Source organism: Acidobacteriota bacterium (assembly GCA_029861955.1).
Taxonomy (GTDB): domain Bacteria; phylum Acidobacteriota; class Polarisedimenticolia; order Polarisedimenticolales; family Polarisedimenticolaceae; genus JAOTYK01.
In genome coordinates, this window is sequence record JAOTYK010000001.1 from 230,686 (window position 1) to 271,259 (window position 40,574).

General features: G+C 62.8%; 34 protein-coding genes and 1 pseudogene (1 of these 35 running past the window's edge). 16 read left to right on the forward strand and 19 right to left on the reverse strand.

What is annotated here, in order from left to right; all coding sequences use genetic code 11:
• On the forward strand, window positions 1-2,880 hold the 3' portion of the coding sequence (gene polA, locus OES25_00910; protein MDH3626199.1) for a DNA polymerase I. It extends 156 nt beyond the left edge of the window; only the last 2,880 of its 3,036 coding nucleotides appear in the window; its start codon lies off the left edge, out of view; the stop codon is at window positions 2,878-2,880.
• A gap of 74 nt (window positions 2,881-2,954) precedes the next feature.
• On the forward strand, window positions 2,955-4,046 hold the full coding sequence (locus tag OES25_00915) for a response regulator (protein MDH3626200.1): 1,092 nt from the start codon (window positions 2,955-2,957) through the stop codon (window positions 4,044-4,046).
• Here the strand turns inward: OES25_00915 and OES25_00920 are convergent.
• The gene (locus tag OES25_00920) at window positions 4,043-6,124 is read right to left on the reverse strand and encodes a HEAT repeat domain-containing protein (protein ID MDH3626201.1); all 2,082 of its coding nucleotides are present in this window, start codon (window positions 6,122-6,124) and stop codon (window positions 4,043-4,045) included. The genes OES25_00915 and OES25_00920 overlap by 4 nt on opposite strands.
• A gap of 82 nt (window positions 6,125-6,206) precedes the next feature.
• On the opposite strand from OES25_00920, the gene OES25_00925 reads away from it, so the two are divergent.
• Both OES25_00925 and OES25_00930 read left to right on the forward strand, forming a co-directional pair.
• Window positions 6,207-6,926, forward strand: a complete 720-nt coding sequence (locus OES25_00925) for an outer-membrane lipoprotein carrier protein LolA (protein MDH3626202.1) — start codon at window positions 6,207-6,209, stop codon at window positions 6,924-6,926.
• Window positions 6,927-7,874 (forward strand): histone deacetylase, encoded by a 948-nt coding sequence (locus OES25_00930; GenBank protein ID MDH3626203.1) that lies wholly within the window; start codon window positions 6,927-6,929, stop codon window positions 7,872-7,874.
• On the opposite strand, the gene OES25_00935 is transcribed toward OES25_00930, so the two are convergent.
• On the reverse strand, window positions 7,855-8,838 hold the full coding sequence (locus tag OES25_00935; protein MDH3626204.1) for a hypothetical protein: 984 nt from the start codon (window positions 8,836-8,838) through the stop codon (window positions 7,855-7,857). The two genes, OES25_00930 and OES25_00935, sit on opposite strands and share 20 nt — an antisense overlap.
• Entirely contained in the window at window positions 8,835-9,695 is an 861-nt protein-coding gene (locus tag OES25_00940) for an ABC transporter substrate-binding protein (protein MDH3626205.1), read from the reverse strand. The genes OES25_00935 and OES25_00940 overlap by 4 nt, the downstream gene beginning before the upstream one ends.
• 149 nt (window positions 9,696-9,844) lie before the next feature.
• On the opposite strand from OES25_00940, the gene OES25_00945 reads away from it, so the two are divergent.
• A complete protein-coding gene (locus OES25_00945; GenBank protein MDH3626206.1) occupies window positions 9,845-10,300 on the forward strand; it encodes a peptidyl-prolyl cis-trans isomerase in 456 nt (151 codons plus the stop codon).
• The gene (locus OES25_00950) at window positions 10,300-11,451 is read left to right on the forward strand and encodes a M20 family metallopeptidase (protein ID MDH3626207.1); all 1,152 of its coding nucleotides are present in this window, start codon (window positions 10,300-10,302) and stop codon (window positions 11,449-11,451) included. Before OES25_00945 ends, OES25_00950 begins: the two co-directional genes overlap by 1 nt.
• Here OES25_00950 and OES25_00955 read toward each other — a convergent pair.
• From OES25_00955 to groES, 3 genes are all read right to left on the reverse strand, one after another.
• On the reverse strand, window positions 11,422-12,321 hold the full coding sequence (locus tag OES25_00955; GenBank protein ID MDH3626208.1) for a DMT family transporter: 900 nt from the start codon (window positions 12,319-12,321) through the stop codon (window positions 11,422-11,424). The genes OES25_00950 and OES25_00955 overlap by 30 nt on opposite strands.
• A gap of 75 nt (window positions 12,322-12,396) precedes the next feature.
• A complete protein-coding gene (gene groL, locus OES25_00960) occupies window positions 12,397-14,043 on the reverse strand; it encodes a chaperonin GroEL (GenBank protein MDH3626209.1) in 1,647 nt (548 codons plus the stop codon).
• 54 nt (window positions 14,044-14,097) lie between these two features.
• Window positions 14,098-14,385 carry a co-chaperone GroES gene (groES, locus tag OES25_00965; GenBank protein ID MDH3626210.1) on the reverse strand — a complete coding sequence of 96 codons (288 nt, stop codon included), beginning with the start codon at window positions 14,383-14,385 and terminating at the stop codon, window positions 14,098-14,100.
• Window positions 14,386-14,634: 249 nt separating this feature from the next.
• Between groES and OES25_00970 the strand changes: the two genes are divergently transcribed.
• The gene (locus OES25_00970) at window positions 14,635-16,527 is read left to right on the forward strand and encodes an AAA family ATPase (GenBank protein MDH3626211.1); all 1,893 of its coding nucleotides are present in this window, start codon (window positions 14,635-14,637) and stop codon (window positions 16,525-16,527) included.
• Window positions 16,524-17,195: a hypothetical protein gene (locus tag OES25_00975; protein MDH3626212.1), complete on the forward strand. Its 672-nt coding sequence runs from the start codon at window positions 16,524-16,526 to the stop codon at window positions 17,193-17,195. Before OES25_00970 ends, OES25_00975 begins: the two co-directional genes overlap by 4 nt.
• On the opposite strand, the gene OES25_00980 is transcribed toward OES25_00975, so the two are convergent.
• Complete coding sequence (locus tag OES25_00980; GenBank protein ID MDH3626213.1) at window positions 17,178-18,851, reverse strand: S41 family peptidase; 1,674 nt, start codon at window positions 18,849-18,851, stop codon at window positions 17,178-17,180. The genes OES25_00975 and OES25_00980 overlap by 18 nt on opposite strands.
• Before the next feature lie 141 nt (window positions 18,852-18,992).
• Between OES25_00980 and OES25_00985 the strand changes: the two are divergent.
• From OES25_00985 to OES25_00995, 3 genes and pseudogenes are all read left to right on the forward strand, one after another.
• Window positions 18,993-19,127, forward strand: a pseudogene (locus OES25_00985) (twin-arginine translocase TatA/TatE family subunit).
• A gap of 115 nt (window positions 19,128-19,242) precedes the next feature.
• Entirely contained in the window at window positions 19,243-19,980 is a 738-nt protein-coding gene (tatC, locus tag OES25_00990; GenBank protein ID MDH3626214.1) for a twin-arginine translocase subunit TatC, read from the forward strand.
• Window positions 19,977-20,732 carry a hypothetical protein gene (locus OES25_00995; protein MDH3626215.1) on the forward strand — a complete coding sequence of 252 codons (756 nt, stop codon included), beginning with the start codon at window positions 19,977-19,979 and terminating at the stop codon, window positions 20,730-20,732. The genes tatC and OES25_00995 overlap by 4 nt, the downstream gene beginning before the upstream one ends.
• Here the strand turns inward: OES25_00995 and OES25_01000 are convergent.
• Window positions 20,700-21,809, reverse strand: coding sequence for a glycosyltransferase family 9 protein (locus OES25_01000; protein ID MDH3626216.1), 1,110 nt, complete (start codon window positions 21,807-21,809; stop codon window positions 20,700-20,702). The genes OES25_00995 and OES25_01000 overlap by 33 nt on opposite strands.
• A 92-nt stretch (window positions 21,810-21,901) precedes the next feature.
• On the opposite strand from OES25_01000, the gene OES25_01005 reads away from it, so the two are divergent.
• Both OES25_01005 and OES25_01010 read left to right on the forward strand, forming a co-directional pair.
• Entirely contained in the window at window positions 21,902-22,096 is a 195-nt protein-coding gene (locus tag OES25_01005; GenBank protein ID MDH3626217.1) for a Trm112 family protein, read from the forward strand.
• 73 nt (window positions 22,097-22,169) lie between these two features.
• Window positions 22,170-24,410, forward strand: a complete 2,241-nt coding sequence (locus OES25_01010) for a DUF4388 domain-containing protein (protein MDH3626218.1) — start codon at window positions 22,170-22,172, stop codon at window positions 24,408-24,410.
• Between the two features lie 5 nt (window positions 24,411-24,415).
• Here the strand turns inward: OES25_01010 and OES25_01015 are convergent, their stop codons facing one another.
• From OES25_01015 to kdsB, 7 genes are read right to left on the reverse strand one after another with little or no spacing between them, the layout of a single operon-like run.
• Window positions 24,416-24,844, reverse strand: a complete 429-nt coding sequence (locus OES25_01015; GenBank protein ID MDH3626219.1) for a lipopolysaccharide assembly protein LapA domain-containing protein — start codon at window positions 24,842-24,844, stop codon at window positions 24,416-24,418.
• A 7-nt stretch (window positions 24,845-24,851) separates the two neighbouring features.
• On the reverse strand, window positions 24,852-25,391 hold the full coding sequence (locus tag OES25_01020; protein MDH3626220.1) for an HAD hydrolase family protein: 540 nt from the start codon (window positions 25,389-25,391) through the stop codon (window positions 24,852-24,854).
• Window positions 25,392-25,412: 21 nt separating this feature from the next.
• Window positions 25,413-26,369, reverse strand: coding sequence for a KpsF/GutQ family sugar-phosphate isomerase (locus tag OES25_01025; protein ID MDH3626221.1), 957 nt, complete (start codon window positions 26,367-26,369; stop codon window positions 25,413-25,415).
• Between the two features lie 3 nt (window positions 26,370-26,372).
• The gene (locus OES25_01030; protein ID MDH3626222.1) at window positions 26,373-26,849 is read right to left on the reverse strand and encodes a hypothetical protein; all 477 of its coding nucleotides are present in this window, start codon (window positions 26,847-26,849) and stop codon (window positions 26,373-26,375) included.
• Entirely contained in the window at window positions 26,846-27,673 is an 828-nt protein-coding gene (gene kdsA, locus OES25_01035) for a 3-deoxy-8-phosphooctulonate synthase (protein ID MDH3626223.1), read from the reverse strand. Before kdsA ends, OES25_01030 begins: the two co-directional genes overlap by 4 nt.
• A complete protein-coding gene (locus OES25_01040; GenBank protein ID MDH3626224.1) occupies window positions 27,642-29,327 on the reverse strand; it encodes a CTP synthase in 1,686 nt (561 codons plus the stop codon). The genes kdsA and OES25_01040 overlap by 32 nt, the downstream gene beginning before the upstream one ends.
• The gene (kdsB, locus tag OES25_01045) at window positions 29,328-30,119 is read right to left on the reverse strand and encodes a 3-deoxy-manno-octulosonate cytidylyltransferase (protein ID MDH3626225.1); all 792 of its coding nucleotides are present in this window, start codon (window positions 30,117-30,119) and stop codon (window positions 29,328-29,330) included. It lies immediately after the preceding gene.
• 138 nt (window positions 30,120-30,257) lie between these two features.
• Between kdsB and pepT the strand changes: the two genes are divergently transcribed.
• Complete coding sequence (pepT, locus tag OES25_01050; protein ID MDH3626226.1) at window positions 30,258-31,508, forward strand: peptidase T; 1,251 nt, start codon at window positions 30,258-30,260, stop codon at window positions 31,506-31,508.
• Here pepT and OES25_01055 read toward each other — a convergent pair.
• Window positions 31,505-31,825: a hypothetical protein gene (locus OES25_01055; GenBank protein ID MDH3626227.1), complete on the reverse strand. Its 321-nt coding sequence runs from the start codon at window positions 31,823-31,825 to the stop codon at window positions 31,505-31,507. The two genes, pepT and OES25_01055, sit on opposite strands and share 4 nt — an antisense overlap.
• Window positions 31,825-33,633, reverse strand: a complete 1,809-nt coding sequence (locus tag OES25_01060) for a DUF6178 family protein (GenBank protein ID MDH3626228.1) — start codon at window positions 33,631-33,633, stop codon at window positions 31,825-31,827. The genes OES25_01055 and OES25_01060 overlap by 1 nt, the downstream gene beginning before the upstream one ends.
• A 139-nt stretch (window positions 33,634-33,772) precedes the next feature.
• On the opposite strand from OES25_01060, the gene OES25_01065 reads away from it, so the two are divergent.
• Window positions 33,773-34,303 (forward strand): hypothetical protein, encoded by a 531-nt coding sequence (locus OES25_01065; GenBank protein ID MDH3626229.1) that lies wholly within the window; start codon window positions 33,773-33,775, stop codon window positions 34,301-34,303.
• Here the strand turns inward: OES25_01065 and OES25_01070 are convergent.
• Complete coding sequence (locus OES25_01070; GenBank protein MDH3626230.1) at window positions 34,297-36,756, reverse strand: thiamine pyrophosphate-dependent enzyme; 2,460 nt, start codon at window positions 36,754-36,756, stop codon at window positions 34,297-34,299. The genes OES25_01065 and OES25_01070 overlap by 7 nt on opposite strands.
• A 6-nt stretch (window positions 36,757-36,762) precedes the next feature.
• On the opposite strand from OES25_01070, the gene OES25_01075 reads away from it, so the two are divergent.
• A complete protein-coding gene (locus tag OES25_01075; protein ID MDH3626231.1) occupies window positions 36,763-39,399 on the forward strand; it encodes a DEAD/DEAH box helicase in 2,637 nt (878 codons plus the stop codon).
• A 12-nt stretch (window positions 39,400-39,411) separates the two neighbouring features.
• Here the strand turns inward: OES25_01075 and murB are convergent, their stop codons facing one another.
• Window positions 39,412-40,323 carry a UDP-N-acetylmuramate dehydrogenase gene (murB, locus tag OES25_01080; GenBank protein MDH3626232.1) on the reverse strand — a complete coding sequence of 304 codons (912 nt, stop codon included), beginning with the start codon at window positions 40,321-40,323 and terminating at the stop codon, window positions 39,412-39,414.
• Between the last annotated feature and the right edge of the window lie 251 nt (window positions 40,324-40,574).

Below are 40,574 nucleotides of genomic sequence, written 5' to 3' on the forward strand. Positions count from 1 at the left end.
CCCACAGAGGTCGCCGTGGCCTTCGACCTGCCGGGGCCGACCTTCCGTCACGAGCGATTCCCCCAGTACAAGGCCAACCGCCCGCCGGCGCCGGAGGATCTGATCGTCCAGATCCCGCGGGTCGGCGAGATCTGCGAGGCACTGGGAGTCCAGCTCCTGCAACTGGAAGGGTACGAGGCCGACGACATCATCGCGACGTTGGCCCGGCAGGGAACCGCCGAGGGGCGTCGGGTCGTCATCGTCTCTTCGGACAAGGACCTCATGCAGTTGGTCAACGACGACGTGACGATGTTCGATCCGGGCAAGGACCGGAGGTTGGATCCTGCAGGCGTGACGAACGCTTTCGGTGTGCCCCCGGACCAGGTTCTGGAAGTCCTGGCGTTGATGGGCGATAGCGTCGACAACATCCCGGGCGTTCCCGGCGTCGGCGAGAAGACCGCCCTGGAGATGATTCGCACCCACGGGTCGCTGGAGTCGGTCATCGAGCGCGCGGATCGGTTTTCCGGTTTGATGGCCGGTCGGGACGCCGTGTTGACCGATATCGATGCCCTTTCGGGAACGGAGCCGTTGCAGCCCGAGACGGTCGCGGCGCTGTTGGAACATCGGGAGGGCTTCGCACGGGTCGTCGAGACCTTCGTCAACGACGAACCCGAGGGGGAACTGCGAGAGCGTGTCGAGGCGTTGGCCGCGGCAGTCGCCGCCGTCGATGGGATCGCGCTGAAGAACCAGGAGGGGCTACCGGCCAAGGGTGCTGCCAAGTTAGTGAAGGGGCTGAAGGCCAAGCTGAAGGGGTTGGAGCGGGGCACCGGCAAGAGAAGTTGGATCTCGGTCGCAGAACATGCGGACCAGGCGCGATTGTCGAAGGAGTTGGCGACGCTCTGTTACGAGGTGCCGATCCCGATGGAGCTCGAAGAGCTGGCGGTGCGTCCACCGGATCGCGCGCTGGCCCATCGGCTGTTCAAGTCGTTCGGTTTTCGTCGGTTGACGGAGGAGTTCGCGGGGGACGCCCCCGAGACGCCCGACGTCCCCGGCGTTGCGGGCGAATCCGCGCCTGTGTCGGAAGCTCCGGGCGGTCGTTACGCGATGATCTCGACAGCGAAGGAACTGGCAGACGTCGTGAAGGCCGCACGCGCGGCGGGGCGCTTCGCCATCGATACGGAGACAGATGGGCTCGACCCGATGCAGGCGCGCCTGGTCGGCATCTCGATGAGCTGGGAGGCCGGGAGCGGTTGCTACATCCCGCTGGGACACGACTACGAAGGCTGTCCGACACAACTCGAGCTCGGCGATGTGGTCTCGTCGCTTGGACCGCTATTGATGGATGCGACGGTCGGCAAGCTAGGACAGAATCTCAAGTACGACGCGCATATCCTCCGTCGTCACGGTCTTCCGGTCGTCGGCTGGGCCCTCGATACGATGGTGGCCGCGTTCCTCCTGGACTCGAGCAAACCGTCGTACGGCATGGACCGTCTGGCCCTGGAGTTTCTGGGCCACGAGACCATCAAGTACGAGTCGCTGACAGGCAAGGGAGCCAAGAAGAAGACGCTGAACCAGGTCGAGGTGGCGCAGGTCACCGGCTACGCCGGTGAGGACGCCGACGTGACCTGGCAACTTGCCCAGACGCTTCAGCCGCTGCTTGAAGAACGAGGGCTGTGGGAGCTCTACGAGAAGCTGGATGGCCCGCTCCTTCCGCTGTTGGAGCGGATGGAGGCGCAGGGGATCCGGCTGGACGCCGACGTGCTGGCGGCGATGTCCGTCACGATGGAGTCGTCGCTGACCCGTCTACGCGGCGAGATCCACGAACTGGCCGGTGGGGAGTTCAACCTCGACTCGCCGAAGCAGATGCGAGAGATCCTGTTCGATCGTCTCGGTCTCAAGGCCGGTCGAAAGACGGCCAAGGGGGGCGTGGCCAGTACCGATGCCCAGACTCTCGAGGGGTTGTTCGATCAGCATCCCATCGCCGGGAAGATTCTCGAGTACCGCGAGCAATCCAAGCTGAAGAACACCTACGTCGATGCGTTGCCACGTCTTCTGCACCCGGAGACGGGTCGGATTCATACCTCCTACCATCCCACCGGTGCCGCCACCGGGCGACTCTCTTCATCCGACCCCAATCTGCAGAACATTCCCGCCCGCACCGAGGCCGGTCGCGAGATTCGCGCGGCCTTCGTCGCCGATCCCGGTCACACGTTCCTGGCGTCTGACTACTCGCAGATAGAACTGAGGGTGTTGGCCCATCTCTGCGAGGATCCGGAGCTGATTCGGGCGTTTAACGCAGGCGAGGATATCCATCGTTACACGGCGTCGCGGGTCTTCGACGTGCCGGATGACCAGGTGACGTCGCAGATGCGAGGAAAGGCCAAGGCCGTCAACTTCGGCATCCTCTACGGGATGTCCGAGACGCGGCTGGCCCGTGAGCAAGGCATGAAGCGCGATGAGGCCCGTGCGTTTATCGCCGCCTACTTCGAACGGTTCGACAGAATCCGGGGCTACATCGATGGGGTTCGAGAACAGGCCCTCAAGGACGCTGCGGTCAAGACGATGTTCGGCCGGATCCGTTTTTTCCCGCAACTCCATCAGAAAGTTCATCGCGGCATCCAGGAGCAGGCGCTGCGTGCCGCCGTCAACACCACGATTCAGGGCACCGCCGCAGACCTGATGAAGCAGGCGATGCTGGACGTCGATCGAGCGCTCCGGAAAGACGGCACGGACGCCAGGATGCTCCTGCAGGTACACGACGAGTTGCTGTTGGAGGTCGCCGATGGCGACCTGGACCGCGTGGCCGCCATCGTTCGAGATGCGATGGAGGGCGTCGCCAGCCTTCAGGTTCCTCTTGTCGTGGATCAGAAACGGGGACCCAACTGGCGAGATCTGTCCTGAAACCCCATCTTTGGGGACGGGGTCGATCCGGGATACCATGACGTCCGTCCGAACCGAACGAGGAGCCGTTCGCGATGAGCGATTTTCTTGATAGCGAGACGAACCGACTCTTAATCGTCGACGACGAACTTTCCGTCCGCGAGATCCTGGCCGAAGGTCTCGCGTCGTTCGGCTACGACGCGCGACCGGTCGGGAACGTCGCGGAAGCGATGGAGTCCATCCGCAACGACCCGCCGCATCTGGTATTGACCGATATCGAAATGCCCGGCGAGAGCGGACTTGACCTCCTGCGTCAGGTCAAGACCCTCCATCCTGAACTGGACGTCGTCATGGTGACCGGGGTCGTCGATGCCCGAACCGCCATCGGTGCCATTCGCGACGGCGCCAGCGATTATCTGACGAAGCCTTTCAATCTCGACGAGGTTCAAATCGTCGTCGAGCGAACACTCGAGAAACGACGACTCGTCCTTGAGAACCGTCGCTACCAGGATCATCTCGAGGATCTTGTTCGCGCACGGACCGCGGAACTCGAAGAGAAGGGAGCCGAACTCCAGGAACTGTACGTGACGACGTTGCAGGCGCTCGTGACTGCATTGGACTATCGAGACAACGAGACCCAGGGGCATTCCCTGCGGGTCGTCGAGTACGCGGTTCTTGTCGCCGAAGCGATGGACATTCGCGAACCGGATCTGACGTGGATCCGGCGGGGTGCGCTCCTCCACGATGTCGGCAAGATCGGGATCACCGACAGTGTTCTTCGAAAGCCGGGAAAACTCGATGACGACGAGTGGGAGGAGATGCACAAGCATCCGGAAATGGGTTTCCGAATGCTACAGAAAATCCCGTTCCTCGGTCCGGAACTGGACATCGTGCTCTGTCATCAGGAGAAGTTCGACGGGACGGGTTATCCCCGCGGGCTGAAGGGCGACGAGATCCCTCTCGGTGCGCGGATCTTCTCCGTCGTGGACACCTTCGACGCCATGACCTCGGATCGGCCCTATCGCGCCGCACTCTCGATCGAGGATGCGTGCGAAGAGATCGCCGAGTTTGCCGGTCGTCAGTTCGATCCCACGGTCGCCGAGGCGTTTCTCTCCATCTCTGCCGACCGCTGGCGCAAGATCCGCGAGCGTGTTCACACCGAGGTGCAGGAACTCCAGACCCGCTAGCGTAGCGGCTCCGAACCGTCGCCTTCGTAGACCTGAATCGAGAGGATCTGATCTCCCGGGAGGATTCGTCCGACGACCCCCGCGAGATTCTGGATAACCCGCCCGATGACCGTTGCCTTCCCCGTCAGTTCCGGTTGCAGTCCAGTGCTGACGACCCACCGGCTACCGATGCGATCCGGTCGATCTCCGATCATCGCCACGGTTCCCGGTCCGAACGGGTGGGAGCTGACGGCGTCTCGTGCAAATCGATTCGGGCCACCGATTCCGTTGGAGAGTGGAGCCCCGGTCATCAGGGAACGCCCGGGGTCGATATCGTGAAATGCGATCCCGTCGTAGAAGCCGTCTTCGGCGAGTTTGGCGAAGTGCCAGGCAACCAGGGGTGCGTTCTGGGTATCGAGCCGAACCGTGAATCGCGCAGGTTCGAAGCCCTCTCGACCGACACGGATGATGGCCGCCCTCGGTCTCTCGGCCCATTCGGCAACCTCCACATAGGTCGCGGGCGACATCGGTGGAGTTGGATCCGCCAGGGTGACCTCGACGCCGAGTCGTCGTAACGCCTCGAACGCCTGCTGTTGGAGCGGCCGAAATCTGAGTTCCATCGCTTCGCGCAGAAATGACTCGACGTTCTTCTCGTCGCGCTTGTCGAGCAGATCGACCGCGGCCGCGAGCGTGGTGAGATCTCCATCCTCGCGGGCCCCGTCCCACACGGTGCGAAGAACCGGCCACGCCTCTGCCTTGCGGTCGGAATCCTGGTCGTCCAGCCGATAGCCGACGGCACCAAGGATTCCCAGGCGAGCGCTTGTCGAGCGATCGCCGATGAAATCGGCCATCTGTTCCGCCAGAGATCCGGGGAGGTTTGCGGACGAGGGGAGCGCGGCCTCTCGAACCCAGGCAGACTTGTCGTCCCGCAATCGCTTCATCGTCGAGACGATGCCCTCCTGGGTCATGTCGCCGGGCATCAGTCGCGCGATCTCATGGCGGACATGTTCATTGTCCGATTGGGACAGGCCATTCCCCATCGCCCGAGTTGTGAGCACGTCCGACTCTGCTAGCGACTTCAGTCCCATCACCTTGACCGCGGTCGACTCGCTCCCCAGGACGAAGTTCGCCAGGATCTCCATGACATCGGCACCCTTCATCTTTCCAAGACGTCGCACGGTCGCCATCGAGACACGCTCGTCACTATCCAGGATCGTCTTCTCGAGAAATGGATAGACCGGTGCGCCGACGAAGGAGAGGGCACGCACCGCCTCGATGCGAACGCTGGGTGCGGGATCGGTTGTCAGCTCGCCAACGCGGGCCGCCTCGTCCTCGTTGGTCGGTCTCGATAGCCCATGAGCCGCAAACATCCGCTCGAGCGCCAGGTCCGAGTGGGTCAGCTCCAGCATCTTCTCCCGGGCGGTGCGACGAAGGTCGAACCCCAGCCGCGACGTCGCCGCCGAGAATCGGGAAGCAACGTAGATCGCCGCTAGACGCCTGGGTCCACTTAGTTCGTCCAGCCGGTAAAGCAGCGTGGGTACGAAGGCGTCACCCTTGGCGGAACGGATCATCGCGTACATCGAGAGGACGGCGACGGTCTCGTCGTCATCGTCGATGCGTTTGAGCAGGGCCTCCCGGACCGAGCGGTCGACAGTGAAGTCAACCGACCTGGCGGCGGCGATGCGAACGCGCGGTTCCTTGTCGGTGAGCGACTTTCGGATCAGCGCTGCCGATCGTGCAGGATCCAGTTGGCCAAGCGATTCCAGGATCGCGGCCTTCACGCGTGGGTCGCGCTCTCGCGAGAAACGTCCCGTCAGGTCTGCGGTCTGAGCGGTGCTGCCGATGCGGCCCAACGCACGACAGGCCGCTTCTCGGACGTCGGGATCCGTTGCTGTGACGGCCGCCAGCAACTCGGGGCTGACGACACGACCGTCCTCTGCGGCGAGGACGTCGGCCATCGTGACCTGATCCGTTGTGGGGACGGTCTCGACAATGCCGTCATCTCGCGGGCAACCGGTGATCGCCAGAAGACCGCCGACGAGGAGCACAAACGCCCAACGCCGGTAGAAAGTGGGTTTCTTGACGGTATGGGGACCCATTGGTAAGGTTGAAGTTGTCGAGTTCATCGTCCTGGTTCTGCCTGTGTGAGGTGTCGCCCGGAACACAATACGGAGCATCCGCATGCTGCATCCCTTCGACATGCGTCGATTAGCCGTCCTGATTCTAGCCTGTTCCGCCCTGGTCTTCACATCCGCATCCAGCCAGGAGCCGTCGGATCGACTGGAGGAGATCCTCGATTCCTTCGACGGCGTGCAGAACTCGGTCCAGACACTCAGCGCTCGGTTCACCGAGACCACGACCAACGTGATGTTGATCGATCCGGTTGTCTCCGAAGGGCAGTTCTTCATGACGAAGCCCGCGGCGATCCGGTGGGAATACAGCAGCCCCGAGTCGATGCAGTTCATCATCGAGAGCGATACGTACACCGGCTATTTCCCCGAGCGCAAGATGGCCGAGACGAAGAATATTCGTCGTTGGAGTGACCACCTCTTCCGGTTTTTCGGACTTGGGCAGGGCTCGGGAGAACTCAAGAAATTTTACCGAATCCAGCTTGCCAGCCAACAGCCGGAGGACGAAATCCTGCTGATCCTCGAGCCGAAGCGAAAGCGTGCACGACGCAAGGTCGAACGCGTGAATTTCTGGATCAATCCCAAGAGCTTCATGCCGTCACGGATCGAGTACGCGACGGACAGCGGCAACGGGCGCCTGATCGTCTTCGAGTCGATTCAGATCAACCCGGATCTCGCCGCGAATTTGTATCAGATCGATCTGCCAAGCGATGTCGAGGTGACGAACGGTTTCAGCGGTCTTCCCGACTTCGACGCCAGCTCCGCCCAGTAGATGGACCCGACTTCATTCGGGCTCGTCCTCGACCCGTTGTTCGAGAGACACGACACGGGTGTGGGGCATCCGGAACGACCGGAGCGTTTGACGCTTCTCCGCGAACTCTTCGAGAAGAGTGGTGTCACCGACCGCGTCACACGGGTGCCGTTGACCCGGGCGGAGGATGCATCGCTGCTTCTCTGTCATGACCTGGAGCACATCCAGCGTGTGGATCAAGCGTGCCGCAACGGCGAGCGGGTCCTCGACGGCATGGACACGGCGATCTGTCCCGAGAGCGCAGAGATCGCGCGTCATGCCGCCGGCACGGTGGTCGAGCTCTGCCGGCGCGTGGCCGCGGGCCGATTAACTGCGGGGTTCGCCGCGGTCCGGCCACCGGGGCATCACGCCGAGCGGGATCTGGCCATGGGCTTCTGTCTATTCAACACCGTCGCCATCGCGGCCCGCTGGCTGACCCGAGAGGGTGGGTTGAAGCGGGTCATGGTGTTCGACTGGGACGTCCATCACGGCAACGGTACCCAGCATATCTTCGATGACGATCCGTCGGTGTTGTACGCATCCGTTCACCAGAGCCCACTCTATCCCGGCACCGGTGCCGCGACGGAGCGTGGCGTGGGGAACGCCCTCGGCACGACGGTGAACTGTCCGCTGCCGCCGGGGAGTGGCGACGAGGCGTTCCTCGACGCCATCGCGAATCAAGTAGTTCCCGCCGCGCAGGGGTTCAAGCCGGAGTTCATCCTGCTCTCGGCCGGCTTCGACGCGCATCGCGCGGATCCACTGGGTGGTCTGGAGGTCAGCGGCGAGGCGTTCGTCGAGGCGACGCGTCAGATGATGACGCTAAGCTCCGAACTCTGTGACGGGCGCCTGGTCTCGGTTCTGGAGGGTGGTTACGATCTTAACGCACTGGCCGCGACGGCCCTGGCCCACGTTACGACGATGCTTGGCTGAGCGGATTCCAGGTCACGGCAACGTCGGCTCCCGAGAAGGCCAACGGCGTACGCGCATCCAGCGAACGATGTTTGACGAGACCCAGTCCGATCGCTCCGCCCTCGGGATGGGCGATAAAACTGGTGACCTCGCCGACGGTCTTGTCGCCGTGAAGAAGCTTTGAACCGATATCACCGTGACCGGGATCGTCCCAACGTAATTGCACCAGCGATCGAGAGACCTTGTCGTAGTTGTGGAGTCTCGCGACGACTTCCTGTCCGATGTAACAGCCCTTATCGAACGAGACCGCATCGCGTAGACCCGCTTCCAGAGGGTTCCACTTTTCGCTGATCTCGAATCCCGTGGCAGGGAGTCCGGAAGAGATCCGCCAGCACTCGGCGATCTCGGAGCCGATCGCAGAACCACCCATCGTCGCGGCATCGGCAACGAGAGTCTCACGCGCCTCGTCGGCATGATCGACATCGGTCAGCAGCGACCAGCCCTGGGTGCCATGAGCGTCGTGCCCGAGGATCCAGGTCGGACCATGGATCCTGTCGGTCGCCGCGATGCCGAGCGGACCGAGAGTTGTCGGTAGCCAACGGTCGATGAGATCGCGAGATCGCGGTCCGATGACGGAGAAGAGTCGATGGTCTGCGCTGCGGTCCGTCAGGTCGGTCTGCTCCGCGAACGTGTAGCGCATGAAATGGTCGAGGATCGGCTGCGCGTCCCCACAACCTCCGATCAGCCACAACGGTCCATCGCCGGCCTGGTGAACCCAGAATCGCTCGATCACTCGACCCTTGGCGCTGGTCAGGACGGTCTGGGCTCCAGCCCCCGGCGGCAGGTCGAGAACCTCCCCGGTGCTGAGCCGGTTCAACAGCGGCAGCATGTCGGGACCCGCGGCGGAGAGGAGTCGATAGCCCGTTCGTGCGACCACCGCAGCCGTTTCCGTCGCCGCCCGCCACTCCTGCCCGGGATCGCTCAACGAGACGGGTCGACGAACTCGAGACCGTCGATCTGTGGTACCAGTCCCATCTCGACTCCTTCCGAGAGAAGTCGTTCGATGGCCTTTCGTCCACGGTCGCCGTAATCACGAGTCAGATCGTTGACGTACATGCCCACAAATTGATCGGTCAGCGCTTCGTCGAGTCCACGACCGAAACGCGCCGCGTAGTCCAGGGCCGGCTGCCGATGATCGAGTCCGTAGGCGATGCTGGCGGCGATCACCCGTGTCAGCGATGCCATCGCGTCCTTGCCGAGAGACTTCAGCACGACGTTGCCACCCAGCGGGAGGGGGAGTCCGTCGGTCCGGTCCTGCCACCAGACGCCCAGGTCCACCAGTTGGGTCAGTCCCTGGGACGCGTAGGTCAATTGGCCTTCGTGGATCACCAGACCTGCGTCGGCCTTGCCGGACTCGACATGATTGAGGATCTCGTCAAACGGAACGACCTCCACGTCGAGGTCCTTTCCAAGATAGAGTTGCAACGCAAGATAGGCCGAGGTCAACGTGCCGGGGATGGCGATCTTCGACTTGCGTAGCGTGTCGGTGTCCATCTCCTTGCGTGCCACGATGCTGGGGCCGTAGCCGTCGCCCATGCTGGCGCCGCAGGGCATCAACGCGTAGCGGTCGGTGAGATGGGCGTACGCATGGATCGAGACGGCGGTCACCTCGAGTTCGCCCACCAGGGCGCGACGGTTGAGGCTCTCGATATCCTCGAGGATCTGTTCGATCTGGAAGCCCTCGGTGTCGACCAATTCGGCTGCGATGCCGTAAAACATGAAGGCATCATCGGGGTCCGGGCTGTGTCCGACACGGGCGGTTTTCAGGGCGGTTTCGGTCACTGGATTCTCCAGATTGAGGATGGATTCCGTGGAACCCCGAATTATATCGAATCGAGCGCGGAACGCCTACCGGCCGGATTCCCGAGGCTCTTGCGCATCGCCCGGGGCGGGGCCAGAATGTCGGACACGCAGCCCGAGGAGGACTCATCGTGCGCAAGGTTTGTTCGATTGCCATTATTGCGACCCTGTTCCTGGTCTCTGCCGCACCGCTCCTGTCAAAGCCCCGCAAGGAAGAGCCCAAGCAGGTAGGCGTGATCCACATCCTGATCGGTTTCAAGAAGACCGTCAGCGGCAAGGTCCTGGATCGCACCAAGAAGCAAGCCCAGGATCTGGCCTACGAGATTCTCGACCGTGCCGAGGCCGGGGAGGAGTTCGACACGCTGCTCGTCGAGTACAGCGACGACTACAAGGCGCAGCGTGGCATCGTCCTCTTGAAAATGAACAACTTCGGTGAGCCGATTACAACGGGCGTGTTCGGGCGCAGCACCATGGCCGCCAGCTTCGCCGAGGTCTCGTTCCAACTGGAAGTCGGAGAGATCGGCTTCACTCGTTACCATCCCGGCAACAGCCCGTTCGGTTATCACATCATCAAGCGCATCGAATAATGGGTGCGGATGCGATCCGCGACCAGCTCGTCACGTGGCGACGGTTTCTTCATCGTCGTCCCGAGTTGGGTCTCGAGGAGCACGAGACGTCAGCGTTCCTGCAGAAGACGCTGACCGAGCTGGGGATCGAGATCCACACGGGTTACGCGGGTACGGGTGTCGTCGGTGTGTTGCGCTGTGGACGTCCCGATGCCGGTGCTGTCTTGTTGCGTGCGGACATGGATGGTCTTCCGGTCCAGGAGGTCGACGGTCGGGACTACGGGTCCGAGATCCCGCAACGGATGCATGCCTGTGGGCATGATGGCCACATGGCGATGTTGCTGGGCGCGGCGACCCAGCTGAAGGACCGCGACGATCTACCCCGCGACGTGCTGCTCTGTTTCCAGCCCGGCGAAGAGGGGTTTGGCGGAGCAGAGAAGATGATTGCCGGTGGCGTGCTGGATCTCGCCGACGTGCAGGCGGTCTACGGGCTGCATCTGTGGTCCCAGTTCGATGTGGGGACCGTGCAGCTACGACCCGGCCCGGCAATGGCGGCTCAGGACGAGATGCGTGCCCGCTTCATCGGCCGAGGGGGGCACGGGGCGTTACCCCACAACACGATCGACCCCATCGTTGCCGCCTCTCAGGCGGTTGTGACGCTGCAGCAGATCGTCTCGCGGAACATCGATCCGCTGGAGGCGGCGGTGATCACTATCGGTGCGATCCGCGGGGGAGAGGCGGCCAACGTCATTCCCGACTTCGCGGAGATCGAGGCGACGATGCGGGCCTTCGACGGCGGTGTTCGGAACACGATTCGCGAACGTGCCGAGGCGGTCTGTCGCGGTGTCGCCACGGCGACCGGCTGCGAACTCGACTACGAGTTGCTGCCCGGCTACCCGCCGGTGGTCAACAACGCCGACGCCGTGGCGAAAGCCCGCCGGGTCGCCATCGAGGCGTTCGGCGAGTCGGCGGTGATCGAACATGCGCCGATGGCGGCGGCCGAGGATTTCTCTTACTTCCTCAACGAGCGTCCCGGAGCCTTCATCTTCATCGGTGCCCGAAATCAGGAACGTGGCATCACGGCCGCCCATCATTCGCCCAACTTCGATATCGACGAGGCGGCGTTGCCGATCGGGACCGAGCTATTGACGAAGATCGCGTTGGCGCCTTAGCGTGAGGAAGATGCCGGCGAAGATCAGTGACCCGCCTACGAAGACCGGCCAGCCGAGCGCCTCGCCGAAAAGCCACACCGCCAACGTGCTGGCGATGATCGGTTGTAGGTAGACGAACAGCGCCACACTTGACGACTCGATCCGTTTCAGCGCCCAGTAGGCCAGGACGTAGACCGCGGCGGTCGGGAAGATCATGATGAAGGCGGCAAGCCACCAGGTCTGCGCCGAGAGATCGAGGGGCATGGCACCGACGAGGGTGGGGCCACCGACGATCCCGATACCGATCGTCCCGATCACCATCAGCCACGTACTGGCGACCAGCGGATCCATCCGCGACATCAGACGTTTCGAGAGCACCAGGAACAGCGAGAACGACGTCGCGTTGGTGAGGGTCAGGAGGTCGCCGGTCAGCATCCGAGCGCCGAACGCGCTATTACTCGGCGCGATGACCAGTGCGACGCCGCCGGTGGCTATCAGGAGCGCCCATAGCTTGCGTGTCGTGACCCGTTCACGATGGAGCAGCACGGCGATCAGCAATGTGAGTGCAGGAATGCAGGCGTTGATCAACGACGAGTGAGCGGTGCTGGTTCTCGAGAGTCCCTCGATGAACAGGACCTGGTTGATGACAACCCCGAAGATCGACAGGACCGCCAGCTCGCGGAGGTCGAGTTTGGAGATGCGCAGCGACTTTCGCGCTGCCAGACAGACCAGGACGAGGACCAGCGCACCGCCAGCGACCCGCAGGACGGCCCAACCCCGCGGGGGAATGTCGGCGATGACGAGCCGCGCCGCGATGTAGTGCAACCCGTAGAAGAGTTGGACGACGACCAGGGCCACGACGACCGATAGCCTCTGGCTTGGAGGGTTCACGATTCAGACACGATGACACAAAAAAAGCCCGGCCGTTGCCGGCCGGGCTTCTCGAGTGTCTCTTCAGGCAGGGGACTAGAAGCCGCCCATGCCACCCATGCCGCCCATCTCCGGGTTCGGCGCCGCGGCTGCGGTCTTCTCATCCGGGATCTCGCTGATCAACGCTTCGGTTGTCAGCATGAGGCCCGCGATGGAGCCGGCGTTCTGCAGGGCGGAACGCACGACCTTGGTGGGGTCGATGATGCCGCTGTTGACCATGTTGACCATCTTCTCGGCCTGAGCATCGAAGCCCTTGTCCGCGTCGAGGTCGAGGACCTCCTTGACGACGACCGAACCTTCGTGACCGGCGTTGTTGGCGATCTGACGGAGCGGCTCCTCGACCGCGCGACGGACGATGCGGACGCCAATCGCCTGGTCGTCGTTCTTGATGGTCTTGCTGAGCTTGTCGAGCGCCTTCTGCGAGCGAAGCAGCGCAACACCGCCACCGGGGACGATGCCTTCTTCGACGGCAGCCTTGGTGGAATGCATGGCGTCCTCGACGCGGGCTTTCTTCTCCTTCATCTCGGACTCGGTGGCAGCACCGACCTTGATGACGGCCACACCACCGACCAACTTGGCGAGACGCTCCTGGAGCTTCTCTCGATCATAGTCGGAGCTGGTCTCCTCGACCTGGTTGCGGATCTGGGCCACACGCCCGGCGATCTCGGCCTTCTTGCCGCCACCCTCGACGATGGTGGTGTTGTCCTTGTCGATGACGACCTTCTTGGCACGCCCGAGGTCGGTCAGCTTGATGCTCTCAAGCTTGATGCCGAGATCCTCGGAGATGCAGGTGCCACCGGTCAGGATCGCGAGATCCTCCAGCATGGCCTTCCGGCGATCGCCGAAGCCCGGGGCCTTGACGGCGGCCACGTGAAGGGTGCCACGGAGTTTGTTGACGACCAGGGTGGCGAGAGCCTCACCCTCGATGTCCTCGGCGACGATGACAAGCGGCTTGCTGGTCTTGGCGACCTGCTCCAGGACCGGAAGGAGATCCTTCATGTTGGAGATCTTCTTCTCGTGGATCAGCAGGTGGCAGTCCTCCAGGGAGACTTCCATCCGCTCGGAGTCGGTGACGAAGTACGGCGAGAGATAGCCACGATCGAACTGCATGCCCTCGACAACCTCCAGGGAGGTATCGAGACCCTTGGCCTCCTCGACCGTGATCACGCCATCCTTGCCGACCTTGTCCATCGCCTGGGCGATGATCTTGCCGATCATCGGATCGCTATTGGCGGAGATGCTGCCGACCTGGGCGATCGCCTTACCGGCGACCGGAACGGACAGCTTCTGGATCGAATCGACGGCGGTCTCGACGGCGAGTTCGATCCCGCGTTTGATGTCCATCGGGTTGCTACCGGCGGTGACGGCCTTCACGCCTTCGCGGAAGATCGACTGGGCCAACACGGTGGCGGTGGTGGTGCCGTCGCCGGCGATGTCGGAAGTCTTGCTGGCGACCTCGCGGACGAGCTGGGCGCCCATGTTCTCACGGGGATCTTCCAGCTCGATCTCCTTGGCGACGGAGACGCCGTCCTTGGTGGAGAGCGGGGAGCCGAACTTCTTCTCGAGAACGACGTTACGACCCTTGGGGCCGAGGGTGATCTTGACGGCGTCGGCCAGGCGGTTCACGCCTCGCAGCATCAACTGCCGTGCGTCTTCAGCGTACGCAATATTCTTCGCAGACATGGATAAGAATCCTCCAGTAACGATTCAAGTAAGGGTAAAAAGAAGAGAGTAGGTTTACTCGATGATTCCGAGGACTTCGTCCTCACGAAGGATGACGTGTTCCTTGTCATCGATCTTGATCTCGGTGCCGCTGTACTTGCCGAAGAGGATGCGATCCCCCTTCTTGACTTCCAGGGCCGTGCGCGAGCCGTCCTTTTCAAGACGACCGGAACCGACGGCGATGACCTTGCCTTCCATCGGCTTCTCTTTGGCAGTGTCGGGAATGATGATGCCGCCCCGGACCTGCTCCTTCTCTTCGACTCGCTTGATCAGAACGCGATCGTTGAGAGGTTTGACTTTCATGGTGATGCTTCCTCCATCCATTGCTGTGTAGTGTCTAAATGACTGTTAATAAAGGGTTTACAGATAACGATTGGCACTCTCTGTGCCGGAGTGCCAGTACTATAGGATCGCCTAAAACGACTGTCAAGCAAGCCCCCGGAAAAAACTTCAGAATCGATAACTCCAAGTATTTTCAATAAGTTGCAGGGAAACCGCGGATTCGCCTGGAACGGGTTTGCATCGCGGGGGTTCCCAGGCGATTCTTGATGCATGAGCGATCGCAAAGTCCCATCTTCGATACCGGAGGACCCGATGGGCAAGGACCGGACCGCCAGCGATAATTCGACGATCCATCGTCTGGACGCGGAGAGCCTGGCGCGCCACGTCCGAGACGCGGCCCAGGCGATATCGCCGGACCGCTACATGGACGATCTGGAGGTCCGCCACCTCGTCCGGGTTATCACCGAATGTTCGCTGCTGCTGACCGATGTCTATTCGGAGGAGCGGCTGGCGCGCATCATGCACCCCGAGCGGGGCTTCCTGACGAGCCTGGTCGATCGATTGATCGAGGAGCAGCGACGCGGGGAAGGGGAGGCTTTGTACCGGGTCCGCCGCCTGCCGGACGATGTCCGCATGATCGGCGACAAGGCGCTGTTCGACATGGGTCTGCTCGGGCAACGTCAGATCAAGGGCTACGACATCGAAGACCTGGGTGCGCGGGCCTACGGGATGGCGGGCGAGGTTCTGGAGCTTCTCGCCGATGACCGACGGCTGCGTGAGTTCTTCGACGAGAACCGTCTGCTGGCGCTGCCTCTCGACGAGGAGGTCGTCTTCCTTCGCCAGTGCTCGGATCGATTCCGTCTGTATGCAGAGATTCTCAAGCGATCGCACAGCTCGCTGCCGGCGGAACAACCGGACGAGAGCCAGGGACTCGTGCCGCGTCACAAGACGACGGCCGTCCTGGCCGCGACGCAAGACACCGCGTATCTCGAGGCCGCCCAGGAGCAGAGCCCCGGTGTCTCGACGGATGTGCCTAGAAACCGAGTGCTCTCGAACTGGGAGCGGATGCTGATCTTCGCCGACCTCGACATGGCGCAGATTCAGGGGGCACTCGACGCGACGGTCATCGATCAGCAACAGGCGGTCCAGCAACTCTGCGACGAATTCAGCCTGTTCGCCGCCGGCACCCGCAACCAGAGCAAGCCACCGGCCTATTTCCTCGTCGGACCGACGGGTGTCGGCAAGAACCATCTGATCGAGAGGCTGGCCAGTCTCCTCGAGGGCGTCTGCGAGATCGAAGTGCCTGTCCTGACCATCGAGGGCCCCAACTACACCTATCCCTCCGATATCAACGAGTTGAAGGGCGCGACGCGTGGCTTCATCCGCTCCGACGAAGAGGGAATCCTGACCTCGTTTCATCAACGATCGTCGTCAGCACCCTTCAGTGTGATCCTGATCGATGAGGTCGAGAAGGCCCATCCGCAGCTCCTCACTTTCTTCCTGTCGATTCTTGACCGCGGGACCACAACGGACAATCGCGGAACGGTGCTGGACTTCTCCAACTGCATGTTGTTTTTCACGTCGAATCTCGGTTACAGCGACGAGCAACAGCGGAACGATCCCATTGGTTTCGCCGATTCTGCAGAGCGCGACCAGCGGGTCGATCAGGACATCCGTCGCGACCTTCGCAAATCGCTGAAGCCGGAGTTTGTCAACCGCGTAAAGATGATCCACTTCAACCGTCTGACGCGAAGCAGCATCGATCGAATCCTGGATCTGGAGTTCGACAAGATCGCCGCGCGCTACGAACGGGTTCACGACCTGCGGATCTGTCTCGACGGGAGTGCCCGCGATGAACTGATCCGAGTCGGTTTCTCGGCGACCTACGGCGCACGACATCTCGCTGCCGTGCTCGACGCGGTCTGCAACGTCGAGATCGCCAAACGGGTCCGCAAGGACGATCGTTCCGAGGAGACCGATCGGCAGGAGTTGATCCACTGGCTGAGAGAGCTGAAGAGCGGCGAGCGTCCCTTCGATGCCAATGAGGTCGAACGACGGGTCCTGGCGTCGGCACGGGCCAAACTACCCTACGGGACCCTGAAGATCGTCTTCCGCGACGGGGACTTCGAGTACCTGCCGGTCAACGACAACTCCGTCGCATGACGATCCGCCCATCACTCCTCGAGTCGGTGCAGCGCGTCCTGCAACGGACGTACGGGATCCCGAACGGCGTTCGGGAGATCGGCTCATATGTGATCGGCGATCGCGGCGTCCAGGCGTTGTATGCCCGCAGTCGACCGTCCGAGATCGGATCTCCGGTAGGCGGGGCAAGGACATTGGTTCGTGAGCAGGCCGGTCAGGTCCACGCGACGGTCTACCTTCCCGATGCGATGGTGCGGCGGCTCGAGAGCCAGCCACCCCAATACGGACTGAACGACGGGAACGTTGACGACTTCGCGACCCTCGTGGAGGAGATCGACCATCTGTTGCTGGTGGCGGACCGCGCGCGTCGCGGTCGCTCGGTGACCCTCCTCGAATTGGAATGGAACGCCAACGTAAGCAAGTACCTGGTGTTATCACGGTTTCTTGCCGGACGTCGCCCGCGCCTCAGCGTCGCTCGACGGATCTGGCTCCGTCGTCAATTATTCGAGAGCGTGGAGTACAGCGACCCCGACCCCAGGGTCCGCGAACGCTACCGACGGGCGGCGCGCCTCGCCGTTCAGTGGCTGGATCGGCTCGGAGCCCTTCCGCACCCTCAACAGCTCCGCAGTCTGCGGTCGTTCTTTCGTGCGGACACGGCGGGGCGGTTGGACCTACTGCTGGCTCTCTGATTCCACGACCGGGTCGGAGTCGATCGATCCGGCATCAGCACGGAGCCGATCCTGAGAACGATCTTTCGGTCGGGCGTCGTCGGGCCGATCGGCGCGCAGCTTCTCAGCTTCCTCGAAGAGTTCGATGGCTTTCTGGATCTGCTTGTCGCCCTCCGACAGGACTCGACTCTCGACGTTTGCGTCCCAACGGATGCGGGCGATCTGCGCTCGGAGTCGCAGATTGATCAGATCGCGATCCGCGGCGAACTCCTCGGGTGTGAATTCAACCTCTCGAGCGGTGAGGAACGCGCGGAAGCTCTCGATGTCCTCGTCGGTAAGCGCGACGTTCTTATCGATCTCGGGGTTCGCCGAAAGAAACTCAACGGAAAAGTCGAAGAGCTGGTTCTCTCGGAATAGACGAAGGATGAACTGCGAGGCGTTGTCGTTCTCGACAGTGTGATCCGGATGGATTCCACCACCTCCAAACACCTTGCGTCCGGTGTCGGTGAAGAAGATCTCCGCGCCGCTCGTCCCTTCGATGTCGTCGGCATCGCCGGGCTCGAGCTCGCCGTTGCGGTTCATGTAGTACTGCTCGACGTCGGTGTAGTCCCGTTGGATCAGTCGGCCGGAAGGCGTGAAGTACTTCGCCGTCGTGACCGCAAGTGCACCGCCGTCACGCAATGGGATGACCCGTTGCACGAGTCCCTTGCCGAAGGTCGTCTCGCCCACCACGAGTCCGAGGTCGTGATCCTGGATGGCACCGGATACGATTTCGCTGGCCGATGCGGAGCTTCCGTTGACAAGCACGATAAGCGGCAGATCGATCTTGTCGGCACCGCGCTGGGCAAAGTAGTCCTGGTTCGAGCCGGCGACGCGGCCACGGGTGAAGACGATCTTGTCGCCCTCGCCGACGAAGCGATCCGAGACCTGGACCGCCTGCTCCAGTAGGCCGCCGGGATTGCCTCGCAGATCCAGGAGCAACCGCCCCATGCCCTGCTCGCTGAGCTCGGTCACGGCCGTGTCGAGCTCGGTGACGGTGGTGGAGGTGAAGTTAGCGATCCGAACGTAGCCGACCCCGTCGGCCAGCATGTGATAGACGCGGATGCTCTCAATCGGGATGTCGTCACGGCCGATCGTCACGTCGAAGCTATCGTCCAGACCGGGGCGCTCGATGGTGATCGTGACCTCGCTGCCCTTGGGTCCCTTCAGGAGGCGCACGGCGTCCTGAACGGTCAACTCGATCGTCGGCTCTCCCTCGATCTTGGAAATCACATCGCCCGACTGGAGGCCGGCACGGGAAGCCGGTGTTCCGTCGATGGGTGCGATCACGGTCAACGGCTTGTCGGCGCCGCGCTTGGTAATCTGGATTCCGAGTCCGCTGAACTTGCCCCGCTGTTCGTCACGCATCTCGGAGAACGACTCGGGATTCAGGTAATTCGAGTGGGGATCGAGGGTCTGCAGCAGACCGGCGATCGCGTTCTCGACCAGCTCGTCGGATTCGAGCTCGCCGACGTATTGCTCCTCGACTAGCGAGAGCACTCGACCGAAGGTCCAGAATTGATCTTCCGCCTGGCCGGCATCGGCCTGTGCGTCGCTCCCGAGCATACCGCCGACGATGGCGCCGATGATCAGGACGGCAATGGGGAAGACCGGTAGCGATCGACGGGGCTGGGTCATGGGGCCTCCAGAACGTGACTTCCTTGTAATTATATGACTCGCTTGTACTTGTGACAACCAACGACGGCAATGGACGCCTTGACACTCTTCGACTGCGGCCGCTAGGCTCTTCCTTGTAGTCTCTACGAGAAAGGCAGAAGAATGTTTGGCTCGGTCGGTGGTGGAGAGATCCTCGTCCTGCTGGTTCTGGGACTCCTCCTCTTTGGTCCACGCAAACTCCCGGCCTTCGGTCGGACCCTCGGGAAGGCGTTGTCGGACTTCCGCAGCGCGTCCACGGATTTTCGGATAAACCTCGAGCGAGAGGTTCACATCGACGAGGTCCGGTCCACGCAGAAAGATCTGTCCGAAACGGCGGCGGACCTCCGCTCGGTGGAACGCGACCCGAAAGACGATGACGGAGCCTGACGCGCCGCGAGGATCGATGACCCTGCTGGAGCATCTCGACGAGCTCCGCAAGCGTCTGTTCAAGGCCGTGCTGGCCTACCTGATCGCGCTGGGTGCGTGCTGGGTCGTCAGCGAGCGTCTCGTCGGCTTCATCGTCCAGCCGATTCGCGACCATCTGTTCGAAGGCAGCGACATCGTCTTCATTCATGTCTCCGAGGCGTTCATGATCTACATGAAGAGCGCCGCGTTGACCGCGATCTTTGTTGCCGCGCCGCTGATCTTCTATCAGTTGTGGGCGTTCATCGCGCCGGCGCTCTACAAGAACGAGAGACGGTGGGTCTTCCCGTTCCTACTGTTCAGCACGTTGTTCTTCGTTGGGGGGGGAGCGTTCGGCTACTACGTGGCGACACCGATTGCCGCATCGTGGCTGCTCAATCTCGGCAGCGAGTTCACGGCACAGATCACGCTCCGCTCGGCGTTCAGTTTTCAGAGCACACTGATTCTGGGTATGGGCGCCGTCTTCGAGATGCCGATCCTGATCTTCTTTCTCGCCCGGATCGGCGTCGTGACACCGGCGTTTCTGATGCGCAATTTCCGCTACGCCGTTCTAGTGATCGCGCTGCTCTCCGCCGTCATCACGCCGACCGGCGACATGATGACGATGGCTGTCTTCGCGGTGCCGATGATCCTGCTCTATCTGCTGGGAGTAGGAGTCGCGGCGATCTCGGGCCGGTCGCGTCGATGAGTCCTCTCGAGGTTCCGGACGGATATCGGTCGACATCGCTGACCGCCGGTTGGTCCGTGGTTCACGAAGAGCGTCGGGCCATCTGGAAAGCACACGGGTTGGACGATCCCGGGCGTTGGAAGAGTTACCTGGCAGAGGCCACGGAGGCCGGAGGCCGGGGGGGTTGGAGGCGTGTCGACGCGGGTCACGAGTCCTGGGTTCTGAAACAACTCGGCCGTGGGGGCCTAACGGCGACGCTGTGGAGGGATCGCTTCCTCGGGTCGGGTCGGATGTTGGCCAATGTGACGGTGCCCGTGGCGGCAAGGCGGCGCGGCGTCGCGACACCGGAGATCGTCGGGGCTCTGGCGGTGTCCGGTCCACCGCTGCTCTATCGAGGCTGGCTTGCCATCGTCGAGGAGACCGATACGCGGGACCTGGCCCGTCGTCTCGTGGATGGCGAGGCTCTGGATGAAGCGGTGCAACGAAAGATTGTGTCGGCGATTCGAAAGTTGCACGACGCCGGCATCGAACATCGTGATCTCAATCTTGGCAATATCCTCGTGTCGTGCTCAGCGAGTCCAACGGTGACGATCCTCGATCTCGATCGTGCGCGAGTGCACGACGGACCGCTGGACGATGCGCTTCGCGAACGTGGGGTTCGTCGACTGCTTCGTTCGTACCGGAAGCTTCGGCTTCAACACGGAGATCCTGTCGACTGGGACGCCGAGGCGTGGCCCGATCTATACCGGTCCGTCGCCCACCTCGATCAGTAGGCTCTCGATCGCGGCGACTACGGATGCGACGCTCAGACCTTCGAAGCCCGCGACGCGATCCTGCCGTTTGATACCGGTGTACTCTCGATCCGCCGGGAAGACGACGCGGTGGGCCGAGCCCCAGGGAGCGTTGACCACCGGATCCGTGGGGCCGTAGAGACCCACGACCGGGCAGCCGACGGCGCAGGCCAGGTGAAGCGGGCCGCTGTCGCCACCCACGAACATCGTCGCGCCGCGAATCAGGTCTGCCAGAACCGGTATCTTCGTTGGCGGGCAGAGACGGGCGTGCTGGCCGGCACCCTCGACGACGACCCGTGCATCTTCTTCCTCGCCCGGTCCGAATTGAACCCAGGGCGAGACCCCTCGTGCATGAAGCTGATGACAGGACTCGATGAGAATCTCCGCCGGGGGACGTTTGTACGCCTGCGATGGGCTGGCTCCCGGCGAGATGATCGCGTAGCGGCCGCCACCGAGCTCCCCGCGAATCGCGTCGGCCGCGTCCCGTCCACGATCCGGCAGAGGAAGATCGCACGACGGGAACGGTGATGTCGGAATCCCGAGGCTGGCGACCAGCGCGAGGTTGCGATCGATCCGAGAGGTTCGTCGGGTACCCGATGGCAAGTGGAGATTCATGAACCAGCGATTGGATTCCTTCTGTTGATGGCCGTCGTAGCCGAGACGATGGGTGGCGTGAGACCCAAACGACACCAGACCACTTCGAAGGTTCCCGTGGAAGTCGATCGCCAGGTCCGCGTCGACCGATCGCGTCTCGGTGCGAAGCCGACGGGTCAGGCGCCAGAGTTCCAGCCATCGAGACGGGGAGCGCCGGAGGCGGTCCATCTCCTTGCGCGGGACGCCGATGACTTCATCGACAGACGGGTGTCCCTCGAGGAGGAGTCGCCAATGCTCGTCGAGCACCCAGATCAGGCGGGCGTCAGGCAGTCCGCGCCTCAGCGCCTGAAGTGACGGTACGGCGCGCAGGATGTCGCCCATGGCACCCAATCGGATCAGCAGAATCCGAAGATCCTTCCCGCCGTTGCGAAGAGCCGCCCCGAGGGCGGGATCGATCGTGAGCATGGGGCGAGTATAGCGGCAGGCTCGAACTCCTTTGACACCCCCGAACGGCTAGGTGTATACCGGACGGGACGCAGCCCCAAGGAGGAGTCGCCGTGCCTATCGATGAACGACTGCTGGAGATTCTGGTCTGCCCGGCCTGTCAGGGGGCCATCGCGGCCAACGATGACGAATCCGGTATCCAGTGTGGGGACTGTCGACGGGTCTATCCGATCAGGGATGGGATTCCTGTCATGCTTGTCGATGAAGCGACAAAGGCCGCCGGAGTGGAAAAAACGCCCCTCGGGTGAGGTGACTTGACCTTCATCGCCTGGCCGCCGACATTAAATCGATGAATAACCCTTGGACGACGGGGCTCAACCGATGAAATCGGACGTCGGCAACGAGAAAAGCTGGATCAGCGGAAGGCTCGAGGGCCTCAGCCCGCCGGATCTCCTCTGGCGGTTGAGCCGCGAGGAGCGAACCGGTGTTCTCTCCGTCTGCTCAGGCGAACGAGAAAAGACGTTCTTTCTGCAGAGTGGCAGGATCGTCTTCGCCAACTCGACGGATCTGAACGGGCGTCTGGACAAGGTCCTGCTTCGCAGCGGCAAGATCACCCTCGAACAGCTCGAGACGGCGGCGGCGGGTATCGAACCCGGCCGACGCATCGGAGCGGTGCTCGTCGACGAAGGATCGCTGGAGGCTCAGGAACTGGTCGACGGCGTGTTGCTCCAGGTGCGCGAGATCGTTCTCGAGTGGTTCGAATGGACCGAAGGCGAGTACCAGTTCCAGGATGGCGACCTACCGACCGACGAGGTCATCAAGCTCGATATCGACATGGGGCGAATCATCCTGGAAGGCATCCGCCGGATTCGCAGCTTCGAGCGCATCCGCCGCAGCGTCGGTTCGCTGCAGACGGTCTATGGTCTTGCCGACGGCTGGCGCGACACGATCGCCGGGGTCGAATTCGCCGAGGGCGAAGAGCTGATCCTCGTCCGTCTCGAGCAGGGCGACGAGTCCGTCGATGGTCTCTGCGGAGAGGCTTTCCTTTCGAACTTCGAGATCTATCAGGCGCTGTGGGCCTTGAGCGTCATGGGTGTTGTCGTCGAGAAGCCGAAGCGATTCGACACCGAAGGCTTGACCCTCGAGGGGTCGCTCGCCGATCGCCCATTTGTGGACCTGATCGTTGAGATGGCGGCAGCCGATGCGACCGGCGTCCTGCAAGTGCAGCGTGGTTCGCACAAGCGAACGTTCCACCTGCAGGAGGGACGATGCGTCTTCTCGACGAGTAATCAGAGTGACGACGGTTTGATGGCCTACCTCCTTCGACGCGGGGTGATCTCACTTCGCGATCGCGAGGAAGTCACCCAGCGGCTCCTGACGAACAAGCGGGTCGGGACGATCCTCCTCGAGATGGGCGTGATCGATAACGCAGACCTCACGGAGATGATCCGTCAGCAACTGATGGAGATACTCTTCGATACGTTCGGCTGGACGGATGCCGACTACGGTTTCCGGGCAGGGGAACTGCCGACCCTGGAAAAGATCACGATGCAGGAGTCGATCGAACAGCTGGTCTCCGAGGGCTTACGGCACGTCGTGGACTGGGATCGGATCGTGGCAGGGATCGGCGGACTGGACAGCAAGGTCGAACTGACCCCCACCTATCTGGATCGGCTGGACGCGCTTCACGGGGGGCCGGCCGAATGGCAAGTCGTCGCCGCCCTCCAGGAACCCGCGACGGTCCGACGGTTGTGTCGCACGGTCGATCTGCCGGACTACCGAGTTTGCCAGATCATCTGGGCGCTGCGTGTCCTGGATGCCGTCATCTGTCGTCCGGGTGAAACCGAGATCGAGACCCATGTCGAGGTCACCTCGTCGGTCGTGGTCGTCGACGTCGATGAACAGCAGGAACCCGCCGACGAACCGATCGCCGTCCATCAGGACGAAGAGACCGGCTACGCGTTTGTCGACTCCGAAGCGGACGCCGATCAGACGCAGGCCATGGATCGCAGTGCGGTCGAGGCGGCGCTGTCCGCGGCGCCCGACGATAAGGACGACGACGCGATCCACGTCAGCGTGGAAAAAGAGGAAGAAGACGAGACCGCCTCCATCCAGGTCGCGCGCGACGATCTTGTCGATGAGCATGAGGAGCGGATCGAGCCTCTTGACCTGGACGTCGCTTCGCGCACCGTGCGGCTGGATCGAGAGGAAGTCGATCGAATGATCGCCGGTGAGTCTGAGGAGGATACGTCCGCAGAACCGAGTCTGGACGACTGGCAACCGCCCGACGATCTGGATGGCGCGATCGAACGATTCAATGCCATGCAACGGGTGGTCTTCCTATCGGTGAAGTCCGAGATCGGAGCAGGCACGGTCAACTTGATCCGTGCATGTTGTCAATCCGCCGAGGATGATTTGCCGGCTCTACGTGATGCCGAATTGCGAGAGGACGGAACGTGGGACGCGGAAGAACTACGTCGTGCCATCCACGATCGGCGGATCGATGATCCGATGACCGAGTATCTCTATCTCATCGAACTGGAAATCGAACAACTGAGCGCTCATCTCGGCGATGGCAAGGTCGCCGAACTCAAGCAACAGGTGTCTGAACACTCGCCCTAGTTGCTCTAGACGGCGCTTCCGCCCGAATAGACATCGTCATCTTCATCTTCGTCGCCACTGCCATAGACCGGCGCACTGGCGGGTTCGACGATCGCGGGCGCGGTCATCGGGGCCAGAGGGGCTGGAAGCGGACTCTCTGTGCGATGACGGGCTGAAGACGGCTGAGTACGCAGGTAGTTGTTCTCTGTCTCGAGCTTTCGCAGCGTGCGTCTCAGTCGTCGGTTCTCGATACGGGTCGCCGTGCCCTCGACGAGACCTATGGTCAGCGCAAACACTACGCCTACGATGATCGACACGACGACGACGACCCAGAGTTCGACCGCGGGGAAGCTGGTGTACCACACCGTGATCGGCACCGTGGCCGTGTTGTAGATCGCAAAGACCACCACGACGGCGGTCAGCAGCATGAACAGCAGGACGATCAACACTTTCATCTGAACCTCAGTGGGGAAACATGCTGGCGATAGTCTGGTCCCATTCACCCCGTCGTTGCAAGATCATGTCTACCATTTCGCGGACCACGCCGTGGCCGCCGGCCGTTTCGGTCACGAAATCGGCCTCCGCGCGGGCTGCGGGATCGGCATCCGACGGTGCGACGCCCAGGCCCGCCAACCTCATGGCCGGAATGTCGATGACGTCGTCTCCAATGTAACAGGCGGCGGCCGGCTCGATCTGACGTCGTTCGAGGATCTCGCGCAGACAATCGGCCTTTCGATGGACACCCAGGTGAATTTCGTCAATGTGCAGCTCGATCGCACGACTCTTGACGACCGGAGAATCTCGCCCGGAGATGATCGCGAATCCGATCCCGGCATGCTGGGCGATCTTGATACCGAGCCCGTCGCGCACCGAGAAGGATCGAATCTCCCCACCGGCGGAGTCGATCACCAGTTTGCCGTCCGTCATGACGCCGTCGACATCGAGAACGATCCAGCGAACGCGCCCGATCTGTTCCTGAAGGGTCTTGCTTGGTTCGGTCACGTTAAACGCATCTCCATCGTCCTAGAACAGTTCGGTGCGCCAGAGATCGTGGATCTGGATCACTCCGAGGAGTCGACGATCCTCGTCGATGACCGGAAGCGACGTGATCTTCTTGTCTTCCATTCGATGGAGTGCCTCCGACGCGAGTGCATCGGCTCCGACGGTCTGCGGAGAGGAAATCATCGCCTCGTCGGCTCGCCCGGAAAGGGGCCGGGACTGTTTCAACATCCTCCGGCGGAGATCCCCGTCGGTCAGGACGCCGACAAGCCGTCCGTCGTCATCGGTCACGCAGACGACTCCCAGACGTTTGGCATCCAGTTCCTCGATCGCAACCTTCAGGTCGGCGTGAGCGGCGACCTGCGGAAGCGAATCGTCGCTATGCATGATCGCCCCGACCCGTAGCAACCGCCGACCCAGTCGCCCTCCGGGGTGGAACCGCGCGAAGTCCTGCTGGGAGAAGCCGCGAAGCTCGTAGCATGAGACGGCCAGCGCATCGCCCATCGCGAGGGCTGCGGTCGTCGAGGATGTCGGCACCAGATCCAGGTTGCAGGCCTCCTGCTTAACACCCACATCAATATGAACGTCCGACTCTCTGGCCAGCGTGGAATCGGCGACACCCGTTAGCGCGATGACTCCGGCGCCGATGCGACGGACCAACTCCAGGAGTCGAACGATCTCCTCGGTCTCTCCCGAGTTCGAGATCGCCAGCAACACATCGCCGGCGACGAGCATGCCGAGGTCCCCGTGGATGGCCTCCGCAGGATGCATGAAGACCGAGGCTCGACCGGTGGAGCTGAGCGTCGCGGCGATCTTCTGACCGACGATGCCGGACTTGCCCATGCCGGTCACAACGACACGGCCCTCGCACTCGTTGATTCGGCGGACCGCCTCATCGAATCGTTCGTCGAGTCGATCGATCAGGTCGGCGATGGCGCGCGACTCGATCTCCAGAACTCGGCGTGCAGTGTCAACCGACATCGGTCACTCCATCGCGTCCGGAGGTGCGGAACTACTCAACCCGTCATCGGGCGGACGACCCGGGCTTGGCCATTCGAACCCGGGACCCTGAAACCACACGATTCTCCAGGACTCGTCCTCGCGGTGCAACCTTACGCTGACGGCACCCCGTCCCACCTCGCTGACCGCGACATCGAAATCGACGATGAATTCCGTGTGATCCGGGCCCTGATCGAGCGGCTCGGATCCCTCGGTTTGAGGGTCGGATAGCCGCCCCGTGGCCTCGAGAGCATCCAGGAGCGGTGCCCACTGCGTGTCGTCGATCGTCAGGCCAAAGCGACGATCGGCCAGATCCAGACGCCCCTCCTCCGTCGCGGAGGCGTTGAGCATCTCGAGGGCGATCGATACCTGGTCCGCCGGAGTGGCCTCCGGGGCGGGTCTGGAGCCCCCACATCCGGCGACGACCAGGACGATCAGGAACAGGCCGGCGGCACGATTCATCGACGGGACGCGTTGTCGATGGCGATCAATCGGTCCAGGAGGCCGGAAAACCGAGACAGCGGCCACTGGTTTGGGCCGTCGCAAGGAGCGTTGGCGGGGTCGTCGTGGACTTCGAAGAACAGGGCGTCGACGCCGATCGCGACCGCGGCGCGGGCAAGGATAGGAATGTACTGCCGTTCGCCACCGGAACTCCCACCGGCCGCTCCCGGGAGTTGGACGGAGTGGGTGGCATCGAAGCAGACCGGTACATCGAACGCTGCCATCTGCGGTAAGGAGCGGAAGTCCACGACCAGATTGTGGTAGCCGTGGGTCGTCCCGCGTTCCGTCAACATGATCTGATCGTTGCCAGTCGATCGGAGCTTCGCGACGATGTGTCGTGTGTCGTCGGCTGCCAGGAACTGGCCCTTCTTCACGTTGACCGCTTTTCCCGTCTGGCCCGCCGCAAGAAGAAGATCGGTCTGTCGACAGAGGAACGCCGGAATCTGGATCAGGTCACAGACCTCGGCCACCGACGGGACCTGCTCGACCGAGTGAACATCCGTCGTTAACGCCACGCCGGTCTCGCGTTTGACGTCCTGCAGGATCCGGAGACCCTCCTCCAGACCCGGGCCACGAGGGGAGTCCACCGAGGTCCGGTTGGCCTTGTCGAACGAAGACTTGTAGACGAACGGCACCGATCGCTTGGCGGCGACGCTCGAAAGCGACTCCGCCATTCGCAGCGCGTGGTCACGGTCCTCGACCAGATCCGGACCGGCAATCAGTAGAAGCGGACGGTCGTCGCCCGCTATCAGCTCATTTGCGATCCGGATGGTTCGTGTAGGCATGTTGCCCCTCGGTCTTCGGTGCGGCGGCCTTGCCACGGGCCTCGTGCCGGAAACGTAGCGAAGCAGCGACAAATTCGCGGAACAACGGATGCGGTGCGAGAGGCTTGGACTTGTACTCCGGATGGAACTGACACGCCAGGAACCACGGATGGTCCCCGTACTCGACGATCTCTACAAACTTACCATCCGGGGAGATCCCGGAGACACGCATTCCCGCCGCTTCGATCTGCGGCAGGAACTCCTGATTGACCTCGAAACGATGGCGGTGCCGCTCGGAGACCGGTGAATCGCCGTACGCACGCATCGCGAACGTGTCTCGGGTCAGGTCCGCCGGATAGGCGCCGAGCCGCATGGTCCCGCCCATCTCCTCTACTCCCAGGAGATCGCGCAGCTTGTAGATCACACGCTGCTCGACGGATTCGTCGAACTCGGTGGAGTCCGCGCGCTTCATGCCACAGAGGTTGCGCGCGCATTCGATCACGGCACATTGCAGTCCGAGGCAGATACCGAAGTACGGGATCTTGTTCTCGCGGGCGTATCGAACGGCCTCGATCATCCCGTCGACGCCACGACTCCCGAAGCCGCCGGGAATCAGGATTCCATCGACCGAGGAGAGCTCTGCCTCCAGTTGGCCATTGGCCACATCTTCCGACTCGATCCACTTGAGGTTGACCTTCGTCTTCGACGCGACGCCGCCGTGCAGCAACGCCTCGCTGAGAGACTTGTAGGAGTCCTCGTAGGAGACGTACTTCCCGACGATCCCGATCGTTACCTCGTCCTGTGGCTTCTTGATGGCATCGACCAGATCCTCCCAGCGGCTGAGGTCTTTCCTGCGGTAGGGGAGGTCCAGAAGTTTCATGACGATTTCGTCGATGCCCTCTGCGGAGAGGGCCAGGGGGACTTCGTAGATCGTGTCGACGTCTTTCGCCGTGATGACCGCGTCCTCGCCGATGTTGCAGAACAGTGCGATCTTGCGCTTGATCGCCCCCGGAAGCGGTCGATCGGTCCGACAGAGCAGGATGTCGGGTTGGATGCCGATGGCACGCAGTTCGCGGACCGAGTGTTGGGTCGGTTTCGTTTTTAGCTCGCCGGCCGTTGCGATCCACGGCACCAGCGTGAGATGGACGAAGATCGCGTTCTCGCGTCCGACGTCCAACCAGAACTGTCGGATCGCCTCAAGGAAGGGAAGCGATTCGATGTCACCGACGGTGCCACCGATCTCGACGAGTTGGATGTCCACGCCTTCGGAGATCGCGAGGATCGACTGTTTGATCTCGTCGGTGATATGGGGGATGACCTGGACCGTCGCCCCGAGGTAGTCGCCGCGTCGTTCCTTCTCGATAACGGACGCGTAGATCTTGCCCGTCGTGAAGTTGTTGTCCTTCGAGGCCACCATCGACGTGAAGCGTTCGTAGTGACCGAGATCGAGATCCGTCTCCGTCCCGTCATCGGTGACGAAGACCTCACCATGTTGGAAGGGGCTCATGGTCCCCGGGTCCACGTTGATGTACGGGTCGAGTTTCTGGAGCGCGACCCGGAAACCCCGATCCTCCAGTATTCGTCCGATCGAGGCGGCGGCCAGCCCCTTTCCGAGCGACGAGACGACGCCACCCGTGACGAAGATGTACTTGGTGCCCCTCTTGTTCCGCAACATCTACTCGGCCTCCAACATTAAACGGCTCAGACGTTCAAGATCTTTCGGTGTATCGACGGATTGTGACCGGAAATCGGATTTCACCACATGAATGCGGTATCCGGCTTCCAGTGCTCGTAGCTGTTCGAGGCCCTCGGCCCGCTCCAGCGGACTGGGAGGCATCCCGGTCAGGTTCAGGAGCGCATCCCTGCGGTAGGCGTAGATCCCCTGATGCTTTCGGAAATGTTCCAGCTGCGCCGGAGAGTCCAGCGTCATTGGGCTCTGCATGGGGCTCTGCGTTCCGCGGACGTAGGGGATCGGAGAACGTGAGAAGTAGAGAGCCTTTCCCGATCCATCCATGACGACCTTGACGTTGTTGGGGTCCAGCACTTCGCTTGCACTCTCGAACGGTTCCCAGAGCGTTGCCATCTCCGGGGACGCATCGCCCTGAAACGAACCCAGGAGAAGTTCCTGGCTTCTGGATGTCAGGAGCGGCTCGTCGCCCTGGATGTTGATGATAACCGAATACTGCTCGCCCGCATCGCGGGCGACTTCCGCCACGCGATCGGTTCCGCTGGTGTGTTCGGATGACGTCATCGTCGCCTCGGCACCAAACCGAGTCGCGGCGTCGAGGATCCGTTGATCGTCGGTGGCGACGATCAATCGATCGATCCCTCTCGCCGCAGATGCCCGTCGCCAGACCTCCTCAATCATCGTTCGGTTGTCGAAGGGGTCGCCGAGGACAGTGAGAGGTTTCCCGGGGAACCGGGTGGATCCGTAACGGACTGGAATAACACCAAGAACGAGCGACATTCGCGAAACCTAACGCGTCGTCTCCGGTGTTCGTCCGCAGCGACAGCAAATGTTATCGCAACATGCGATGCAACACAAGACCCGAGACGCTAGCATCATGCTGTGATCGCGGAACCCCGCGGATCGAGAGGAGTCGAAATGGAGCCCGTGAAGTATCCAAGCCGTTGCGTGGAGCGGTTTCTCGAGTACGTGACGCACGACACCCAGTCCCGAGAGGACTCCGAGTCCTATCCGAGCACCCCGGGGCAGCTCGTGTTCCTCGAGCGGCTACGAGCCGAGCTGGTCAAGTTGGGCCTCGCCGATGTCATCCTTGACGCGAACGGTTACCTGTTCGCGACGCTTCCGTCGACCGTCGATGACGACGTCCCCGTGATCGGGTTTCTCGCCCATGTCGACACGTCGCCGGAGATGCCCGGTAAGGACGTTCGCCCGATCGTTCATCGCAACTACCAGGGCGAAGACATCGTGTTGCCGGATGACCCGACGGTGGTCCTTCGGGAGCGGGATACGCCCTGGCTGGCCGAACAGCGGGGAAACGACATCATCACCGCCTCCGGGACCACACTCCTCGGTGCCGACAACAAGGCCGGTGTGGCCGAGATCGTCGCAGCCGCCGAATACCTGCTGGCTCATCCCGAGATTCCCCACGGCCCAATTCGAATCGGGTTCACGCCCGACGAGGAGATCGGGCAGGGCACGAAGTACTTTGATGTCAAGGCATTCGGGGCTAGCTGTGCCTACACGATGGATGGCGAGACTCTCGGCGAGATCCAGTCCGAGACGTTCTCGGCCGACACGTGTGTCCTGCGTTTCGTCGGCTTCAATACCCATCCCGGGTTTGCCAAGGGGACCATGGTCAACGCGATTCGAGCGGCCGCCCGGTTCATCGCCGACCTGCCGACAGATAGCGCGAGCCCGGAGTCGACCGAGGAGCGTGAGGCGTTCGTCCACCCGTATGTCGTGGACGCCGCGGTGGACTGCACGACGGTCCGGGTGCTTGTTCGAAGTTTTGACAGCGCGGGGCTCGAGAGGCTTCACACGTTGCTTCGCAAGACCGCCCACAGGAGCCTCGAGCGATCCCCGGGTGCCCGGGTCGAGATCGAGGTCGAGGAGTCCTACCGCAACATGGGGGAGATTCTGAAGGATCACCCGCAGGTCGTGGAGCACGCGCGTGAGGCGATCCGACGGGCAGGTCTGGAGTTACGCGAGAAGCCGATTCGCGGCGGAACCGATGGATCGCGGTTGTCGTTCATGGGGCTGCCGACACCCAATATCTTCGCCGGCGAGCACAACTTCCATTCCAGGACCGAATGGGTGTCGACCCATGACATGCAGAAGGCTGTCGATGTGATCATCGAACTCTGCCAGGTGTGGGCCGAGGCGGACTAGTCGTCCTCGGGGCGTCCTTCCTTGATCCTCGCGATCTTGCCCTCGACGTCCGACTCGATGCGTCGGCGATCGACTTCGTAGTGTTCGTCCAGCTCGGCAAGCTTGACGGGATCGTCGTCGGCGCTTCGTCGATCGCGGTAGAGAATCTCGATCTGTGCCATGCGAGCGCGAGACTCCGAGCGTAGCTCCGCGATGCGGGCCTTTTCCGCATCGGTCAGCACGCGAGGGGCGTCGACACCGGCCTCACGGTCGGATGCCTGCAGCCGTTCCATGGCAAGTTCAACGGCGGACTTCAGCGGAATGTCGTCGTCACTCATCACCGCTCCTCACGTTGTGATTTCTCGGGATTCAACCACAGACAGCTGACATAGCGCGGATCCAGCGGCGCGCCGGGATCCAGGCCGGAACACTGGTCGTAGAGTTTCTGCAAGGAAAACCGCCCAAACGCCGTAAGGATCGCCTGTTCCCGCGTGGGGAGCTCATCGTCGATCGCCAACCCGTCGATCATTCGGCTCAGAGCGCTTGCCGGCGCATCCGGAGCGGCGGTTCGCCGGGATGCGACGGAACGAAGAAAATCTGCGGTGGTGGTATCCGCCAAAGGAGCAATCGTCAGTCCGTTGCCCACGTGGTAGTTGGCCATCAGCGTCAGAAGAAAGGTGCTCATCCGATGCAATTCGTTGCCGGTGGCAAGTGCTTCTTCGAGGGGGAGTCGACTCCAGAGCAGGTTCCCCGCGACCCGGATCATCTCGACTGCCGCGCCACTGGTCTCGATCTCCTCGATCGACCGAAAGTCCCGACGCTCGCTCCGCTGGGTCTCGTCGTCGGCATCCAGGTAGAGAGGGCGAGGGCCGAGCAGCGCCTCGAATCGCTCACGCACCTCGTCGTCCACCAGATAGACGGCCTGGGGCGCTCCGGCGAGCCATCCGTCCGCCAGGAGCGAACGGGCGTTTTGATGGAGCAGCATCGGGAGTTCGTAGCCCTCCCGAAACAGCTCCTTGATCGGCGTGCTCGACAGCGTGTGGGCCGCCTGTTCCGGAGAGGTGTCGCCGCGTCGATGGAGGGCGATCTGGACAAACGCGCCGGTCTTCTCCGCCGCCCGTCGATGGGCGACGGGATCTCCCATATCGGCGTAGTCTGCGACAAGGACGTGATTTGCCACCGATACGAAGCCGTGGAGCACGTCATCCCGAACGGAGTCATCCAGATGGGCAAGAGCGAGACTCAACGCCGTTGAATCGGACGCGGCGGCCACCGGGAGGCGTGGAGCGGCAAGGCCGTCCGCGTCGGTCGGTCGGGGTGCGGAGGGGATCTCGCTGGCTCGACTGGGGCTGCGGTAGATCTCGAGGGCATCGTCAAGGCCGGGGAAGCCGTGTTCATCCAGTCGGCTCTGACGCCAGCGAAAAGCCTGCTCCTCGAGTTCCGAGTTGAGTTCCCAGATCGAACCCCACATCACCCGTTGGTAGCGCTCGGGCTGATCGAGAAAAAACGCCCGTAGGAATCGCCCGGCCGCCGGTCCGTGCTCGGTGGCGGTGGTCCAGAATCGATAGTTGCCGTCCGGCGCCATGAACCCCTCCTCGGTGCCGGACTCGCTAAGGCCATGACCATGTTGGTCCGGGTCGTCCTCGGACTCTATCTGGGTCACATGCAGCCAGTTGTGAAGCAGCAACGAGAGAAGCTCGTCATCCAGATGACGGGTGAAGCGTCGCATCGATTGTTCGCCGGCCTCCAGAATCAGTGCAATCCACGCGCCGCAACGGTCCCCGTCAAATCGCTCCCCGCGCCAGGCCTCGAGGTCCAGCAGGTGGGCGATCTGCTCGTTGGATGCCAGACGCACGAACGGGATGGCGTCGGTGGGACCGATCTCGCGTACGGTCAGGTAGAAGTCGGCGCCCGGCAGGCTGCGCACGAGACGCATCGGTCGCGGGGCGTTCAATATCAGTTTGAGACGGTCGCCGGCGTCCAGCCGGAGTGCGAGTTCCGCCTGGTGTCGGGTCTCCCAGTCCGCGAGGACGTCGCCCAGGCGTTCCGGGGCGCGTCGGACGAGCTCCGCCGCTTCCTGGACGAGGGTCCGATCGATCCCCGCATCCGGGGGGCGCCACGCGTCGGAGTGGCTCCGTTCGTTCATCAAATTGTCTCCCGGGATGGATCGTGCCGTCGGCTCGAATGATAGCAAACGGCCGTCATCTGTCGTCAAACTTGCCGGTCACGGCCGGATGGCGTATCCCTTGTAGGCCGCCCGAGGGCGCTTCGACACTGGAGATCGCATGACCCACAGCAAGTGTATCGGACCCGTCTCGCGGGTCCTGACCGTGACGATCGTCGCCATTGCGATGTTTGCCGTCTTGCCGGCGGCACCGCGCGATATTCCCAAAGACGGGATCGATCGCGAGTTCTTTCGACTTCGCGGCCTGCTGCAGAACGCCAACGTAAAGCTGCAGAACGACGTCGCCGATCTCGGCGCAGCGCAGTCCGGCGCGACGTCGGTGGCCCAGACCTGCTGTTCGGGCAATCTGAAGAAGATCGGCGCGGCGCTTGTGGGGCTACAGGTCGAGACCGATCGGTTGAAGTCCTGTTACGACGCCAACGATCAGGTCGAAAACTATGGGGCGGTCCAGTACTTCAAGACCGACGTCGATGCCCTGGCCAACGCGTTGCTGAAATTCGCGCAGGCGGCGACCAAGGAAGAGGCGGAGGCCAGATTCCAGTCGATCATTCGCACGTTCAAGTTGGCGGAGAAGAGCGCCGCCGACGTCGTTCGTTGCGGAGACGCGCCTCCGGAATCGTCGGATCAGTAGGCGGCCAGTCGACGCGCCGCGTCCTCGATCCGTTGATCGCTGACGAGGAACGCCTCTTCCAGCGGCGGGGAGTAGGGCACGGGAGTGTCCAGCGCACCTAGAACTCTCACCGGTGCGTCGAGACTCTCGAATGCCTCTTCCTGGACCCAGGCCGCGAGACTCTGGCCGATGCCGCCGGTCTTCGACCCTTCGTGGACGAAGAGAATCCGGCCAATCGCGCGAGCACAACGCAGAAGACACTCACGATCGAGCGGAACCAACGTTCGAAGATCCAGGACGCCCGCGTCGATGCCGTCGGCGGCGAGTCGTTCGGCCACCCGCAGGCAGGAGTGTACGTACGCGCCGTAGGAGACCAGCAGCACGTCCGAACCGGTTCGACGAAGCGCCGCCCGACCGAGGGGCAGGGGAGCCACGCTGTCGGGCAGGGCTTGCTTGATCCGTGGTTCCCGATAGAGGGCGATGTGTTCGTAGAACAAGACCGGGTCCGGGTCCTTGACCGCCGACAACATCAAGGCCTGGGCATCGTGGGGTGTCGATGGCGTCACGATCTTCAGCCCGGGTGTTCGGAAGAACCACGGCTCGGTGTTCTGGCTGTGATAAGGACCCGCCTTGCGGAGACCGCCCCAGGGCATTCGCACGACCATCGGAACCGAGCCACCCCAGCGATAGCGAATCATCGACGCGTTGTTAACCAGCTGGTTGAAGCCGGTCGCGACGAAATCGTTGAACTGAATTTCGCCGATCGGTCGTTGTCCCGCCAGCGCCGCGCCGACACAGACGCCCAATACCCCACCCTCGGCGAGGGTCGAGTTCAGGATTCGGTCGCCGAAGCGTTCCAGCAATGGACGCAGCAGGAGAAACGCGTTGCCGTACTTGCCACCCACGTCCTCGCCATAGACGAACACGCGGGGATCGTCTTCGAGGGCCTGGCCGACCCCACGCATGATCGCTTCGAGAAACGTTGTACCCGATCGATCGAACGGCGGTGCGACCTCCAGGGCAGGCATGGACTCTTCGGACGAGAGCGGCTCGGCGAGCGGGTCGCGATGTCCCTCCACCTCGAAGTCGGCGAAGACGTTCTTGCCGACGTCGGCGGCATCCGGCCATTCCGAGTCGATGACGGTCCTCGACTGGTGACGGACGATCTCCTCGACTTCTCCACGTACCGTCTCGATCTCGTCGTTTGTCATGACGCCATCGCGTATCAGCCTTGCCGCATGCGTCGCGATCGGGTCCTTCTGTCGCCAGTAGCCGTAGCGATCGACATCGACGTAGCCGTTGGGATCGGGATCAGGGTAGTCCCACGACGGCTGGGGCTCTTTTCCCAGATAGAGCATGTCGTCGTGGTGGGCATGACCGCACATCCGCATCGCGATCAACTCGATCAGTGTCGGCCCGTCCCTGCGCCGGGCGCGCTCGACGGCCCACGCAAAGGCGACGGTGACGGCCTCGATGTCCGTCCCGTCAACCGTGAGGCCCGGGATACCGTAGCCGAGGGCCTTGTCGGCGAATACCCGGGCCGCCGACTGTTCGCCGACCGGCGTCGATAGTGCCGTCTGGTTGTTCTGTAGACAGAAGACTGCCGGGAGACTGCGGGCGGCACAGAGGTTGATCGCTTCGTGCCATTCACCCAGCGACGATCCGCCTTCGCCGATGAACGAGAGGGCGACCCGTGGGTCTCCGGCGCGGGCGAAGCCCATCGCCATTCCGGCCGCCGTCAGGGTGGCGATCGAAAGCGGTGCCGAAGCCGGTAGCACGCCGACGTCCATATCCCCGACATGGAAGTCGCGGCCATCCATCGGGGGCCCCGCTTTTCCCATCTGGGCACTGAGAATCTTGCGAACCATCGTCTCGTCGGGACACATCGCGATCGCGGCACCCGCATCACGAATCAGCGGGGCGACGACGTCGCCCTGCCAGCCCTTCTCCGAGTCGAGCCACTGCGGTCCACGACGTAACCGAATTCCGCAGCCATAGATCGCTTCCTGACCCAGCGAGCGAAAGCCCTTGCCCTGGAACGACGTGTCGCCATAGCGAACCTCGCCGCCGAGGAAGAAGGCCTTCAGCTGATTGTCCGTCGCGCGGGTCAGCATCATTCCCCGCAGCATCTCGCGACGCTCGTCGGCCGTGAGGCTGGCCGCGATCCCCAGACGCTCGAGAAAGCCGTCAACGTCGTCCACGACCTGATCGATCGCCTGCTGTCGACGATCCGCGGCTTCGACGGCCGGAGTGATCTCGTCCGCCGTCGGCGGTGTCTCCGTCAAGAGCGACTCTCGAAGTGTCTCCGCGCAAGCACGCCGTGAAGACGCAAGCTTTCCGGCATCCTCGAGGGGAAGTTGGTCCAGCCGATCTCCGATCGCGTCGAGGACGGCGGTTGCGGCAAACGGATGCCGCTCGGCCAGGAATGTCGCTAGCGATTCGCGGAGCGTTGGCGTTGTTTCGGTGCGGGACACCCCGCGATGCTAGACGGAGTCGCGGTCGACAGCAAGCGGGTCGCAAAGGGCTTGCCGCGACAACAACGATCGGGCAGACTTGCCGTTTGTTCCGAGTCCAAACCCTGGAAGACCTTCGTGAGGAAACGCGTCGTCCCTCCACAGCCCGCGCCGTCGCCGGCGAGTCCCGCGTTCATGGAGATCGATCTGGTCGCCTGGGCCGGCGAGCCGATGGCACGGGCCGGGCGACGGGATGCCCTCCTGGGTCGTGTGGAGAGCCTGAGAGTTGCCGCCGATGGCGCGACCCTGGTCGCGAAGGTTCGCGACGAACGTGCGGCCGCCCGTCAGGTGACCGTCTGCCTGGCCGGGGACGAGGTCGAATGGGTCTGCACCTGTCCCAGTGCGACGGGATCTCCCTGCAAGCACGTCGTCGCCGCGGTCGAAGCGCTGCGCTTCCCGATGGGCGGTCCGATCGTCGAGGCAGGGGTCGCGGCCGCCGGTCGTCGTAGTCGCGGTGGCGCCCGTGGTGCGACCGACGCTCCGTCCGTCGACGGGTTCATCGTCAGTGGCGGGAAGGAACGCACCCTGACCCGCTCCGAGCGGATAGCTTCGGCAAGTCAGGCCGAATGGGTCCTCCGTCGGGCCGCCGCCCGGCGTCAACAGCAAGCGGTGAAGAGGATCGATGAAGACGGGCCGGTGGTGCGGCTGGAGGTCGGGGCAGAGGCGGTGGTCACGTTGCGTGGTGTCCGGGGCATCGCGGGACAGTGCGACTGCGACGACTACGCGGCCAATGAACTTGGGACCTGCGCCCACGTGGAACGTGCGCGGAACTGGTTCATCCATCATCGAGGGCAGGTGCCGGCGAAGGTCCTCTCGCTGTGGGTGCGGCCGAGAGTCTGGGAAGAATGTGTTCCGAATCCGCTGCGAGAGATTCGAGTCGACTGGACCTGCAATGAACGGCCGGCGGGTCTCGACACGCTGTTCGACGACGACGGTTGGATCCGACCGGAGGCGGATATCGAGCAGGCGATCGTTCTGGTGGGACGGGTCGCCGACGAGAACGGACTCCGTGCGGAGATCGACGACACTGTTCACGGACGGCTTCAGAGCGAGCGCCACAAGGTCGATCGTCGCCGTCTCCTGGAGGGCATTCAGGACAACGACGAGGCCTGGCAGTCGATCACCCGGCGCGTGCCGTTCACGCTCCACCCCTATCAGTGCGTCGGGGCGCGTTTCCTCGCGACGAGGGGTCGAGCGTTCCTCGCGGACGATATGGGGCTCGGAAAGACGATCCAGGCGATCGTTGCGGCCTTGCTCTTGCGTGAAGCGAAGGAGGCCCGCCGGATCCTGATCGTCTGCCCCGCATCTCTCAAGCATCAATGGCGACAAGAGATCGAGGCGTCCTGCGAGATCTCGGTTCGGGTCCTCGAGGGTACACGGGCGACCCGCCACGAGGCCTACGCAACCTGGCAGGAAGGCTTCATGGTCGTCAACTACGAACTGGTGCTTCGCGACCTTGAACAGATTAAGCGCACCGGGATCGATCTCGTCATCCTCGACGAGGCGCAGCGGATCAAGAACTGGGACACGAAGACGGCCAGAGCCGTCAAGCAGATTCCCAGCCGCCACGCATTCATCCTCACCGGAACGCCGCTCGAGAATCGATTGATGGAACTCCATTCCCTCGTCGAGTTTCTCCACCCCCGGGCGCTCGGGCCCCGCTGGCGTCTTCTTCCGTTCCACGCGGTGACGGAGCTGCAGGGCCGGGTTCTCGCGTACGAGGGCCTCGACGTCTTGCGGGCGCGGCTGTCGGAGTTCTTCGTCCGCCGCGATCGTCGTCAGGTGATGGACCAACTGCCGCCGCGGACCGACAACACATTCTGGATCAACATGACGAGCCTTCAGCGGCGGGCGTATCGGCGGCACGCGGGCACGGTGGCCCGACTCGTCGGCAACAATCGCGCGCTGCAGCCCGGTGAGGTCCGGCTGATGTTGCAAGCGCTCACCCGCATGCGGATCCTCTGCAACGCCCACGCACAGTACGAGTGGGAGTCGTTTGCCGATCGCGTCGAGCAGGTCGAAGCGCCGACACCGCTGGAGATCAAGCGACTTGGTTCGCCGAAGCTGGAGGAATTTGCGGCGGTTCTCGAGGAGCTTCTGGACGAGACCGACGAGAAGGTCGTTGTCTTCAGCCAATGGGATCGGATGCTGCGTCTCGCCGAGTTCGTCGTTCGGGACGGGTTGCGAAGTCGGGGAGTGACCAGCAAGCGATTCCACGGTGGCCTGACGAGCCGGGCCCGCAGCACGATGCTCGACGCGTTCCGGGAGGAGCCGGAGTTTCGTGTCTTGTTCTCGACGGATGCCGGGGGGCTTGGGTTAAACCTCCAGCATGCGGCGTCCATCGTCATCCACCTCGAGGTGCCGTGGAATCCCGCGGTCATCGAGCAACGGATCGGACGCGTGCACCGCATGGGGCAACGCCGCAGCGTGCAGGTGTTGCATTTTGTCAGTCGTGGCGCGATTGAGGAACGGGTGCGACGACTGGTCGAGAGCAAGCGAGCTCTGTTCGACGGGTTGCTGGTGAACGACGCGGACTACGTCAAATTCGATGACGCCGGTCGAACGGCGTGGCTCCAACGAATCGGCAATCTTCTCGAAACGTGACCCCGTCGCTCATTACCAGAGCTCGAACTCTCGAACGAGCGTAACGCCGAACTTCTCTTTTACGACGGTCTCGACGTGATCGACGAGACGGAGGACATCGGCGGCCGTCGCCGCGCCGCGATTGACGAAGAAGTTTGCGTGCAGGGCCGACACCTCCGCGTCACCAATCCGGTATTCCTTGAGCCCCGCCTCCTCGATCAATCGACCGGCGTAGTCACCGTCGGGCTTCAGGAACACGGAGCCACACGAAGGAAGTTCGGTGGGCTGGTTCTCCTTTCGCGAGCCCGCGAACCGCTCCAGTCGCGACGCGATCTCGTCGGGATCTCCGTCGGCTAGCTTCAGGCGGGCGCCCACGACGATTCCGTCGTTGTCACGGAACAGAGAACCGCGATAACGGAATCCGCACTCGTCATGGGGCACCTGGCGTCGCCGGCCGTTGCCGTCGACCCAGTCCACCTCGACGACGTGGTTGCCGATCTCGAACTCGTGCCAGCCGGCGTTCATCGTCACGGCACCCCCGAGGGTTCCGGGAATCCCGGCGGCAAACTCCAGTCCCGCGAGTCCCGCGGCCGCAGAGCGTTTTGCCAGCGCGGGGAACGATGCGCCGCCACCGGCGATCACGTCGTTGCCGTCGATCGAGATCGTGTCGAGGACCCGTCGTACGCGTATGACCAGTCCTCGAACCCCCCTATCTCTCACGACCAGGTTCGATCCGTTTCCGAGAACCTTCCATGGAACTGCCTCGTCGCGAGCCCAGGAGAGGAGGATTGCGAGGTCTTCGATCGTCGCGGGGGTGGCCAGGAGTTCGGCGGCCCCGCCCACTCGAAGGGTGGTCAGGGGGGCCAGGGGGCGGTCGATTTCCAGTTTGCCCCGATACTCCGTGTTGCGGAGCGTGGTCAGCCAATTGTCGGTTCGATCGGGCATTTGGGCAGCATGCCACACTGACGTCACGCTGTCAGCGACCGTCGATCCGCGGCCGTCCCCGAAATAGTGTGGCAAAACTAGAGACGTCACGGCATATATCTACCGTCACAAACAACCGATCCGCACGGATCGCCGGCCGGTCGCAGGACCGTTGCGCGCGAAGAAGTATGAGGCCGCCCATGAGCGATCAGCCCGAAACGCCCACCTCCGAAACGACCACCCCCGAGACGCCCACCCCCGAAACGACTCCA

Bases quoted from the DNA above. Each gene is read 5' to 3' on its own strand.
- OES25_01030 (MDH3626222.1), bottom strand. From the start codon at position 26,849: ATGAATCGTGCCGCCGGCCTGTTCCTGATCGTCCTGGTCGTCGCCGGA.
- OES25_01055 (MDH3626227.1), bottom strand. From the start codon at position 31,825: ATGAGTGACGACGACATTCCGCTGAAGTCCGCCGTTGAACTTGCCATG.
- OES25_01040 (MDH3626224.1), bottom strand. From the start codon at position 29,327: ATGTTGCGGAACAAGAGGGGCACCAAGTACATCTTCGTCACGGGTGGC.
- kdsA (MDH3626223.1), bottom strand. From the start codon at position 27,673: ATGCCTACACGAACCATCCGGATCGCAAATGAGCTGATAGCGGGCGAC.
- OES25_00920 (MDH3626201.1), bottom strand. From the start codon at position 6,124: ATGGGTCCCCATACCGTCAAGAAACCCACTTTCTACCGGCGTTGGGCG.
- OES25_01000 (MDH3626216.1), bottom strand. From the start codon at position 21,809: ATGCTCACGATCGATCCCGCCCTCGGGGCGGCTCTTCGCAACGGCGGG.
- OES25_01060 (MDH3626228.1), bottom strand. From the start codon at position 33,633: ATGAACGAACGGAGCCACTCCGACGCGTGGCGCCCCCCGGATGCGGGG.
- groES (MDH3626210.1), bottom strand. From the start codon at position 14,385: ATGAAAGTCAAACCTCTCAACGATCGCGTTCTGATCAAGCGAGTCGAA.
- tatC (MDH3626214.1), top strand. From the start codon at position 19,243: ATGACGGAGCCTGACGCGCCGCGAGGATCGATGACCCTGCTGGAGCAT.
- OES25_00995 (MDH3626215.1), top strand. From the start codon at position 19,977: ATGAGTCCTCTCGAGGTTCCGGACGGATATCGGTCGACATCGCTGACC.
- OES25_01025 (MDH3626221.1), bottom strand. From the start codon at position 26,369: ATGTCGGTTGACACTGCACGCCGAGTTCTGGAGATCGAGTCGCGCGCC.
- OES25_00930 (MDH3626203.1), top strand. From the start codon at position 6,927: ATGGACCCGACTTCATTCGGGCTCGTCCTCGACCCGTTGTTCGAGAGA.
- OES25_00950 (MDH3626207.1), top strand. From the start codon at position 10,300: ATGGGTGCGGATGCGATCCGCGACCAGCTCGTCACGTGGCGACGGTTT.
- OES25_01065 (MDH3626229.1), top strand. From the start codon at position 33,773: ATGACCCACAGCAAGTGTATCGGACCCGTCTCGCGGGTCCTGACCGTG.
- OES25_01015 (MDH3626219.1), bottom strand. From the start codon at position 24,844: ATGAAAGTGTTGATCGTCCTGCTGTTCATGCTGCTGACCGCCGTCGTG.
- OES25_00915 (MDH3626200.1), top strand. From the start codon at position 2,955: ATGAGCGATTTTCTTGATAGCGAGACGAACCGACTCTTAATCGTCGAC.
- OES25_00980 (MDH3626213.1), bottom strand. From the start codon at position 18,851: ATGACCCAGCCCCGTCGATCGCTACCGGTCTTCCCCATTGCCGTCCTG.
- murB (MDH3626232.1), bottom strand. From the start codon at position 40,323: ATGCCCGATCGAACCGACAATTGGCTGACCACGCTCCGCAACACGGAG.
- OES25_01010 (MDH3626218.1), top strand. From the start codon at position 22,170: ATGAAATCGGACGTCGGCAACGAGAAAAGCTGGATCAGCGGAAGGCTC.
- OES25_00925 (MDH3626202.1), top strand. From the start codon at position 6,207: ATGCTGCATCCCTTCGACATGCGTCGATTAGCCGTCCTGATTCTAGCC.
- groL (MDH3626209.1), bottom strand. From the start codon at position 14,043: ATGTCTGCGAAGAATATTGCGTACGCTGAAGACGCACGGCAGTTGATG.
- kdsB (MDH3626225.1), bottom strand. From the start codon at position 30,119: ATGTCGCTCGTTCTTGGTGTTATTCCAGTCCGTTACGGATCCACCCGG.
- OES25_00970 (MDH3626211.1), top strand. From the start codon at position 14,635: ATGAGCGATCGCAAAGTCCCATCTTCGATACCGGAGGACCCGATGGGC.
- OES25_00975 (MDH3626212.1), top strand. From the start codon at position 16,524: ATGACGATCCGCCCATCACTCCTCGAGTCGGTGCAGCGCGTCCTGCAA.
- OES25_01075 (MDH3626231.1), top strand. From the start codon at position 36,763: ATGCTAGACGGAGTCGCGGTCGACAGCAAGCGGGTCGCAAAGGGCTTG.
- pepT (MDH3626226.1), top strand. From the start codon at position 30,258: ATGGAGCCCGTGAAGTATCCAAGCCGTTGCGTGGAGCGGTTTCTCGAG.